The following is a 40847-nucleotide window of genomic DNA, read 5'->3' as shown; positions in this document are numbered from 1 at the left end:
CATGACCTTGGTCGACCGTCCGCTGATCCAGTATGCCATTGACGAGGCACGGGCTGCGGGCATCAAGGAATTCATCTTTGTAACTTCGCGCGGCAAGGGCGCGCTTGAGGACTATTTCGACCACTCTCCGGTTCTTGAGCAAGAGCTGCGCAAAAAGGGCAAAGGCAAGCTGCTTGAGGTGCTGAAAGGCACGAATATGGACAGCGGTGCCATCGCTTATATTCGCCAGCATAAGGCGCTTGGTCTCGGTCATGCGGTCTGGTGCGCACGTCGCCTTCTGGACCCGAAAGAACCTTTTGCGGTTATCCTGCCCGACGATGTGATCGCGGCGGAAAAACCCTGTCTGCAACAGATGGTTGAGGCCTACGAAGAACTCGGCGGCAGTGGCTCTATGGTTGCCGCGATGGAAGTTCCGGCGGACAAAGTGTCCTCCTATGGTGTTCTCGATGTGGACAAGGACATGGGCAACACCGTTTCGGCCAAAGGCATGGTTGAGAAACCTGCGCCGGGGACCGAGCCGTCCAACCTCGCTGTGATCGGTCGTTATATTCTCGATCCGTCTGTGATGAAGAACCTGCACACGATGAAAACCGGTGCCGGTGGAGAAATCCAGCTTACCGATGCGATTGCGGATGAAATCGGCACGGAGCGCGGCGTTTACGGATACCGGTTTAAAGGCCAGCGTTTCGACTGTGGTTCGAAAGCGGGCTTCCTTCAGGCGACCATTTCCTTTGGTCTGTCGCGGGATGACTTGCGCGACGAGCTTCAGACGTTCCTTGACGAGCTTTCGGCCGAGCGTGCGGCTGCCCAGTAAGGTGCGACAATGACAAAATGTGTAATTGTGACAGGTGGTGCGGGCTATATCGGCTCGCACGCCTGTAAGGCGTTGCGTGCGGCGGGTTATGAACCTGTGACTTTCGACAACCTGTCTACGGGTTGGGAAGATGCGGTGAAATTCGGGCCTTTCGAGAAGGGTGATCTTCTGGATCGTGCTCGTCTTGATGAGGTCTTCGCCAAGTATAACCCTGTCGCCGTGATGCATTTCGCGGCCTTCTCGCAGGTCGGCGAAAGCATGAAAGATCCTGCGAAATACTGGCGCAACAATGTCATCGGTTCGCTGACCTTGATCGAGGCCGCGGTTGCTGCGGGTTGTATGAACTTTGTCTTTTCCTCGACATGCGCGACTTATGGCGATCAGGACAACGTTGTTCTGGACGAAGAATCGGTGCAACTGCCGATCAATTCCTACGGCGCGTCGAAACGGGCGATTGAAGATATCCTGGAGAACTTCGAACAGGCATTCGGCCTCAATTCGGTGATCTTCCGCTATTTCAATGTCGCGGGGGGCGATCCCGAGGCAGAGGTCGGGGAATTCCACCAGCCGGAGACCCATCTCATCCCGCTCATGCTTGACGCTATTGCGGGCAAGCGCGATGCCTTGACCATTTTCGGCACGGATTACGTCACGCCGGACGGCACGTGTATCCGTGACTATGTGCATGTCTGCGATCTGGTCGATGCGCATGTTCTGGGGCTGAAATGGCTCGAAGATGGCAAGGGCAGCCGTGTGTTCAATCTTGGCACGGGTAAGGGCTTCTCCGTGCGTGAGGTGATTGATCATTCGCGGGCGGTGACCAACATGGAAGTGCCCTATGTCGAGGGCGACCGTCGTCCCGGTGATTGCACCAAGCTGGTGTCGGGGTCTGAGCGTGCGATCAAGGAACTTGGCTGGTCGCCGGATCGTTCCAACCTCACAGAGATGATCGGGGATGCCTGGAAATGGCATCAGACCGGACATTATGAGAAGTGAAATGTCATGTGCGAGAGGCCGTGTTTTCGGTTTGTCGCGCATGGCTCGCATCTGGCCCTGATACGGGGGACGGGCGGATTTGAGACGTATCTGGCAGAGCTATAAACTGTGGGTCCGGCGACGGTATCTTTTGTGGCGTGCCATTCGAGCGCGTCATAAATTGCGTGTGATACAGAACCGGACCTCCGACATTGATGAGACATCCATCCTCTGTGTGGGATGTCTGCGCAATGAGGCGCTGCGCCTTCCCTATTTTCTGGATTATCATCGCCGCCTTGGGGTGACCCATTTCCTGTTTGTGGATAACGACAGCGATGACGGAACTGTGGAGTTTCTCTCTGATCAGCCGGATGTGTCGCTCTGGTCTACAAGGGAAAGCTATAAACAGGCACGGTTCGGGCTGGACTGGACGACATGGCTTCAGTTGAAATATGCGCGGGGGAAGTGGTGCCTCACGCTTGATGCGGACGAGTTGCTTGTCTTTCCATTCCAAGAGACCCGAACCCTGCGGGATTTGACGCTTTTTCTTGATGAAACGGGGCAGAAGGCGTTCGGGGCTTTGATGCTGGATTTGTATCCTGAAGGGCCGATTGACGGGGCAGACTATCGCGTCGGACAAGACCCTCTGGAGGTTGTGCCGTTTTTTGATCCTGAACCTTACCGCGCGGTGCGTCAGGCGCCAAAGGACAATCTATGGGTTCAGGGTGGCGCGCGGGAGCGGGTGTTTTTTGCTGACGATCCACGGCGCGGGCCGACGCTGAACAAGCTGCCTCTTGTGAAATGGCATTGGCGGTATGTCTACCTCAATTCAACGCATTCAATGCTGCCCCGTGCTCTTAACCATGCCTATAACGGCCCCGGAGACACGCGGCTGTGCGGTGTGCTTTTGCATACGAAATTCCTGCCGATCGCGGTGGAGAAGTCTGTCGAGGAAAAGACCCGAAAGCAGCATTTTGCGCAGCCGGATGCTTTTGGTGCCTACTATGATGCTGTCATCAGTGGTCCAACGCTTTGGCATGAGGGGTCGGTGGCCTATGAGGGCTGGGAGCAACTGGAAGCTCTCGGGCTTATGAGTCGTGGCACGTGGGGGAAGAAATAGGGCGAAATCCCTCTGTTTTTTCGTAGTGGATTAAACAATTTTGCTATTTGATCTGAATTGTTTACGATTCATTTGAATATCCGTAGGTTACATAGCAAAGACTTTGGACAGGGTGGCGCGTTGCGGCATCATGATTACCGGGTTTCGGGGGCATAAGGCAGACTGGTGAGCAGGCTTTGGCAATATAAGATGCGGCTGCGGCGCAAACGCGCGCTCTGGCGGGCCTTTCAGGCACGTCGGGAGTTGAGCCTTGTGCAGGACAATACCCCGCGTATCCGGCCCGATGATATCCTGCTGGTCTGCACCCTGCGGAACGAGCGTATCCGCCTGCCGTATTTCCTGAAGTATTACAGGGATATGGGGGTGCGTCATTTTCTGTTCGTGGATAACGACAGCGATGACGGGTCTCGGGAATATCTTCTTGAACAAGAGGATGTTTCGATCTGGCACACCGCGGGGAGCTATCGAAAGTCGCTTTTTGGCGTGCACTGGATGAACTGGATCGCGCGTAAATATTGCCACGGGCATTGGACGCTGACCGTCGATGTGGACGAATTTTTCGTCTTCCCGTTTTGCGATACGCGCCCCATACAGGCACTGACCGACTGGCTCGACAATTCGGGTCTCAAAAGCTTTTCGGCCATGTTGATCGACATGTATCCGAAAGGGCCGATTGATGCGCAGTTTTACCGCGAGGGGCAGAACCCGTTCGAGATTGCCGAGTGGTTCGACAGCGGGAATTACATGATTTCCACCAATCCCGAATATTACAATCTCTGGATTCAGGGCGGGCCGCGTGCTCGGGTGTTCTTCAAGGATGATCCCTATAGCGCACCCTCTCTGAACAAGATTCCGCTCGTCAAATGGCACCGCAATTATGCCTATATGCATTCGACCCATATGCTGCTGCCGCGCGGGCTCAATCTGGTTTACGAGACCGAAGGCGGGGAAAAGGCCTCTGGTGCTCTGCTGCATGCAAAGTTCTTGAATACCTTTGTCGAGAAAACCCGCGAGGAGGTTGAGCGCAAACAGCACTATGCCGGATCGCGCGAATATCTCGCCTATCACAACCGGCTCGAAGATGACCCCGACCTGTGGTGCAACTGGTCGGAGAAATACATCAATTGGCGGCAACTCGAAATTCTCGGCCTGATGTCCAAGGGGAACTGGGCATGACGGTCGGGTTTGTCATGCTGGTTCATACCGCGCTGCATCGCGCCGAACAGGTTGCGCGGCACTGGGCATCTCACGGTTGCCCCGTCGTGATCCACGTGGATCAACGGGTGAAAAAAGAGCGCTATCAACCCTTCGTCAACAGCCTGTCCGATCTTGAAAATGTGGTGTTCTCGAAGCGCCGCGCCTGCGAGTGGGGGACATGGTCTCTGGTGGGGGCATCACAGGATGCATCAGAGCTGATGCTCTCGCGCTTTCCCGAGGTGCACCACGTCTATCTTTCGTCCGGCTCCTGTCTGCCGTTGCGCCCCGTCGAAGACCTCAAACAATACCTCGCGGAACGCCCTTTGACGAATTTCATCGAGAGCGTCACGACCGAGGATGTGCCTTGGACCGTCGGCGGGTTGGACCATGAACGCTTCACCCTGCGTTTCCCGTTTTCGTGGAAAAAACAGCGGCGTCTGTTTGACCGCTATGTGACGTGGCAACGCAAGGTCGGTTATAAACGCAAAATTCCGGACAAACTGGTGCCGCACCTCGGTTCGCAATGGTGGTGTCTGACGCGGCAAACCCTGTCGGCCATTCTCGAAGATCCGGACCGCAAAATCTATGATACCTATTTCAAAAAGGTCTGGATTCCGGATGAGAGTTATTACCAGACCCTCGTGCGGCTCTATTCGGATAATATCGAAAGCCGGTCTCTGACCCTGTCTAAATTCGACTATGAGGGAAAGCCGCATATTTTCTACGACGACCACCTCCAGCTTCTGCGGCGCTCCGACTGTTTCGTGGCGCGCAAAATCTGGCCGAAGGCGGAGCGGCTCTACGCGACGTTTCTTGATACCAAGATCAACCCGATGAAGGGGGCTGAGCCCAATCCGGGGAAAATTGACCGTATCTTTTCCAAGGCGGTTGAGCGTCGGGTCAACGGGCGTGAAGGTCTGTATATGCAAAGCCGGATGCCGGGGCATGGGAAGGAACACGGAAAAACCAGCGGGCCGTATTCCATTTTCGAGGGCTTCTCAGATCTGTTCGAGGATTTCGAGGGCTGGCTGTCGCGCTCTGTCGGGGCGCGGGTCCACGGGCACCTTTATGCGCCCGAAGGGGCCGAGTTCGCGGGCAAGCAAAAGGTCTTTTCCGGCGCTCTGTCGTCAGAGGCGAGGTTGCGGGACTACAACCCTTGCGGCTTTCTGACCTCCTTGGTCTGGAACACGCGAGGCGAACGCCAGTGCTTTATGTTCGGGCCGCGAGACAATCAGGAGATCAGCTGGCTCGTCGCCACGGACCCGAATGCGCAGGTCTCGGTAATCTCCGGCGCTTGGGCGGTGAGCCTGTTCCGTTCGAACATGAGCTTTTCCGAAATCCGGCGGGAAGCGGCGCGGCTGCAAAAAATCGAGGCGGAGCATCTCGACATTCTACGGTCGCGTGAGGTGAAGGCGCGGATCCGGATCTGGACTTTGGCGGATTTCATCGAAAGCCCGATGGAGCCCCTGCAAATGATTATTGACGAGATTGCGCCGCGCAATGTGCGCCGGTTGGCAGAAGCGCCGCGGATGCGGGATTTGACAGGGTTTGGACAATTCCTGCAAAACCTGAAAAACCAAGGCATGAAACCTCACCTCATGGGAGACTTTCCCATGGGCAACGAATCCGATACGCGCGCCCGTTCCCACAAGCGCCCTTACTTGGTAAAATAGATTATGGCCCAGTCTTTTGAATATTTTGTTATTTTTGCCGAGATGCGGACAGGGTCCAATTTTCTGGAAGAAAACGTCAATTCCTACCCTGGTCTGAAATGCTGGGGGGAGGTCTTCAACCCCGCCTTTATCGGCAAGTCTGGGCAAAAGGAGATGTTGGGCGTCTCAATGCAGGCCCGCGAGGCAAGGCCCACGGTTCTTCTGGACAAGATGCGTCAGGAGACCAAGGGTCTGTCCGGCTTCCGGTTCTTTCACGATCACGACCCGCGTATCCTGACCCATGTGCTCAACGACCCGAAATGCGCCAAGATCATCCTGACGCGCAACCCGTTGGAAAGCTATGTGTCCCGCAAGATTGCCAGCGTGACGGGCCAGTGGCGTCTGGGGGATCTCAAGGACGCCAAATCCGCGAAAGTCACGTTTAACAGGCGCGAGTTTCAGGAGATGCTCGACGAGCTCAAAGCGTTCCAGATTTTCCTGCAACGCCAGCTCCAGATGACCGGACAAACCGCGTTTTATATCAATTATGACGACATTCAGGATGTTGAGGTGCTCAACGGTCTGGCGCGGTTCCTCGGAGTGACGCAAGAGCGCAACAAGACCACGCAGAAGACCAAAGTGCAGAACCCGTCGCGGCTTGAGGACAAGGTGTTGAATTATGCCGAGATGGTGTCGGATCTGTCCAGCATCGACCATTTCAACCTGTCCGACACGCCGAATTTCGAGCCACGTCGCAAGCCCGCCGTGCCGACCTATGTGGCCTCTGTCAAAACGCCGATCCTTTACATGCCGGTGCGGGGCGGACCGGAGGCGAGCGTGGCCGAATGGATGTCTGCGCTTGATCGGGTTTCGCCTGACGCGCTGCTGCGGGAGTTCACGCAAAAGACGCTGCGCCAGTGGAAGCGCCAGAACAAAGGGCATCGCAGCTTTACGGTGATCTCGCATCCGGTCCAAAGGCTGCATCGGGTGTTCTGCGACTATATCCTGAACATCAGTGGCAGAACCTATGGGGAAATCCGTGAAACGCTGCGCAGCACCTATAAGTTGCCGCTGCCCGTTGCTGCGCCGGATGAGGCCTATACGCGGGAGCAGCACCGCGAGGCGTTTCTGAAATTTGCGAAATTCGTGCAGGGCAATCTGAACGGCCAGACCTCCGTGCGGGTGGACGGGACATGGGCCTCGCAATCCGAAGTGATTAAGGGATTCGCGGAGTTTTCCCTGCCGGATGTTGTGGTGCGCGAAGACCGTCTTGCCGATGATCTTGCGTATCTGGCCGATGCGCTGGGCGTGACTCCACCCGCCGTCGAGGCCGAGCCGGAAGATGTGCCCTTTGCCCTTGCCGATATCTATGACGGAGAGGTCGAAGAGGCGGTGAAAGCCGCGTATCAACGTGACTACATGACCTTTGGCTTCAAACCTTGGGGGTAATGGCGGGGCCTGTTTGCGCCGATTAACCGCGATACCCCAGTGCTTCAGAGGTCTCGCGTCCGACTTGGGTCAAAAGTGCGATATAGTTCTCGCGATGGTCCGCGTCATAGCGAAAGAGCGGGAAGGCGATGGAGACCGCCGCGACCGATTGGCCGGTCTGGTCCCGCACCGGCACCGCCATACAGCGCACACCGGCTTCTGATTCCTCGATTTCTTCCGCGAAACCTTGCGCTTTTGTCTGTGCAAGATCGTTCCGGAATGCAGAGGCGTCCGCGAGGGTTTGGGGTCCAACCGGCGCAAAGCTCATCTTTTGCAAACAGGCGTCCACCTCAGCTGCGTCGCGCCACGCCAGAAGCGCCTTGCCCAAAGCTGTGCAATAGAGCCGGTTACGCGATCCGACGGTGCATTTCAGCGAGAGCGCATAGCTGGACTCGATCTGCCGGATATAGACGACATCCTGCCCCGTCTCGTCAATCACACCCAGATTGATGGCCTCTCCGGTCTCCTGTGACAGCCGCGCCATGCCGCTCTCGGTGGCTTTGAGTAACCGATCCTGCCCCTCCAGCGCCTGCGCCGAGAGGGAAAACAGTTTGAGCGTGAGACGATACTCGTCGCTTTGGGCCTGCTGCTCGACATATCCCAGATCGCGCATGGTCTGCAAAAGACGGTGGGTCGTGGCTTTTGAAGTCATCGCCTTTTGCGCGATGCGGGCCAATGAGGCAGAGCCTTCTTCCGACAGGGTTTCGAGCACGGAAAACACCTTGAGAACCGAGGCGACGTTTTCGGGTTTCTTGTCCGGCTTTGTAGAGGAAGGCATCCGTGTCTCTCCAGTCATCAGCATCGCGCCCCAATAATTCGGGGCGTTATGCGGGGGCGTTGTGGAGAGACTTTAATCGCGCATTTGTAAAAATGAAACAGCATTTCATTTTTGTTGAAATATTGATCTAAATTTGTGCTAAGTAGTGCATGAGCCTGATCTGATCAGGATGATCTACCCTTCGACGCTGAGGACACACCATGCCGCACGACCTCTTTTCCCTCACTGGCCGCAAGGCGCTCGTCACCGGTGCGAATACGGGGATCGGACAGGCCATCGCCTGTGCTTTGGCTGCGCAAGGGGCGGAGGTGATCTGTGCCGGTCGTCGGCCCTGCACCGATACTGTGCAGAAGATCACCGCAGCCGGAGGGCAGGCGGAGGACATGAGGCTGGACTTCGCGGACCCGATGGCGGCCAGAGATGTGTTTTCCGGCGCGGGGTTTGATCTGTTGATCAACAACGCGGGGATCATCCGGCGCGAAGACAGTGTGAATTATAGCGAGGCGGACTGGGACGCGGTGATTGACGTGAACCAGAAGGCGCTGTTTTTCACCTGTCAGGCGTTTGGACGCGAGTTGATCGCGCGCGGGACGGGTGGGGCCATCGTCAACATCGCCTCGCTGCTGTCGTTTCAGGGTGGCATCCGCGTTCCGGCCTATACGGCCTCCAAACATGCGGTGGCGGGGATCACCAAGAGTCTCGCCAACGAGTGGGCCCCGCATGGCATCACCGTCAACGCCATCGCACCCGGCTATATCGTCACCAACAATACCGAAGCCCTCCGCAACGATCCCGCCCGCAATAACGCGATTCTGGCGCGTATTCCTGCGGGACGGTGGGGGGAGCCTTCGGACATTGGCGGCACGGCGGCCTATCTGTGCTCCAAAGCGGCCCGCTATGTCACGGGCGCTGTGATCAATGTCGATGGTGGATGGCTGGCCCGCTAAACCCGCAACGCAATACTCACGCAAAGGAAAACCCGCATGTCCCGTTTTGATATCATCTGCCTTGGGGAAGCCATGGGAGAGATCGCATTTGCGCCCGATGGCAGCACCCAAATCGGGGTGGGCGGCGATACGCTCAATTCCGCGGTCTATCTGGCGCGTTCGGGGATCAATGTGGCTTTTGCCTCTGCAATCGGGGATGACCCTTTCGGCACCCGTATCCGTGCGACGTTGCAGGAAAACGCGGTCTCCGATGTTCTCTTGCTCAATGATCCCGTCGATACAACCGGCCTTTATTCCATCACCAATGATGCGACTGGGGAACGGTTCTTTCACTACTGGCGCAACGCCGCCGCCGCGCGCAAACTCTTTGCCGAGCCTTCCGAAGACTGGCTTGAAGGGATGCTCGATACACGGATGATCTACCTTTCGGGGATCAGCCTCTATACGTTCAACGATCATCTGCCGCGCCTTTTCGAGCTTTTGGAACGGGCACGCGCAAAGGGAGTCGAGGTCGCTTTTGATGGCAATTACAGGCCGCGTCTTTGGGCGGGGAAGGAAGATCTGGCGCGCGAAGCCTTTGAGCGGGTGATGGCGCTTTCCTCGGTGGTTCTGCCCACGTTCGAGGATGAGGTCATGCTTTGGAATGACGTGACGCCGGAGGCGACGCTGGCGCGGATCGCGGAGTTGGGCGTGGAAACCATCGTGCTCAAACGCGGGCCGGAGGGCTGCACCATTCGCGGCACGGAAGCGGAGACGCTCGTGCCCATTCCGACCCCGATCAAGGTGGTGGATACCACTGCGGCCGGAGACAGTTTTAACGCGGGATTTCTGGCCGCGCGGCTTCGCGGGGAGGAGGATGTGGCAGCGGCCTTGGCAGGGCATCGTCTCGCCGGACGGGTCATCAGCCATCGCGGGGCACTGATCCCGAAAGAGGCCATGTTGCGCGACAGGGGTTAGTCGGCGGCGCTTTCGTCGTCGAAAAATGCGGCCCTTTGCACGCGGATACGCGCGATTGTATCATCCAGGCGGGACAGGTGGATCATGCCAGCCTCCTGCGCGGCTGTCTCATCACCCGCTTTGACCGCTTCGGCGATTTTTTCGTGATCCGAAACCAGTTCCGGCATGCGATCTTCTTTGGCGAGGCTCAACACGCAGAGCCGGTCCACCTTGGCCTTTTCCGCCTGAATGACCTCATAGGCGAATGGAGCTTTCGCAATGTCGCAGAGGGTTTTGTGGAAAGCATAATCCAGCTTTCCAAAGGCTTCCGTATCGCGGTCGGCGAGGGCTTTCTTTTGCAAAGAAAGGGCCGTGTCCAGCGCATTTCCGGCCTCATCATCACAATATTTGCAGGCGTCCCGCAGCACGGCCGCCTCGATCGCCGCGCGGATATAGCGTGATTTTGTGATAGCGGCGGTGGAGAATTTTTTGACCTCGGTGGCCTTTTTGGGCCGGATTCGGATCAAATCCATCGTCGCAAGCCGGTTGAACGCATCCCGCACGGGTTGACGTGACACGCCAAATTTCTGCGCGATCTCGGTTTCCGAAATACGTGCACCGGGCAGAAGCCGCAGCGATGTGATCTCTTTGTAGAGATGGTCCGTGATCTGATCGACGCTGCTTTTGGTCAGGGTGTCCGGCGTGGTTTGGTCCATAGTCGATCTTTCAATGCTGTCTGCTGACACAAGATGGTCCGTTCCCGACCCTAGCAAAGATGTAACGGCGATAAAAGCGCGGGAGATTTATCGAGATTACTTGTATAACATCTTGTATGCAAGGATTGACGGAACGGTGAATCCATGGTGATTATAGCAAAGCTGCCGCAGCGTTCTGATGCGGCAAAGGTTTCGGGGAGGGGCGGGAGTCAGGCGAGACACTGGCAAGGATCATCAAAATCAAGATGCCGTGCCGGTTGCGCCTCAACGCGCCCCGATGTTCCGCAGGGTGAATGAGATGTGCGGATTGCGCATCGAAAAAAGAAAACGAATGGAAGGACTGACCATGAAACTTCAAGGCAAGACAGCGATTGTGACCGGTGGCGGGCGCGATATCGGACGGGCTGCTGCGGTGGCGCTGGCGAAAGAGGGAGCCAATGTGGCCATCAACTATTTCGCATCGGCGCAAGGGGCCGAGGAGACCGTGGCCGAGATCGAAGCGCTTGGCGGCAAAGCCATCGCGGTTCAGGGGGATTTGTGCACGCAGGAGGGCGTGGATGCCTTGGTGAATGGAGCGGTCAATACCTTTGGCGGCGTGGATGTTCTGGTGAACAACGCCGGTGGTCTCGTGGGGCGTAAAACCATCGCAGAGATGCCGCTTGAGCATTGGAACACGGTGATGACGTTGAACCTCACCAGCATTTTCATGATGACCAAGGCGGTGCTCGCCCACATGAAATCCGGTGTGATTGTCAACCTTGCCAGTCAGGCCGGTCGTGACGGCGGCGGACCGGGTGCTGTGGCCTATGCCACGTCCAAAGGGGCCGTGATGACAATGACCCGTGGCCTTGCCAAGGAGCTGGGCCCCGACATCCGCGTGAACGCGCTTTGTCCGGGGATGATCGACACGGATTTCCACAATATCCACACGCCGGATGCCGGTCGTCGTGGTCTCGAAGCCGCCGCGCCGCTCAAGCGTCAGGGCACGCCCGAGGACACCGCGAACCTGATCTGTTTTCTGGCCACCGACGACTCCGCCTATATCACCGGCGCGAATATCGACATCAACGGCGGGATGCTCTTTAGCTAAGACGGAGGGGAATGATGGCAAATTTTCCAATCGTTTCGACCGGAGAGCATGTCACTCGGCAGGTGTTGTCGGACAGTCCCGAGCTTATGGTGGTTGCCTTCCGTTTTGATGCGGAGGGTGCCGAAGGGGCACTTCATCGCCACCCGCATGTGCAGTCGACCTATGTGGAAAGCGGGCGCTACCGATTTTTCCTCGGCGATGAGGTGCGTGAGGTCGGGCCGGGAGACAGCTTTGTGATCCCGTCGGGTGTGGAGCATGGCTGTCTGTGTCTTGAGCCGGGCAAACTTATCGACTGCTTCACCCCGCGCAGGGATGATTTTCTGTAGGGGGGCGAAGTTGATCGCCAAATATGCGAAAGCGTCGGGAGAGCCCGGCGCTTTTCATGTATGGGGCAGTATGAGGCTGGGAAAGCCCTGCGTTACTCTTCGGGATCAGGAAAGGGAAAGCGCTGTGTGTCGCCGCGGATGTAGAGCGGGTGCTGCGCTGATCCGTCCTTGTTCAGCTTGAGGCAGTTGAGGGGCTTGCCGGTCGCTCTAAGCGCCTCAATGGTCTGTTTGACGATGGGGGCATATCTCTTGTGCAACTTGCCATAGGCCAAGAGAATTTCCTCGGCCTCTTCTGCTTCGCGCAGGATGGCAGGTAGGTTCTCTGCACTTCGTGCAAGTGCAGGATCATGCGGAACATCCTTGGGATGGGTGGCGCGCCAGTCCAGCATGTTGGTTTTCACATAACGCGTGTAGCCCCAGAGGCGGGCGAATTTGAGTTCCTTGTCACAGGTCGGGTCCGACACATCGGCCCGTGCGACAGAGGGATTCTGGCCAAGGAACATAATGGTGCGCGGCGCTTCACCTTCCGGTGTCCAGTCGCGTGTCAGGGTTTGACGGTAGCGACCACAGGCCGAAAACCGCGCGCCACCGATGACGCCGTCGGGCAGGCGGATATGAACCTTCCCGCCCGGATCATGCAGCTTGTGGGCATCTTCGTTCGTGGCAATCTGCCTGCGTTCGCTCATGTGTCAAAACCTCTTGTCTCGGACTTCACTCAAGGAAAACCGATACGAGCGGAAAGGCAAGGTGCGTCTCTGCGCTCATCTGGCTTTCAGAGGTTGAACACACGGTTGGGATGCAGTTCACCGGCCTTGTATTGCCCGACAGCGACGGGTTTGCCCTCGAAAGAGGCCCAGACTTCATCGCCATATTCCACACCATCTGCTGGATAGACCATGCCGGGGTTGCCGTTTCTGAGCCGCGTCGCGCCTTCGGGTGTGCAGGTCACTTCGTCAAGGTCGGCAAGCCCCTCTTCGACGGGGCGCAAAAGCTGGTCAATCTCGTCTGTGCGGGCGAGCTTTTCAACCTCGTCCAGAGAGACACCTTCTTCAACATCCCAAGGGCCGGACCATTCCCGCCGCAGCCATTCCACATGGCCGAAGCAGCCAAGCACCTCGCCCAGATCACGGGCAATCGCGCGCACATATCCGCCTTTGCCGCAGACCATTTCGAAAATCGCGTGATCCGCATCGACACGTTCAACGAATTTCAACTCGTCCACATAGAGCGGACGGGCGGCAATCTCGAAATCCTCGTCGTCGCGGGCCAGTTTGTAGGCGCGTTCCCCGTCGATTTTCACGGCGGAGAATTTCGGCGGCACTTGCATGATGTCGCCTTCAAATTGCGGTAGGGCGGCGAGAATGTCCTCGTCGCTTGGACGTGTATCGCTTTGCGCGATCACTTGCCCTTCCGCGTCATCGGTATTCGTCGCTTGTCCGAAGCGTACGGAAAAGCGGTAGCATTTCAGCGCATCGGTGATGAAAGGCACGGTCTTCGTCGCTTCGCCCAGCGCAACGGCCAAGACGCCCGTCGCATCGGGGTCAAGCGTGCCCGCGTGACCGGCCTTTTGCGCGTTGAACGCCCAGCGCACTTTGTTGACAACAGATGTGGAGGTCATGCCGGCGGGCTTGTCCACGACCAACCAGCCGTGAACTGCGCGCCCCTTCTTGCGTCGGGCCATTACTCTTCCTCGTCGTCGCTTTTGTGCAGGTCGCGTTGAACGCGCTCGTCGGCAAACATGCGCCGTGTCGCGTCCATACGGTCAAAGGTGTCATCCAGCGCAAAGCGCATCTCGGGCGTGTGTTTGATCCCGAGCGCCTTGCCCATGTGGTGACGGATCTCGCCTTTGTTCCGGCGCAGCGCCAGAAGCGCCTCTTCGGCGTCTTTCCCGCCAAGCGGCAGGATGAAGGCGGTCGCCACACGCAGGTCCGGGCTGACACGGACCTCGCCCACCGTGATGGACATCGCGGTGAGATCGGGGTCGTGGATTTCGCCACGGGTGAGAATTTCGGACAGACGACGCCGAATGGCCTCGCCGACGCGAAGGGTGCGGTGCGACCGGCCAGGGCCGCTGGAATGAGATCGTTTTGCCATAGGTGCGCAGATAGTCCTGAACAGAGAGTCTTGCAAGCGGGCTTTGCCAAAAGCCTTTGCACAGGTTAAAGCACAGCCCAAGAGAATTCAGGAGATAAAACCATGAGCGAGCTTCCCGGCATTGTCATCACCGGTGCGTCCGGTCGCATGGGGCAGATGTTGATCAAAACCGTCGTGGCCTCGGAAAAGTGCAGGCTTGTGGGCGCGGTGGAACGTTCCGAGAGCGACTGGATCGGGCGCGATGTGGGCGAAGCCATGGGCGGCGCGGCTCTGGGCGTGCAGGTGACGGATGATGCGTTGGAGGCTTTTTCCAAGGCGCAGGCGGTGATCGACTTTACCGCGCCCGAAGCCACGGTGGAGTTTGCTGCGCTGGCCGCACAGGCGCGCTGTGTTCATGTGATCGGCACCACGGGCATGTGTCCAAGTGAGTTGCAAAAGATCGAACTGGCGGCCCATCACGCGACGATTATCCGCGCGGGCAATATGTCTTTGGGTGTCAACCTGTTGACGAAGCTCACGAAAATGGTCGCGGCGGCTCTGGATGCCGATTATGACATCGAAATCATCGAGGCGCACCACAACCGCAAGGTCGATGCACCTTCCGGTACGGCGCTGATGCTGGGCGAGGCTGCTGCTGAAGGGCGCGGTGTGAAGCTCAGTGACGTGCGCGATTCGGGGCGTGACGGCATCACAGGCGCGCGCACAAAGGGAGACATCGGCTTTTCCGCCATTCGTGGCGGCGACATTGTCGGTGAGCATGATGTGATGTTTGCGGGCGATGGCGAGCGCATCATCCTGCGTCACGTTGCCTCCGATCGCTCCCTCTTTGCCAAAGGCGCGCTGAAAGCCGCGCTTTGGGGGCAGGGCCAGAAACCTGGAGAGTATGATATGCTCGATGTGCTGGGGCTCTGAGTTTTCGGTTCAAGGTTGCAAAACAAAACCCGCGGAATGCCGCGGGTTTTTCTTTTAGAAATCTATGGCGAGGCCTTTTTTTTCCCAGTCGCCGTAACGCACCGGCTCCGGCCCGTCTCGTCCGCCCAGTTCGGTTGGCATCGCTTTCACTGCCTCTTCGCGGGCCTTGCGGCGCTCTTCGGCCTCTGCCAGCGCCCGCTGTGCGGCGGGGGGAATGGTGGTTTCTGGGTTTTCTGTCTTGTCGGTCATCGGGAAATCCTTCGGATGATCTTGTCCGGCTTGCCCTTGTGATATACGGGGTCAGACCATGAAAACAAGATCATCTGATGTCGCGGGGCTTGCAGCCCGCCGGGCCGCTCTGGCCCTTCTGGATGCCGTGCTCCTTGAGAAACGGCTTCTGTCCGAAGTGCTGTTGCAGCGGACCAAGGACTTGTCGCCGGAGGATCGTGCGCGATCCCAGCGGCTGGTGACCGAAGCTTTGCGGGTGCTGGATCGCTGCGACCGGATGCTTGGCCCGCATCTGAGCAAGCGCCCTGCGCCGCATGTCATGAATGCTCTGCGCATGGGCGTATTCGAGATTTGCGCCATGGGAGAGGCCGCGCATGGCGTGGTGAATGCTTATGTGACTCTGATGCAGGAGCGGCCAAAGTCCAGCCATTTCAAAGGGCTGGTCAATGCGGTGCTGCGCAAGGTCGATGGTGACAAGGCGAAATGGGATACGCTGCCCGCACCGATGCTGCCGAAATGGCTGCGCAAACCTCTGGTCGCGGATTATGGCAAGGCAACGGTGGCCGCGATGGAGGCCGTGCAGGCCAAGGGGGCGCCGCTTGATCTGACCGTGAAAGCTGATCCGGAAGGCTGGGCAAAGACCTTGGGTGGTGAGGTGCTGCCGAGCGGGTCCGTGCGTTTGAGCCGTGCGGTTCAGGTGACGAAACTTGACGGATTCGCGGCAGGCGAATGGTGGGTGCAGGACGCAGCCGCAAGCCTGCCTGCGCGAATCCTTTCGCCGGATAAAGACGATCATGTCCTCGATATGTGTGCCGCGCCGGGGGGGAAGACCCTGCAACTGGCCGCTATGGGGGCCAATGTCACGGCGCTCGACATTTCCGAATCACGGATGGGGCGTGTGCAGGAAAACCTGACGCGTTGTGCGCTCTCGGCGGAAATCGCCGTCGGGGATGCGCTGGAATATGAGGGTGGGCCGTTCGATGCGATTCTGCTGGATGCGCCCTGCACCGCGACGGGCACGATCCGGCGCCATCCTGATTTGCCCTATGTGAAGGACGGCTCGGATTTTCCGGGGCTTTTCGAGTTGCAGGAACATCTGATCGACCGCGCCTTGGGGATGCTCAAACCGGGCGGAAAACTGGTCTATTGCACCTGTTCCCTGCTGATTGACGAGGGCGAAGAGCAGGTGCGCGATGCGAAAACGCGCCACCCTGATCTGCGTGTCGATCTCGACGCGCTTTGCATCAGTGGTGTCGCGCCCGAGTGGATAGGGGAAGAGGGGTTGCGCACCCGTCCCGACTATTGGGCAGAGCGTGGCGGGATGGACGGTTTCTTCATCACGGTTTTGCGACGGGGATGACACGCGGGGATTTCCCGATGACATCTCGCGTGGCGCCCGCTATCTTCCGGGCAACGAAAACGAACCGACAGGCTGGGGCAGGCAATGTCGCAAAGCGAGGATTGGCGGGCGAAAAATGTACGCCGCATGAACAGGTATCATGCGTGGCGCGCAGCGCGTGCGAAACCGGCCTTGGGATTCGTCTCGCAGCCTGAACCCAAATCCATCGGGTCCTTTGCGCGTGGCCGCCAGTTGATCGGCGGCAATTTCCTGTTCGCGGGCTATCTGGTCGAAGCGCAAAACACGTCCATTTGGGATATTGATGCGCCGGCTCAAGGATTTGTCGAAGAAATTCATGGCTTTGCATGGCTTGATGATCTGGCGGCTGTGGGGGACTACAATGCACGCCATCGGGCGCAGGACTGGATCAAGGAATGGATGGAGCGCTATGCGGGCGGGAAGGGGCCGGGCTGGACGCCGGACCTGACCGGTCGACGGCTTATCCGCTGGATTCACCATGCTTTGTTCTTCCTGTCGGGTCAGGAGGCGGATGTCTCGAACGCGTTCTACAAGACCCTTGGACAGCAGACGATCTTCCTGTCGCGGCGGTGGCAAACGGCCAGTCCCGGTCTGCCCCGTTTCGAGGCGCTGACAGGGCTGATCTATGCGGGCCTGTCCCTCGTGGGCATGGAAGAGCATGTTGCGCCGGCGGTCAAAGCCTTGGCTCAGGAATGCGAATCAGAGATTGATGACGAGGGCGGCATCCCGACCCGCAATCCGGAAGAATTACTTGAGGTCTTCACTCTTTTGACATGGGCCGCAGCGGCGTTGTCGGAGGCCGGAAAGATTGCAGATGAAGCGCATCTGGCAGCGATTGAACGGATCGCGCCGACATTGCGCGCATTACGTCATTCGGACGGCGGGCTGGCCCGCTTTCATGGCGGCGGGCGTGGCATGGAGGGGCGGCTTGATCGCGCTTTGGCAAGTTCGGGCAACAAGACCCCGCCAGGGCAGGGGCTTCACATGGGGTTCTTGCGGCTTGCCGCCGGACGCACGTCAATCATTGTCGATGCGGCTCCGCCCCCGAAAGTGGAGGCCTCTTTCAATGCCCATGCGTCGACGATGGCGTTTGAACTGACCTCCGGGCGCAGGCCGTTGATCGTCAATTGCGGGGCTGGGAGCAGCTTCGGGCCGGAATGGCGCCGTGCCGGTCGGGCAACTCCGTCACATTCCACGCTGGGGATCGAGGGGTTTTCCTCCTCGCGGCTTGGTCCGAAACGGATGATCGGCGGACATTTGCGCGAATTGCTGGTCGATGTGCCAAGTGCGGTGCGTCTGGAATTGCGCACAAGCGAGGATGGCGGGGGCTTCGTTGCGGGGCATGACGGCTATGTGAAGACCCATGGGCTGACCCATATCCGGCAGATCGAATTGTCGAAAGACGGGCGCGGGATTGCGGGCGAGGATACGCTGGCGACGATCACGGGTGAGGACGAGCGGCAATTCGACCGGATGATGGACCGGCTCAAACTACAGGGTATTCCGTTTCAGGTGCGGTTCCACCTTCATCCGGATGTGGACGCCGAGCTTGATATGGGCGGCGCGGCAGTGTCTCTGGCGCTGAAATCCGGCGAGATTTGGGTGTTCCGCCATGACGGTCGCGCAAAATTGAGCCTCGAACGCTCGGTTTATCTAGAAAAAAACCGTTTAAAGCCGCGTGCGAGCAAACAAGTGGTTCTATCTGCGACGGCAATGGATTATGCGACCCGTGTCCGTTGGACTCTCGCGAAAGCGCAGGAGACGCCTACGACGCTCCGCGATCTTGAGATGGACGACGAGACGCTGAACTGATCTGTGAGCCGATTTGCCATCGAGCCATTCTGGGGACCTGCTATGACCGACCTTTATCCCGTGAAGCGCGCGCTTCTTTCCGTATCCGACAAAACTGGCCTCGCCCAATTGGGTAAGGCGCTGGCTACCAAGGGGGTCGAGCTTTTGTCCACCGGCGGGTCCGCCAAGGCGCTGCGCGATGCCGGCCTTGAGGTGAAAGACGTCTCGGAAGTGACCGGTTTCCCTGAAATGATGGACGGGCGTGTGAAGACGCTGCACCCGCGTGTGCATGGTGGCCTTCTGGCGCTGCGTGACAATGCCGAGCATGTGGCCGCAATGGATGAACACGGGATTGGCGGCATCGACCTTCTGGTTGTGAACCTCTACCCGTTCGAAGCCGCCTTGGCGCGTGGTGCCGATTATGACGAGATGATCGAGAATATCGACATTGGCGGTCCGGCGATGATCCGTGCGGCGGCGAAAAACCACGGATTCGTGACGACCGTGGTGGATGTCGAGGATTACGACGCGCTGATCGCCGAGCTTGATGCGAATGACGGTCAGACCTCCTATGCCTTCCGTCAGAAAATGGCGCAGATCGCCTATGCCCGCACGGGGGCCTATGACGCCGCCGTGTCGAACTGGATGGCGGGTGCGATTGGCGAAGAGGCTCCGCGCCGCCGTGTTGTGGCCGGTCAGATCAAACAGACCCTGCGTTACGGCGAAAACCCGCACCAGTCCGCGGCCTTCTATGTGGACGGCTCCGAGCGCCCCGGCGTGGCGACCGCGGTGCAGCATCAGGGCAAGGAACTGTCCTATAACAACATTAACGACACGGATGCCGCCTTTGAACTGGTGGCCGAGTTTGATCCCGCCGAGACGCCCGCCGTGGCGATCATCAAACACGCCAACCCTTGCGGTGTGGCCAAGGGTGAGACGCTTCTCGATGCTTACAAAGCTGCTTTCGATTGTGACCGCACCTCCGCTTTCGGTGGTATCGTTGCGTTGAACAAGGCACTGGACGCGCAAACGGCAGAAGCGATCACCGAGATTTTCACCGAAGTTGTCATCGCGCCGGGTGCATCGGATGAGGCGAAAGAGATTTTTGCCAAGAAGAAAAACCTGCGCCTTTTGACCACCGAAGCGCTGCCGGATGTGTTGGCCAAGCCTTCGACGATCCGTCAGGTTGCCGGCGGCTATCTGTTTCAAGACAAGGATGCCGGTTTTGTCGGCATGGATGATCTGAAGGTCGTGACGGAGAAAGCGCCGACGCCCGAGCAGATGAAAGACCTTCTGTTCGCGTGGAAAGTGGCAAAACACGTCAAGTCCAACGCGATTGTCTATGTGAAGGATCAGGCGACTGTCGGTGTCGGTGCGGGTCAGATGTCGCGTCTCGACTCCGCGTTGATCGCCGCCAAGAAAGCCGAGCGCATGGCCGAGGCGATGGGGCTTCCCGAGCCGCTGACCAAAGGGTCCGCTGTGGCGTCTGATGCGTTCTTCCCCTTTGCCGACGGTCTGCTGGAAGCGGCCGCTGCGGGCGCGTCCTGTGTCATCCAGCCGGGTGGCTCCATGCGCGACCAAGAGGTGATCGACGCGGCCAATGAAGCAGGGCTTGCGATGGTGCTGACCGGTATGCGCCATTTCCGTCACTGAGGTTTGAGAATGCGGATCACGGCTCTGACAGCGCTGATCACCTTTGTGATCGACCAGCTCTCCAAATGGGCCGTGGTCCAGTTTCTCGATCTTAAAACTGTGGGGCAGATTGATGTTCTGCCCCCTTATCTCGTGTTCCACATGGCATGGAACCAAGGCGCGAACTTCGGGCTTTTGTCCGGTCATGGCGATCTGTTGCGCTGGGGCTGGGTTGCTCTGGCGGTAGTCATTTCTGCGTGGGTGATGCGCTGGGTGCGACGCGAACAGTTTTCCATCTTGGGGCAGATCAGTGCCGGACTTCTGGTCGGCGGTGCGCTGGGCAATGCCATCGACCGCATTATCTATGGCGCGGTGGCGGATTTTCTCAACATGTCCTGTTGCGGGTTTCAGAACCCCTATTCCTTCAACGTGGCGGATATCACAATTTTTGCAGGGGCATTCGGTCTCATTCTTTTCACGGGTGAGACGAAAAACCGGACGTGACCTTGGGGTCAGACTGGTTTAAACATGCTCTGACGCGATTTGCGGAGGAAGGTTTCTATGGTCTCGAATGTGTCCCGAACGGCTCTGTGCCTCTTGGCTCTGACCGCGCTTGTTGCTTGCAGCCAGAAGGAACGTGTTCCGAATCGGGTAAAGACCGGTCCGGACGAGTTTTCGATCCTGACGACCAAGCCTTTGCAGGAACCGGACAATTACAATGATCTTCCGGCGCCCACGCTGGGCGGCACGAATCTGACAGATCAGACCCCCAATGCCGATGCTATCGTGGCGCTGGGCGGGCGTGTGCCGTCTGCGACGGGTGTTGATGGCGGGATTGTCTCCTATGCCTCACGCTACGGTGTGGATGATAATATCCGCGCGGAACTGCATGATGCCGATGAAGGCCGTCGCAAAGGCCGAGGTAGCTATGAACGGGCTTACAAGCGTTTTGCGCTTGATGCTTATGCCGAATGGGAGCGTTTGAGAGCGCTTGGTGTTTCGGTTCCGTCCGCCCCCGAACAGTAAGCGGATCGCGCTGCTTCACGTCCACGTCAACGCGGCGGTTCCGGGCTGCGCTTTTGCGCAAACTCGCTCTATAGTTCTGACCTGATCCCTGTTCGATCTGAAAGGTACATTCATGAAATATGGTTTGGCGGCGGCGCTTGTGGCGCTCATGTCCCCAGTCCTCGCGGCACCGGCCCTCGCGGCCGAGGTGAGCCACTACGAGTTGGACAACGGGATGGAAATTGTCGTGCTCGAAGATCACCGTGCGCCTGTGGTGGCGCATACGGTGTGGTATAAAATCGGCGCAGCCGACGAGCGTCTGGGCAAAAGCGGCATTGCGCATTTTCTTGAACATTTGATGTTCAAAGGCACGGATGATCTTGAGGCGGGCGAACTGTCGGAAACGGTGACGCGCAATGGCGGGTCGGACAATGCATTTACCTCTTGGGACTATACCGCCTACTATCAAAGGGTTGCCGCAGACCGCCTGCCCTTGATGATGGAAATGGAAGCGGACCGGATGCGTGATCTGGAAATGACCGAAGACGATGTGACGACAGAGCGTCAGGTCATTCTGGAAGAGCGCAACCAGCGTATCGACAATGATCCGGGGGCGCTTTTCCGTGAACAAATGCGTGCGGCGCAGTATCTGAACCATCCTTACGGTATTCCGATCATCGGTTGGCGGCAGGAGATGGAGCAGCTGTCCCGCGAGGATGCGTTCAACTTTTACCATGAGTATTACGCCCCGAATAATGCCATTCTCGTGGTGGCGGGCGATGTTGATCCTGATGAGGTGTATGAGCTGGCCAAAACCTATTACGGCCCTGTCGCGCCTTCGCCGGACCTTGAACCGCGTTTGCGCCCGCAGGAACCACCGCAACTGGCCGAGCGTCGCCTCAAGATGGGCGATCCGCGCGTGGCGCAACCCTATATCACGCGCAGTTACCTTGCTCCGGAACGCGATCCGGGCGCACAGGAAAAAGCCGCAGCCCTGACATTGCTTGCCGAGCTTTTGGGCGGGAATTCCACCACCTCCTATTTGGCGCGCAAATTGAACTTCGATGATCCGAAGGCGATCTATGTCGGGGCCTATTACGATGGCACGTCGATTGATGATGCGACATTTTCCCTGACGATGGTGCCAAGTCCGGATGTTCCGATGAAAGAGGCCGAGGCTGCACTGGACGACACTCTGGCGCAATTCATGAAGGACGGTGTTGATCCCGAAGAGCTTGAACGTCTGAAAACCCAGCTGCGGGCGGGCCTGATTTATGCCGAAGACAATATCGAAGGGCTGGCCCGACAATATGGTGCGGAGATGGCGGTTGGGCTGTCCCTGAAAGATATCGAAGACTGGCCGGAAATTTTGCAGGCCGTCACCGCCGAAGATGTCATGAATGCCGCCAAAGAGGTGTTTGACCGCCGTCATGCGGTTACGGGCTGGCTGATGCCCTCCAACATGGAAGGAGCCGAAGAATGAAACGTCTCTTGAGCACATTGGTTGCACTTGTCTGGCTCAGTCTGCCCGCGCATGCGGCTGTGGAAGTGCAGACCGTCGAAACGCCGGGCGGGATCAAGGCGTGGCTGGTCGAGGAACATTCCATTCCTTTCACGGCGCTCGAAATCCGCTTTCAGGGCGGGACTTCTCTGGACCGGCCGGGCAAACGGGGCGAAGTGGGCCTCATGATGGCCACTCTGGAAGAGGGCGCGGGCGATATGGATGCGCAGGCCTTTGCCAAGGCACGCGACAGTCTGGCCGCCAGTTTCCGGTTTAACGCCAGTATGGATTCGGTGTCGGTTTCCGCGCGTTTTTTGAGTGAGAATCGTGATGAAGCCATGACCCTGCTGCGCACGGCGCTTATGGATCCACGCTTTGATCAGGGGGCTGTGGATCGTGTGCGCTCTCAGGTTTTGTCGATTCTGCGCAATGCAGAGACCGATCCGGGGGAAATTGCATCGGACACGTTCTACAAACAGGCCTTTGGCGACCACCCCTATGGCAACAATGACAACGGGACGCCTGAAAGCGTTGCGGGGCTGACCCGTGACGATATGTTTCTGGCCAAAGATCGTGTGATGACGCGGGATCGTCTCTATGTGTCGGCTGTCGGGGATATCACGGCGGAAGAACTGTCCGCGCTATTGGATGATCTTCTGGGCGACTTGCCTGAAGCGGGCCCGCAACTGCCGGAGCGCGTGGAGCCGGCCTTTTCGGGTGGTATCACGGTTGTGCCTTTCGAGACGCCTCAATCGGTGGTGATGTTCGGGCAAAAGGGTATCAAGCGTGATGATCCCGACTTTATTCCCGCCTACATCGCCAACGAGGTTCTGGGCGGCCACGGTGAATCGCGCCTCATGGAAGAGGTGCGTGAAAAACGTGGTCTGACCTATGGTGTCGGCTCCTATCTCGTGCCTTTCGATCATTCCGAACTTGTCATGGGCCAGTTTTCTTCCGGCAACGAAGTTGTGGCCGAGGCGATTGATGTGGTCAAAGCCGAATGGAAGAAATTCGCTGAAAAGGGGCTCACGGCGGAAGAGTTGGAGAATGTGAAAACCTATCTGACGGGGGCCTATCCGCTCAGGTTCGATGGCAATGCGCCGATTGCGCGTATTCTTGTCGGGATGCAGATGGACGGTCTCTCGCCGGATTACATCGCCACGCGCAATGAATTGGTCAATGCGGTGACGCTGGACGAGATCAACGCGGTGATCAAGCGGCTCTATGATCCGGAAACCCTTTCCTTTGTGGTCGTCGGCAGTCCCAAAAACCTTGTGGCCGACTAATCTCTTTCGAGGTGTTTCGCCCGATTTGCCCTTGATTTCATCATGGTCGAATCGGGCGTTTCCATGCTAGGTCTTGTGGTATGAATTCTCCGACACGCAGCATAAGCCAAGACACGCCCCGCCCGGTTATTCGCCAACTGGATGAAGGCGCAATCAACCGTATTGCCGCTGGTGAAGTGGTCGAACGCCCCGCTTCGGCGGTCAAGGAACTGGCCGAAAACGCGATAGACGCGGGCGCGCGCAGGGTTGAGGTGGACTATGCCGACGGGGGCAAGACGCTGATCCGTGTGACCGATGACGGTTGCGGGATGACGGCGGATGATCTGCCCCTCGCGCTCTCGCGCCACGCAACGTCCAAGATTGACGGCTCCGATCTGCTCGACATCCATACCTTCGGGTTTCGCGGCGAGGCACTGCCCTCTCTTGGTGCTGTCGGGCGTTTGAAAATCACGTCGCGGGCGGAAGGCTCCGATGGTGTGACCCTGTCCGTGTCGGGTGGCAAGATGGAGCCGGTCAAACCTGCGGCGCTGACACGCGGGACAGTGGTTGAGTTACGCGATCTGTTCTACGCCACTCCCGCACGGCTGAAGTTTCTCCGCACGGATCGGGCTGAGGCACAGGCGATTACAGATGTGGTCAAGCGTCTGGCGATGGCCGAGCCCTATGTCAGGTTCACCCTGCGAGATGTGTCGGGAGGCGGCGAGGGGCGTGTGACCTTCCGTGCCGATCCGCAATCGGGTGATATGTTCGACGCGCTGCACGGACGTTTGGCGACGGTTCTGGGCAAGGAGTTTGCCGAGAACGCTCTGGCCATTGATGCGGAACGTGAGGGGCTGACGCTTACCGGATATGCAGCCTTGCCAACCTATTCGCGCGGCTCTGCCGTGGCGCAGTATCTTTTCGTCAACGGGCGGCCTGTGCGGGACAAGCTTTTGGTTGGTGCGCTGCGTGGGGCCTATTTCGATTTTCTGTCCCGTGACCGGCATCCGGCGGCATGTCTGTTCATCGACTGCGACCCGCATCTGGTGGATGTCAACGTCCATCCCGCGAAGTCCGAAGTGCGATTCCGTGAGCCGGGCCTCGCACGCGGTCTGATCGTATCTGCCCTGCGTCATGCCTTGGCCGAGGCGGGGCATCGTGCCTCGACCACCGTGGCCAATGCGACTTTGGGCGCCATGCGACCAGAGCAGACGGGTGAACCGCGCGTGTACCAGATGGACCGCCCTTCTATGGGGGGATACGCCGCCCCTTATCGCCCGCCTCAAGAGGTAATGGAGCAAAGCTATAACTGGCAGGCGCCAGAACGTCCCGAGCCTGTGGCGACACCGGGATTTGCCGAAATGTCCCAACCGTCCGCACGGATGGAGGATGTGCCCGCTCAGCCGGAGACCGAGGCTCTGCCTTTGGGCGCAGCCCGTGCGCAGGTGCATGAGAATTACATTATCGCCCAGACCGAGCGCGGCATCGTGATCGTCGATCAACATGCCGCACATGAGCGGTTGGTTTATGAAAAACTCAAGCACCAGATGGCCGAACATGGCGTCAAATCGCAGGCGCTTTTGATCCCCGAAGTGGTCGAGCTTTCCGCAAATGATGCGCAGCTGCTTTTGGATATGGCAGAGGATCTGGCGCGTCTCGGGCTTGTGATCGAACCTTTTGGCGGGGCGGCGATTGCTGTGCGCGAAACCCCCGCGATTTTGGGGCGGGTCGAAGCCAAAGCGATGATCGAGGACATTCTCGACGAGCTTTCCGACCTTGGTGACAGCTATACGGTTCAGGCGCGGATCGAGGCGGTGCTGTCTCGTGTGGCCTGTCATGGTTCGATCCGGTCGGGGCGAAGGATGCATGCAGAAGAGATGAATGCCCTGTTGCGCGAGATGGAAGCCACGCCCCATTCCGGTCAATGCAACCACGGTCGGCCCACCTATGTGGAGCTGAAACTTTCCGATATTGAACGCCTGTTTGGACGCACATGACACTTGATTTCGCTGACCCTTTGACGCTTGCTGCCGTGATCGGCGGAGCGGTCCTTTTGCTTTTCTTTTTCCTTCTTGTCGTAGTTCTGAAACGCTCTGGCGAGGCTGCCAAAATGGCCCTGCCGATTGCGCAACAGATGAACCAGCTTGGCCAGCGAGTGCAGATGCTCTCGGACGGGCAACAGCAGCTTGCAGGGGGATTGACTCATGTCTCAGAGGCACAGGTGGCGTCGCAATCCAAGATGTTGGAACTGATGGAAAAACGGCTCGCACTGGTGACGGAGACGATGAATGTGAACCTGCAAGGGTCCGCACAACGCACGGCCAAAAGCCTCGGCGCGTTGCATGAACGTCTGGAGACCATCGACAAGGCGCAAGCGAATATCGAGAAGCTTTCGGGAAATGTCCTGTCCTTGCAAGACATCCTTTCGAACAAGCAGACGCGCGGTGCCTTCGGGGAAATCCAGTTGAATGATATCGTCAGCAAAGCCCTTCCCAAGGACAGCTATACGCTACAGGCGACGCTCTCGAACGGGAAACGTGCGGATTGCCTGATCCATTTGCCCAACCCTCCGGGACCGATTGCGATCGACAGTAAATTCCCGCTGGAAGCCTATGAGGCGTTGCGGCGTGCCGATACGCAGTGGGAACTCAATGAAGCCGCGAAACTCATGCGACAGGCGGTGAAACGTCATATCTCGGACATTTCGGAGAAATATATCCTCGAAGGAGAAACGGCAGACGGGGCGTTGATGTTCCTGCCGTCCGAGGCGGTCTATGCCGAGCTTCATGCGAACTTCCCCGAGCTTGTCCGCGAGGGCTTTGACAAGCGTGTCTGGATCGTCTCTCCGACCACCTGCATGGCGACACTCAACACGATGCGGGCGATTCTCAAGGATGCGCGGATGCGTGAACAGGCGGGCGCAATTCGCAAGGAACTGTCCCTGCTTTATGCGGATGTCGAGCGCCTTGGGACTCGTGTTGGCAACCTCGATCGTCATTTCGGACAAGCCGCGAAAGATCTTGAAGACATCAAGATTTCGGCCGAAAAAGCGGGCAAGCGTGCGCACCGGCTCGACAATTTCGACTTTGAGGAACTGGCCGCTGACACACCGTCTGCGCCCCCTGCTGCGCTTGTGCAAAAAACGTAGAAAGCCCTTTGTGAAGGTGGAAAGTTTGACCTAGGTCATGTGCCTGTGGCACCCTTTGGGGCACAGTCCTTTCGCACAGAATTTGGAGGAATGCGCCATGGATATCAGCCCGAACAAAGTCGCCTTTGTCATTGTGCGCGCGCGTGAACTTGGCGCAAAAGTTGGTCGCTGGGATCGGCCCGGAGATGAAGCCGACGGGGATACGATCCTTGAAGCTCGCCCGTCAGACGGCACGGGGCGCGAGTTGCAGAGTTTCATTCGCGGCTTGAACGAGGATGAAAAAGCCGCTCTTGTCGCGATCACATGGATCGGGCGTGAAACCTTTGACGACTATGCCGAGGCTTTTGAAACCGCCAAACAAGAGGCCACTGGCCCGACCGAGAAATACCTTCTCGGGATTCCGCTTTTGGCTGATTATCTTGAGGACGGACTTGAGCGTCTCGGGGTGGATACGTCGGAATTGGAAGACGAACTGTATCGCAAAGCGTAAGGTTTCGGTTGGTGTATGAAGACAGGCGCTGCGTTCTTCGCGACGCCTGTTTGGCTTTGTTTTCGTCACGCGATTGTGTGCGAAAGCATACATTTCCTTTTACAAACTTGATCTTAATTAAAGAATAGCGGGTCGCATTGCGCGATGATTCCGCTGCCTCTCTGCTTTGGCGGAAGTTGCCATGCGCAGAGAGTATTTAAGTAGTAAAGGAGACCTCCCCTATGAAAGCTCTTAGATTTTACGCCGCGAAAGATCTTCGTATTGAAGACATGGAAGACATCCCCCAGCCAGGGCCAGGGCAGGTTGCAATCAAGAACAAATATGTCGGTATCTGTGGCACTGATCTGCACGAATATGTTGCCGGTCCGATTTTTGTGCCGGTAGAGCCGCATCCTTTCACAAAGGCACAGGCTCCGCAGGTTCTTGGGCATGAGTGCAGCGGCGAAGTGACTGCCGTGGGCGAAGGCGTCACCCATGTGAAACCCGGTGACCGCGTGTCGGTGCAGCCGCTGGTGATGCCGCGTTCGGGCGACTATTTTGCAGACCGTGGCCTGTTCCACCTGAGCGAGGATCTGGCGCTGGTTGGTCTGAGCTGGATGTCCGGCGGTATGGCCGAGGCCGCGATTGTGAACGATTACAACGCGGTGAAAATTCCCGACAGCATGAGCTGGGAAGAGGGTGCGCTGGTCGAGCCGACTGCGGTGGCGGTCTATGCCTGTGAGCGTGGTGAGGTGACGGCCGGAGATTCCGTTCTGGTGACCGGTGCGGGGCCGATTGGTATGCTCGCAATGCTGTCAGCAAAAGCTTTCGGTGCGACAAAAATCTTTTTGTCCGATGTGAATGAAACGCGGCTGAAACTGGCGAAAGAGATCATGCCGGAAGTGATCACCCTCAATCCGATGAAGGATGATGTGGTGGCCGTTGTTCGGGAGCAAACCGAAGGTGGCGTTGGCTGTGACAAGGTGCTTGAGGCATCGGGGAACGAAGCGGCGCTCAACACAGGTCTGCAAGCGGTGCGCAAGCAGGGCACGATTGTTCAGGTCGGCCTGCATACCAAAGACAGCAAACTGCATTGGCATGATGTGACCTTCAAGGATGTCGATGTGCGCGGGGCTTGGGCTTACCCGACCCACTACTGGCCGAAAGTGGTGGACCTGATCGCTTCGGGTGCAATTCCGGCAGCGAAAGTGGTGACCAAGAAAATCGTTCTCGACGATGCTGTGACCGAAGGGTTTGACGCGCTGCTCGATCCATCGGGTGAGCACGTCAAAATCCTGATCGACGTTTCGGCATAAGTCGGAAATGTCGGGCGCGCCCTTCGGGGCGCGCTTCATTCTTTTCCGGAAACCCTGCGACTCAGCGTGTTCGTGAAAAGGATGGGTTTGCAGGCCGATTGCCAGACATGAAAATCGCCAGCCACGAAAAAAGCCGCCCGAAAATCGGACGGCCTTTTTTTAGTGATCGCTGCTGAACTTAGCCCTGACGGGCTTTGAAGCGGCGCTGCGTCTTGTTGATCACGTACACGCGGCCTTTACGGCGCACGACGCGGCAGTCGCGGTGCCGGTTCTTCAGCGAGCGGAGCGAGTTGCGAACTTTCATGTCCAGTCTCCTTGTCGCGGCGCCTGCGTGCGCCTGTTTAAAACCAATCTGACCGGCCGGATGGTGGGCGTAACAAGGTTCGAACTTGTGACCCCTTCGATGTCAACGAAGTGCTCTACCACTGAGCTATACGCCCTTCCGTCCGTGGGAAACTGCGCCTTGCCCGAACCTCTACCACAGGGTGGTAAATTGGCGGAACGAACAAGACGCGGGGCATTTCCCGCGTCAGTCCGTGGGCGTATAAAAGGAGTCGGATGAATGTTCAAGAGCTTTTGACAGAGATTTTCGCCATTTACCGCGTTTCCCGGGATGACAGGTGGGATATGCCCAAGAAAATCAGGGCGACAGAAACACGAAATTAGCATTTTTCATGAGATGAAACCCTTCGGATTTTTGCAAAACCCATTATAGTCTTCGGGTGAAAGGATTTTCGATGAGTGTGGCCCCCTATATTTTGCAGCGACCTGCGCAGAGAACGTCCTGCGTGGTGTTTGCGTCGCCGCATAGCGGGCGGGCCTATCCGGAGGAGATGCTGGAGCACGGGCTTCTGGATCCGTTGCAGCTGCGATCTTCTGAAGATGCACATGTGGACCGGATTTTCGCGCGAGTTCCCGACTTTGGAGCTGTGCTTTTGTCGGCCACTTATCCACGGGCTTGGGTGGATCTGAACCGCCGCTCCGACGAGCTTGATCCCGCGCTGATTGAGGGGGTCGGGCGTGCAGGTTTGAACCCACGGATTGCCTCTGGCCTTGGTGTGATTCCACGCGTGGTGGCGGGTGGTCGCGCGATCTATCGTGGCAAAATCAGCCGCGTGGCAGCACAAGAGCGGATTGAACAGGTCTGGATGCCCTATCATCATCTTTTGAAATCCGTGCTCGACGAATCTCACGCGCAATTCGGGCGGGCGATTCTGATTGATTGCCACTCGATGCCGCGCGAGGCACTTTCAACCGTGCGTATGGGACACAGGATGCGACCGGAGATCGTGATCGGTGACCGTTATGGCGCGTCTGCGCGCTCTGAGGTTGTCAATGAAGTCGAGGCTGCGTTTGCCGCGCAGGGGTTTGAAGTCTCCCGCAATGTCCCCTTCGCAGGCGCCTATGTGGCGCAGCATTACGGGCGCCCGTCGAGGCAGTATCATGCCATTCAGGTCGAGATTGACCGCTCCCTGTATATGGACGAGGCGACGCTGGAGTTGCGGCCCGACTTTGCCGCGTTTCGCGACCGGATTACCGCGGCGGCGAAAACCATTGCGGAGATCGGGGCGGAGCGTCTGCCTTTGGCTGCGGAGTAAAGCCTTTGATCTGCGCGTTTGATGGGGGCATCAGCGCAGCGCCCGCCCTTTCACAATAGCATCCTTGCCGAAACGTTTCCTGATTTCGTCGCTGGCGCGTTCGGCTTGCGCGCGCTTGACGGCGTCCGGATCCAAAAGGTCCGGCGACAGGTCGGCTTCGGCGGCGGGGACCAGATCGGAGAGACCGATACCAATCAGGCGAAACGGGCCATGTTCCAAAGCCGGAACCAGGAGTTCCCGACCGGTGCGAAACATCCGGTCTGCGATATTGGTCGCTTCGTGTAACGTGACACGGCGGGTCAGGCTGGCGTGATTGGCGCGTTTGAGTTTGAGTGTGACAACACGGCCCGCGATGTCTTTGGCCTTGCAGCGGTCGGAGACCTTTTGCGCAAGACGCCACAAATGCCCTTCGAGCAGATCAAGAGCCGCGATGTCCTCGGAAAATGTGGTTTCGTTGGAGATGGATTTGACCGGACGATGCGCAGAGATGCGGCGCTTGTCCTCACCGCGTGCCAGATGCCACAGGCGGTCTCCCATCGCGCCGAACCTGCGATGCAGGTCGTCTTTTTCCCAGCGTCTGAGGTCGGTAAATGTCCGGATGCCGGCCTTTTCGAGCGCGGTTTTTGTGGCCTGCCCGACGCCCCAAATGAGGCTGACGGGTTGCTCGGCGAGAAAGTCCAGCGTTTCGGCCTGTCCGATCACTGAAAACCCGCGCGGCTTATCGAGGTCGGAGGCGATTTTGGCCAGAAACTTGTTGTGGGACAGGCCGATGGAGCCTGTGAGTTGCAACTCATCGCGCATCCGTTTCACCAGTCGCGCCAGCATGACCGCGGGCGGGTGGCCGTGGAGCTTCGTCGTGCCCCTCAAATCCATGAAGGCCTCGTCGAGGGACAGCGGCTCCACATCCGGCGTCAACTCGTTCATCATGTCCCGAATTTCGCGCGAGGCCGCCACATAGGCCTCCATCCTCGGTTTGACGATCACGGCCTCGGGGCACAGGGCCAGCGCCTTGAACATCGGCATAGCGGAGCGCACGCCTTTGATCCGTGCGATGTAACAGGCGGTGGTAACAACCCCGCGTTTGCCGCCGCCCACAATCACCGGTTTGTCACGCAACTCCGGATTGTCGCGCTTTTCGACAGAGGCATAAAAGGCGTCGCAATCCATATGCGCAATCGCAAGTGTGAGCAGTTCGGGATGCGACAGCACACGGGGCCGCCCGCAGGACGGGCAGCGCATGCCGTTCTCGAATGTGGTCAGGCAATCACGGCATAGGCTGGGCATAACGGGACAGGCATGTTTTGCTTTCTTGATGAGGATTCATCATATACCCATTCGAAGAAAGGGGCCATGGGCCCATGATATCAGTTGGGGAAAGTAGTCTCATGTATTCCATTGATCCGTTCCAGTTTCTGACCGGCGGCAATATCGTTACGCTGGCTTTGGCCGCATTTGTCATCCTTCTGGTGCTCAAAGGGGTTCGGATCGTTCCGCAATCCGAGAAATATGTGGTGGAGCGGTTTGGCCGGTTGCGCACGGTTCTGGGACCCGGGATCAACTTCATCGTGCCGCTGATCGATATTGTGGCGCATAAGATTTCTATTCTTGAGCGTCAGTTGCCGAATGCGATGCAGGATGCGATCACCTCGGACAACGTGTTGGTCAAGGTCGAAACCTCCGTTTTCTATCGCATCATCGAACCTGAAAAGACGGTTTACCGCATCCGCGATGTTGATGCGGCGATTGCGACCACGGTTGCGGGGATCGTGCGTGCGGAGATCGGCAAGATGGAACTTGATGAGGTCCAGTCGAACCGTGATCAACTGATTTCGACCATCAAGCTGGCCGTTGAAGACGCGGTGGACAATTGGGGGATCGAGGTGACGCGCGCCGAGGTGCTTGACGTCAATCTTGATGAAGCCACCCGTGCCGCGATGCTGCAGCAATTAAATGCCGAACGCGCTCGCCGTGCAGCAGTCACCGAAGCGGAAGGTGAGAAACGCTCTGTCGAACTAAACGCCGATGCCCAGCTTTACGCCGCTGAGCAATCCGCGAAAGCCCGCCGTGTTCTGGCCGAGGCCGAGGCCTATGCGACCGCCGTTGTGGCCGAGGCGATCACTGAACACGGCATCGAATCCGCGCAATATCAGGTAGCTCTGAAACAGGTCGAGGCACTGACCGCGCTGGGGGCCGGAGAAGGAAAACAGACGGTTGTCGTGCCAGCGGCGGCTCTTGAGGCCTTTGGCAATGCGTTCAAACTGTTCGGCGGAAAGTCCTGATGGAAGCTGCGGCCATGGAGAATATCTCGCTTTTGCAACAATGGTGGGTCTGGGCCGTGGCGGCCATCGCTCTGATGGGGCTTGAGGTCATGGCACCCGGCTTCATCTTTTTAGGCTTTGGCGTCGGGGCCGGTATTGTGGCGCTCTTGTTGGCACTAGGACTGTTCGGCAGCAATATCGCCGTGGTGCTTTTGGTCTTTGCTGTGCTGTCGATGCTGGCTTGGTTTGCGATGCGACAGCTGCTCGGCGTGCGTAAAGGACAGGTGAAGGTCTGGGACAAGGACATCAATGACGATGTCTGAAGGCTTCGCCCCTTTCGACGGGGCGAAGGTTGCGATCTTGCGGGTCGGGGATGTGTTAACGCTGTTGCGTGACGACCGCCCCGACATACCCTATCCCGCACAATGGGATTTTCCGGGAGGAGGGCGCGAGGGAGATGAGACGCCATTCGAGACGCTTTCGCGGGAAGTGTTTGAATAACTGTCCCTGATCCTCGATCCGGCCCAAGTTATCTATCATGCAGAAGAGCGCGGCCATGTCGATCCTGCGACTGTGGTACACTTTTTTGTTCTGCGTTGGGATGAGCTGTCAGATGCGCAGATCAAGCTGGGCGATGAGGGGCAGGGTTGGGCATGGATGGAGGCACGTGCGTTTACCATGCACGAGGATGCGGTGAGCCCTCTGCGCGGTCGGTTGACCCGAGCGCTTGATGCGCTCGGGCTTTGATATCAGGCTGAAGCAATTTCTTTTTGAATGGCAAGAGCCGCCGCGCGCGGGTCGTCGGCCTTCCAGATCGGACGCCCGACCACAATGTGATCGACACCGTCCTGAATGGCTTTCGCGGGTGTTGCGACACGTTTCTGATCGCCAATATCCGCACCGGCGGGGCGCACGCCGGGGGTGACGATCAGCTTGCCTTCCGCTTCGGGCAGCGCACGGATCAGGGCCGCTTCTTGCGGGGAGGCGATGACGCCATCGGCACCGGCGCGCAAGGCATTGCCGGCCCGTTCTTGCACCAGATCACGAATATCACCGTCTTTGATCAGGGCACCATCCAGATCGGCGCGGTCCAGAGAGGTGAGGATGGTGACCGCAAGGATTTTGGTTTGCGAGCCGGACGCCCCCTCTTTTGCGGCTTTGACCACATAGGGATCGCCGTGGACGGTCAGGAAATCCATGTCATATTGCGCCACACCGCGCACCGCATTTTCCACGGTCGCGCCGATGTCGAAGAATTTCATATCAAGGAAAATCTTTTTCCCTTGTTCCTGCTTGAGCTCGTTGGCCAGCGCAAAACCGCCGCCTGTGAGCATCCCCAGACCGATTTTATAGAAAGAAACGGCGTCTCCGATCTGATTGGCCAGTTCCAGCCCCTGCACCACATTGGGCACATCTAGGGCAACGATAAGGCGGTCATCACTTTGGGTCGTGGCGGTCATTGGGCATCCTTTCTCTGAGTTGCCACTGCATGCGCGTAAAGCATTGATTGGGTCAAGGGGGTGAGGTCGCAGGATCTTGTCTGTGTGCATTTGCCACGGAGAAAGTTTGTTCTAATTTTGCAACAGTTGCTCTTGCGGGCGCAGGGGGTAATCCCCATCTAGGGGGAGAGGCCCCATCCTAAGGGCGTGCCGCAAAGCGGGCGTCGAGTATCATTGGGGCGCTTGGAAAAAGGAGAGACGGTATGAACATGGAGAAGTTCACCGAACGGTCGCGCGGGTTCCTTCAAGCTGCGCAGACAATCGCGATGCGGGAGAGCCATCAGGCTCTGAAGCCCGAGCATCTGTTGAAGGCTTTGCTTGATGACGAAGAAGGCTTTGCAGCCAACCTGATTTCGAATGCAGGCGGGGACGCAAAAGTTGTCATGGCCACCAACGAGGCGGCTGTGAACAAGATCCCGAAAGTGTCGGGCGATAGTGGCCAGACCTATCTGGATCAGCAGACCGCCAAGGTTCTGGATGAGGCCGAAAAACTTGCCAAGAAGGCAGGTGACAGTTTCGTGCCCGTCGAGCGGGTTCTGACCGCGCTGGCGATCACCAAATCTGCCGCGAAAGACGCGTTGGATGCGGGTGGTGTGACGGCGCAGAAACTCAATGCTGCGATCAACGAGATTCGCAAAGGGCGCACGGCTGATAGTGCCTCCGCCGAGGACGGTTATGAGGCTTTGAAGAAATACGCGCGTGACCTCACCGAGGCCGCCGAAGAAGGCAAAATCGACCCGATCATCGGCCGCGACGAAGAAATCCGTCGCTCGATGCAGGTGTTGTCCCGCCGGACCAAGAACAACCCTGTTCTCATTGGGGAGCCGGGCGTGGGTAAAACCGCGATTGCCGAAGGGCTTGCCCTGCGGATCGTCAATGGCGACGTGCCTGAAAGCCTGCGCAACAAGAAATTGTTGGCGCTCGATATGGGCTCGCTGATTGCGGGTGCGAAATATCGTGGTGAATTCGAGGAACGTCTGAAATCCATCCTGAAAGAGATCGAGGCTGCCGCAGGCGAAATCATTCTCTTTATCGACGAAATGCACACGCTTGTGGGCGCAGGCAAAACGGACGGGGCTATGGATGCCGCGAACCTGATCAAACCGGCGCTGGCGCGTGGGGAGTTGCACTGTGTCGGTGCGACGACTTTGGACGAGTATCGCAAGTATGTCGAAAAAGACGCGGCTCTGGCCCGCCGGTTCCAACCGGTGATGGTTGAGGAGCCGACCGTCGAAGACACTGTGTCCATCCTGCGCGGGATCAAAGAGAAATACGAACTCCACCACGGGGTGCGGATTTCCGACTCGGCGCTGGTTGCGGCGGCGACTCTTTCGCATCGTTACATCACGGACCGGTTCTTGCCGGATAAAGCCATCGACCTTGTGGACGAGGCGGCAAGCCGTTTGCGCATGGAAGTGGACAGCAAGCCCGAAGAGCTTGACCAGCTTGACCGGCAGATCCTTCAGCTTCAGATCGAGGCCGAGGCTCTGAAGAAAGAGGATGACGACGCATCGAAGCGCCGGCTTGAAAAGCTCGAACAGGAACTGGCCGACCTTATGGATCAGTCCGCTTCGATGACCGCGAAATGGGAAGCCGAACGCCAGAAACTTGAAGGCGCACGCAATCTCAAGGAGCAGTTGGATCAGGCACGGGCGTCGCTCGAAATCGCCAAACGCGAAGGCAACTTGGCCAAGGCGGGGGAGTTGAGCTACGGCGTGATCCCGCAGCTTGAAAAGCAACTGGCAGAGGCCGAAGCCGCAGAGGCGGGTATGGACGGGGAATTGATGGTCGAAGAGGCTGTGCGTCCCGAACAGATCGCCGAGGTGGTGGAACGCTGGACCGGTATTCCGACGTCGAAAATGCTCGAAGGTGAGCGGGATAAACTCCTGCGGATGGAAGAAGGTCTGCACAAACGGGTCATCGGTCAGGAAACGGCTGTTCATGCGGTCGCCAACGCGGTGCGCCGTGCGCGTGCCGGTCTGAACGACGAAAGCCGTCCGCTCGGATCGTTCCTGTTCCTCGGGCCGACGGGTGTCGGGAAAACCGAGTTGACCAAGGCCGTGGCCGAATTCCTGTTCGACGATGACGATGCAATGGTTCGTATCGATATGTCGGAGTTCATGGAGAAACATGCGGTTGCCCGTCTGATCGGCGCGCCTCCGGGCTATGTCGGTTATGATGAAGGCGGTGTGTTGACCGAAGCTGTGCGGCGTCGTCCTTATCAGGTCGTGCTGTTCGACGAGGTCGAAAAAGCGCACCCCGATGTGTTCAACGTTCTGTTGCAGGTCTTGGACGATGGTGTGCTGACCGACGGTCAGGGGCGCACGGTGGACTTCAAGCAGACGCTGATCATTTTGACGTCGAACCTCGGTGCGCAGGCGTTGAGCCAGTTGCCCGAAGGCGCGGATGCCAGCGATGCGAAGCGCGATGTGATGGACGCGGTGCGGGCGCATTTCCGTCCCGAGTTCCTCAACCGTCTTGACGAGACGATCATCTTTGACCGGCTCGGACGCGAAGACATGGGCGGCATTGTCGAAATCCAGCTTGCGCGGCTCGAAAAACGTCTGGCGAAACGCAATATTGCGTTGTCGATCGACGAGGGGGCCAAGGAATGGCTGGCGAACGAAGGCTACGATCCGGTCTTCGGTGCGCGTCCTCTGAAACGTGTTATTCAACGCGCGTTGCAGGATCCTCTGGCCGAACTGCTTTTGGCCGGCGAGGTCGCCGATGGCGATACGATTCCTGTGTCTGCCGGAACGGACGGGCTGGTTCTGGGCGAACGTCTGGGCGCATCGAACCGGCCAAAGCCGGATGATGCGGTCGTTCACTAAGGCGGAAAACCCGCGATCAATCAAGACAGCAAGGCGGCCCTTCGGGGCCGCTTTTTGTATGCATATGAATACCGAAAATTAACGCTAACAGCCTAACCTTTACAGTTGTCTTCTGCCGCCTATCTGTCAGGTTCAGGCCAAAGTTACGTGTAAGGAAAGAAATAACCATGACCTTCTGGCATTGGGCAATGATGGCGCTACAGATGTTGGCGCTGATCTTCGTGGTGGTCATCGGCGTGATCGTTCTCGCCGCGATTGCGTTTTATGTGTTGGACAAACGTCAGACACGGGACGCGATTCTGCGCAACTATCCGGTGATCGGGCATTTCCGGCATTGGTTCTCGACGTTGGGCGAGTTCTTCCGCCAGTATTTCTTTGCGATGGACCGCGAAGAGATGCCGTTCAACCGTGCGCAACGGGACTGGATTTATCGGGCGTCTGACGGCAAGGGCAACACAGTCGCCTTCGGCTCGACGCGCTCCCTGACGATTCCGGGTACGCCGATTTTCATGAATGCGGCCTTCCCCCCGCTCGACGACCAGTTCGCGGTGACGGAGCCCATGACCATCGGGCCGCATTGTCGCGTGCCTTATAATGCACATTCGATTTTCAACATTTCCGGCATGTCTTTCGGGGCCATTTCCAAACCTGCGGTTCTGGCGCTGTCAAAAGGCGCGAAAGAGGCGGGGATCTGGCTCAACACCGGTGAAGGTGGCTTGTCGCCCTTCCACCTCGAAGGGGGCGCTGATCTGGTGTATCAGATCGGGACGGCGAAATACGGTATCCGTGACGATGCGGGCAATCTGGATGATGACAAGCTGCGCGCGATGGCGGCCCATGAGCAGGTCAAAATGTTCGAGATCAAGCTGTCTCAAGGCGCGAAGCCCGGCAAAGGGGGGATCCTGCCCGCCGCCAAGATCACACCGGAGATCGCGCAGATCCGTGGATTGAAGCCCGGCGAAGACGGGATTTCACCCAACCGCCACCGCGAAGTGGATGATTTCGGCGACCTTCTCGACTTCATCAACCACATTCGCGATGTGACCGGCAAACCGGTAGGCTTCAAATTCGTGGTCGGGTCCTCGCGGCCTTGGGAAGAATTCTTTGCCCTGATCAAGGAGCGTGGCGAGAAATCTGCGCCGGACTTTATCACGATTGATGGTGGCGAAGGCGGCACTGGTGCAGCTCCCATGCCGCTGATCGATCTGGTTGGGATGCCGATCAAGGAAGCTCTCATTCGCATTGTCGATCTACGCGATAAATACGGGCTGCATGATCGTATCCGCATTGTGGCTGCGGGCAAGCTGGTGAACCCTGCTGATGTTGCTTGGGCAATCTGTGCAGGGGCGGATTTTGTCTGTTCCGCGCGTGGCTTCATGTTCTCGCTTGGCTGCATTCAGGCGCTCAAATGTAACAAGAACACCTGTCCGACAGGCATCACCACCCATGACCCCCATTTGCAGGGCGGACTTGTGGTGGAGGACAAATACAAAAAGGTGGCCGCCTATGCGAAAGCGACGATCAAGGAGCTTGAGATGATCGCGCATTCGGTCGGCGTGCTTGAGCCACGCCAGATGCGCAGGCGACATGTGCGGATCGTGCAGGCGGACGGAACATCGGTGCCGCTGGATCGGATCGTGCCAAGCCATCATCACGAAAGTTACAATACCCCAACGCAGTTGTGAGATGAGTTTGGTTTGAGAAGAGGGCGGGCTGGGATACGGTTTGTGAAACGCATCAGGAGTGATCCATGACCCAGAAATACAGCCTGCCCTATTCTCACGTCACGCCGGAACCGGCCTATCTCAACCGTCGTGCTGTGATGGCGGGTATTGCGGGGGCTGGATTGGTTGCGGCCTCCGGTGCCCGCGCTCAGGAGGTGCCGGTGTTCGAGATACAGGGCTTTGACACGACAGAGACCCCGAACAGCTTTGAAGAGATCACGAGCTACAACAATTTCTACGAGTTCGGCACTGGCAAGGATGACCCAGCCCGTCACGCCCATGCTCTGACAACCGATCCGTGGTCCGTCGAGATCGACGGTTTGGTCGAGCGTCCGGGTTCATATGGGTTGGGCGACATTCTGGCGAAGGTCGATATTGACGAGCGCATCTACCGCTTCCGCTGTGTTGAGGCGTGGTCGATGGTCATTCCGTGGAACGGGTTTGAGCTGAACCAGTTGTTGAACATGGCCGGCATCCAGCCATCGGCAAAATATGTGCGCTTTGAAACGCTCTATCGTCCGGAAGAAATGTCGGGGCAAAACCGTCCTATTCTGGACTGGCCTTATGTCGAGGGGCTGCGGCTCGACGAGGCGATGCATCCGCTCACCCTCATGGCGACGGGGCTTTATGGCAAAGAGCTTCCCAATCAGAATGGCGCTCCCCTGCGTCTGGTTGTGCCGTGGAAATACGGGTTCAAGTCGATCAAGTCGATTGTGAAGATCACCCTGCAGGAAGAGCAGCCCGTAAACACATGGAAGGCGATCAACCATCGTGAGTATGGCTTCTATTCCAATGTGAATCCGGACGTCAGCCACCCGCGTTGGTCACAGGCTACAGAACGGCGGATCGGCGGCGGGGTTTTTGCATCCCGTGTCGCGACGCTGAAATTCAACGGCTACGAGGAGCAGGTTGCCGATCTCTACCGCGGCATGGATCTGTCGAAAAACTACTGATGATAGATCGCATCAACCGTTTCATGCGTCAGGTTCCGACCTGGCCTCTCTATGTCGCTGCCGTGATTCCGCCGGTGTGGTATTTCTATGCCGGCGTGACGGGCCAACTCGGGGTCGATCCGGTCAAGTCCATGGAGCACAAGATCGGCCTGCTTGGTCTTCAGGTCCTGATCGCGTCCCTTTGCGTGACGCCCTTGCGGCGCTATGCGGGGCTGAATCTGTTAAAGTTCCGGCGTGCGCTCGGCCTGATCGGCTTCTTCTATATCTTTTTGCATCTGCTGGTCTGGGTTGTTCTGGATGTGCAGATTTTCTCCCAGATCATCTCTGACATATATAAGCGCCCATATATCACCATTGGCATGGGGGCCTTTGTCCTCATGATTCCGCTGGCGGCCACATCCTATAATGCTGCAATCCGCAAACTCGGACGCAACTGGCGCAAGCTTCACAAACTTGTCTATCCTGCGGTGCTGTTGGGCGGTGTTCATTTCGTCATGCTGCGGAAGGGATGGCAGATCGAGCCTCTTCTATATCTTGCAGCCGTTGTTGCCCTTCTCCTACTTCGTGTGCCGGTCCGCCAAAAGATAACGCGCTGGATGTCTCGCGAATCTGCCTGAGACAAAAATTGGGGCGAGTCGTCACTGAGATGGAGGTGATTCAGGGGTGATTCAGACAAAAGCAAGAACCGGTTTTGCAAATGTTGCGTGAAGGCCTGTGGGTAAGTCCCGACAATTACTCGCAGGCAATATGGAGCGTGGGTGTTTAAGGTGTTGTTGTTCTGCTCTGCATAAAAATATGACAAAATATATCATTTAAAAACATGATGTTATGGCATATTTTAGGGGGTGCTGCACAAAACTTTCAAAAACCGCTTGCGGGTTTTGATTGTTCGCCTTAGAACCCCCTTCACCGGCGGCGCAGACAGCGCGGACGGGACGCCAGATGGCACAGACGGAACAGGGTGACTGAGGTTACTGAGGGAAGTTTGGGTGATCTGACGGAGAAAATTTTGAGGTAGATCTGGGCGGGCGCGCCGTAAGTTAGGGCGCACTGGTCTGGTTTTTGTCTCGTGCTCTTTGAAATTGATAGATGAACGAAGAGATATGTGGGCGGTTTGGTCTTAACGACAAGAACGTCTGTATATCGCGCTCTTAGGGATTTCGGTCCTGATTATAGAGTGTCAGCTTCACTGTTTGTCGGCTTTCG

Annotated in this window: 40 protein-coding genes and 1 tRNA gene; 31 read left to right on the top strand and 10 right to left on the bottom strand. The window is 57.8% G+C overall.

Annotation, left to right across the window (positions count from 1 at the left end; translation table 11 throughout):
• From BM152_RS16105 to BM152_RS16080, 6 genes are all read left to right on the top strand, one after another.
• Positions 1 to 814: UTP--glucose-1-phosphate uridylyltransferase (locus tag BM152_RS16105; protein WP_074914465.1), on the top strand; the 814-nt coding region annotated here is incomplete at its 5' end.
• Positions 815 to 823: 9 nt separating this feature from the next.
• On the top strand, positions 824 to 1810 hold the full coding sequence (gene galE, locus BM152_RS16100; RefSeq protein WP_066608443.1) for a UDP-glucose 4-epimerase GalE: 987 nt from the start codon (positions 824 to 826) through the stop codon (positions 1808 to 1810).
• Positions 1811 to 1889: 79 nt separating this feature from the next.
• Complete coding sequence (locus BM152_RS16095) at positions 1890 to 2909, top strand: glycosyltransferase family 2 protein (RefSeq protein WP_066608437.1); 1020 nt, start codon at positions 1890 to 1892, stop codon at positions 2907 to 2909.
• A gap of 189 nt (positions 2910 to 3098) precedes the next feature.
• On the top strand, positions 3099 to 4085 hold the full coding sequence (locus tag BM152_RS16090; protein WP_066608434.1) for a glycosyltransferase family 2 protein: 987 nt from the start codon (positions 3099 to 3101) through the stop codon (positions 4083 to 4085).
• A complete protein-coding gene (locus BM152_RS16085; RefSeq protein ID WP_066608431.1) occupies positions 4082 to 5779 on the top strand; it encodes a DUF5927 domain-containing protein in 1698 nt (565 codons plus the stop codon). Before BM152_RS16090 ends, BM152_RS16085 begins: the two co-directional genes overlap by 4 nt.
• 3 nt (positions 5780 to 5782) lie before the next feature.
• A complete protein-coding gene (locus BM152_RS16080; protein ID WP_066608428.1) occupies positions 5783 to 7207 on the top strand; it encodes a nodulation protein NodH in 1425 nt (474 codons plus the stop codon).
• A gap of 22 nt (positions 7208 to 7229) precedes the next feature.
• Here BM152_RS16080 and BM152_RS16075 read toward each other — a convergent pair whose 3' ends face one another.
• A complete protein-coding gene (locus tag BM152_RS16075; protein ID WP_066608425.1) occupies positions 7230 to 8024 on the bottom strand; it encodes an IclR family transcriptional regulator domain-containing protein in 795 nt (264 codons plus the stop codon).
• Positions 8025 to 8224: 200 nt separating this feature from the next.
• Here BM152_RS16075 and kduD point away from each other — a divergent pair, with 200 nt between their 5' ends.
• Both kduD and BM152_RS16065 read left to right on the top strand, forming a co-directional pair.
• Complete coding sequence (kduD, locus tag BM152_RS16070) at positions 8225 to 8971, top strand: 2-dehydro-3-deoxy-D-gluconate 5-dehydrogenase KduD (RefSeq protein WP_066608422.1); 747 nt, start codon at positions 8225 to 8227, stop codon at positions 8969 to 8971.
• A gap of 36 nt (positions 8972 to 9007) precedes the next feature.
• Complete coding sequence (locus BM152_RS16065; RefSeq protein WP_066608420.1) at positions 9008 to 9928, top strand: sugar kinase; 921 nt, start codon at positions 9008 to 9010, stop codon at positions 9926 to 9928.
• Here the strand turns inward: BM152_RS16065 and BM152_RS16060 are convergent.
• Positions 9925 to 10623 carry a GntR family transcriptional regulator gene (locus tag BM152_RS16060; protein WP_066608418.1) on the bottom strand — a complete coding sequence of 233 codons (699 nt, stop codon included), beginning with the start codon at positions 10621 to 10623 and terminating at the stop codon, positions 9925 to 9927. The two genes, BM152_RS16065 and BM152_RS16060, sit on opposite strands and share 4 nt — an antisense overlap.
• A 346-nt stretch (positions 10624 to 10969) precedes the next feature.
• Here BM152_RS16060 and BM152_RS16055 point away from each other — a divergent pair, with 346 nt between their 5' ends.
• Together BM152_RS16055 and BM152_RS16050 are read left to right on the top strand one after the other, a co-directional pair.
• The gene (locus BM152_RS16055; RefSeq protein ID WP_066608532.1) at positions 10970 to 11713 is read left to right on the top strand and encodes an SDR family NAD(P)-dependent oxidoreductase; all 744 of its coding nucleotides are present in this window, start codon (positions 10970 to 10972) and stop codon (positions 11711 to 11713) included.
• Between the two features lie 14 nt (positions 11714 to 11727).
• Positions 11728 to 12039: a cupin domain-containing protein gene (locus BM152_RS16050; RefSeq protein WP_066608415.1), complete on the top strand. Its 312-nt coding sequence runs from the start codon at positions 11728 to 11730 to the stop codon at positions 12037 to 12039.
• 92 nt (positions 12040 to 12131) lie between these two features.
• On the opposite strand, the gene BM152_RS16045 is transcribed toward BM152_RS16050, so the two are convergent.
• From BM152_RS16045 to rbfA, 3 genes are all read right to left on the bottom strand, one after another.
• Positions 12132 to 12725: a DUF1643 domain-containing protein gene (locus BM152_RS16045; RefSeq protein WP_066608412.1), complete on the bottom strand. Its 594-nt coding sequence runs from the start codon at positions 12723 to 12725 to the stop codon at positions 12132 to 12134.
• Positions 12726 to 12811: 86 nt separating this feature from the next.
• Entirely contained in the window at positions 12812 to 13720 is a 909-nt protein-coding gene (truB, locus tag BM152_RS16040) for a tRNA pseudouridine(55) synthase TruB (protein WP_066608410.1), read from the bottom strand.
• Positions 13720 to 14133, bottom strand: coding sequence for a 30S ribosome-binding factor RbfA (gene rbfA, locus BM152_RS16035; protein WP_066608408.1), 414 nt, complete (start codon positions 14131 to 14133; stop codon positions 13720 to 13722). Before rbfA ends, truB begins: the two co-directional genes overlap by 1 nt.
• A gap of 102 nt (positions 14134 to 14235) precedes the next feature.
• Here rbfA and dapB point away from each other — a divergent pair, with 102 nt between their 5' ends.
• On the top strand, positions 14236 to 15045 hold the full coding sequence (dapB, locus tag BM152_RS16030) for a 4-hydroxy-tetrahydrodipicolinate reductase (RefSeq protein ID WP_066608405.1): 810 nt from the start codon (positions 14236 to 14238) through the stop codon (positions 15043 to 15045).
• A 54-nt stretch (positions 15046 to 15099) separates the two neighbouring features.
• Here the strand turns inward: dapB and BM152_RS16025 are convergent, their stop codons facing one another.
• On the bottom strand, positions 15100 to 15294 hold the full coding sequence (locus tag BM152_RS16025) for a DUF1674 domain-containing protein (RefSeq protein WP_066608402.1): 195 nt from the start codon (positions 15292 to 15294) through the stop codon (positions 15100 to 15102).
• A 58-nt stretch (positions 15295 to 15352) separates the two neighbouring features.
• On the opposite strand from BM152_RS16025, the gene BM152_RS16020 reads away from it, so the two are divergent.
• The 11 genes from BM152_RS16020 to BM152_RS15970 all read left to right on the top strand — a co-directional run bounded on the left by BM152_RS16020 (position 15353) and on the right by BM152_RS15970 (position 28778).
• Entirely contained in the window at positions 15353 to 16633 is a 1281-nt protein-coding gene (locus tag BM152_RS16020) for an RsmB/NOP family class I SAM-dependent RNA methyltransferase (protein ID WP_066608400.1), read from the top strand.
• A gap of 126 nt (positions 16634 to 16759) precedes the next feature.
• Positions 16760 to 18463, top strand: a complete 1704-nt coding sequence (locus BM152_RS16015) for a heparinase II/III family protein (protein WP_231730588.1) — start codon at positions 16760 to 16762, stop codon at positions 18461 to 18463.
• 42 nt (positions 18464 to 18505) lie between these two features.
• Positions 18506 to 20095, top strand: coding sequence for a bifunctional phosphoribosylaminoimidazolecarboxamide formyltransferase/IMP cyclohydrolase (gene purH, locus BM152_RS16010; RefSeq protein WP_066608396.1), 1590 nt, complete (start codon positions 18506 to 18508; stop codon positions 20093 to 20095).
• A gap of 9 nt (positions 20096 to 20104) precedes the next feature.
• On the top strand, positions 20105 to 20578 hold the full coding sequence (gene lspA / locus BM152_RS16005) for a signal peptidase II (protein WP_066608394.1): 474 nt from the start codon (positions 20105 to 20107) through the stop codon (positions 20576 to 20578).
• 57 nt (positions 20579 to 20635) lie between these two features.
• The gene (locus BM152_RS16000) at positions 20636 to 21100 is read left to right on the top strand and encodes a DUF3035 domain-containing protein (protein WP_066608386.1); all 465 of its coding nucleotides are present in this window, start codon (positions 20636 to 20638) and stop codon (positions 21098 to 21100) included.
• Between the two features lie 112 nt (positions 21101 to 21212).
• Complete coding sequence (locus BM152_RS15995) at positions 21213 to 22562, top strand: M16 family metallopeptidase (protein ID WP_066608383.1); 1350 nt, start codon at positions 21213 to 21215, stop codon at positions 22560 to 22562.
• Complete coding sequence (locus BM152_RS15990) at positions 22559 to 23866, top strand: M16 family metallopeptidase (protein WP_066608380.1); 1308 nt, start codon at positions 22559 to 22561, stop codon at positions 23864 to 23866. The genes BM152_RS15995 and BM152_RS15990 overlap by 4 nt, the downstream gene beginning before the upstream one ends.
• An 80-nt stretch (positions 23867 to 23946) precedes the next feature.
• Entirely contained in the window at positions 23947 to 25842 is a 1896-nt protein-coding gene (gene mutL / locus BM152_RS15985) for a DNA mismatch repair endonuclease MutL (protein ID WP_066608376.1), read from the top strand.
• Positions 25839 to 26993 carry a DNA recombination protein RmuC gene (locus BM152_RS15980; protein ID WP_066608373.1) on the top strand — a complete coding sequence of 385 codons (1155 nt, stop codon included), beginning with the start codon at positions 25839 to 25841 and terminating at the stop codon, positions 26991 to 26993. Before mutL ends, BM152_RS15980 begins: the two co-directional genes overlap by 4 nt.
• Positions 26994 to 27090: 97 nt before the next feature.
• Positions 27091 to 27483, top strand: coding sequence for a DUF3775 domain-containing protein (locus BM152_RS15975; protein ID WP_066608365.1), 393 nt, complete (start codon positions 27091 to 27093; stop codon positions 27481 to 27483).
• Between the two features lie 221 nt (positions 27484 to 27704).
• Positions 27705 to 28778, top strand: a complete 1074-nt coding sequence (locus tag BM152_RS15970; protein ID WP_066608363.1) for a 2,3-butanediol dehydrogenase — start codon at positions 27705 to 27707, stop codon at positions 28776 to 28778.
• Between the two features lie 178 nt (positions 28779 to 28956).
• On the opposite strand, the gene ykgO is transcribed toward BM152_RS15970, so the two are convergent.
• Together ykgO and BM152_RS15960 are read right to left on the bottom strand one after the other, a co-directional pair.
• Entirely contained in the window at positions 28957 to 29082 is a 126-nt protein-coding gene (ykgO, locus tag BM152_RS15965) for a type B 50S ribosomal protein L36 (protein WP_005850168.1), read from the bottom strand.
• Positions 29083 to 29143: 61 nt separating this feature from the next.
• Positions 29144 to 29218, bottom strand: a tRNA-Val gene (locus BM152_RS15960).
• Between the two features lie 297 nt (positions 29219 to 29515).
• On the opposite strand from BM152_RS15960, the gene BM152_RS15955 reads away from it, so the two are divergent.
• Positions 29516 to 30376, top strand: a complete 861-nt coding sequence (locus tag BM152_RS15955) for an N-formylglutamate amidohydrolase (protein WP_066608361.1) — start codon at positions 29516 to 29518, stop codon at positions 30374 to 30376.
• A 30-nt stretch (positions 30377 to 30406) separates the two neighbouring features.
• Here the strand turns inward: BM152_RS15955 and BM152_RS15950 are convergent, their stop codons facing one another.
• Positions 30407 to 31660, bottom strand: coding sequence for a DNA polymerase IV (locus tag BM152_RS15950; RefSeq protein WP_066608359.1), 1254 nt, complete (start codon positions 31658 to 31660; stop codon positions 30407 to 30409).
• Positions 31661 to 31770: 110 nt separating this feature from the next.
• Between BM152_RS15950 and BM152_RS15945 the strand changes: the two genes are divergently transcribed.
• The 4 genes from BM152_RS15945 (at position 31771) to BM152_RS19320 (ending at position 33381) form a co-directional block, all read left to right on the top strand.
• Entirely contained in the window at positions 31771 to 32655 is an 885-nt protein-coding gene (locus BM152_RS15945; RefSeq protein ID WP_066608529.1) for an SPFH domain-containing protein, read from the top strand.
• On the top strand, positions 32655 to 32957 hold the full coding sequence (locus BM152_RS15940) for an NfeD family protein (protein WP_231730587.1): 303 nt from the start codon (positions 32655 to 32657) through the stop codon (positions 32955 to 32957). Before BM152_RS15945 ends, BM152_RS15940 begins: the two co-directional genes overlap by 1 nt.
• A complete protein-coding gene (locus BM152_RS18840) occupies positions 32944 to 33135 on the top strand; it encodes an NUDIX domain-containing protein (RefSeq protein ID WP_066608356.1) in 192 nt (63 codons plus the stop codon). Before BM152_RS15940 ends, BM152_RS18840 begins: the two co-directional genes overlap by 14 nt.
• 72 nt (positions 33136 to 33207) lie before the next feature.
• Positions 33208 to 33381, top strand: a complete 174-nt coding sequence (locus BM152_RS19320) for an NUDIX hydrolase (protein ID WP_156444384.1) — start codon at positions 33208 to 33210, stop codon at positions 33379 to 33381.
• A gap of 2 nt (positions 33382 to 33383) precedes the next feature.
• Here the strand turns inward: BM152_RS19320 and pyrF are convergent, their stop codons facing one another.
• Positions 33384 to 34094 carry an orotidine-5'-phosphate decarboxylase gene (gene pyrF, locus BM152_RS15930; protein WP_066608353.1) on the bottom strand — a complete coding sequence of 237 codons (711 nt, stop codon included), beginning with the start codon at positions 34092 to 34094 and terminating at the stop codon, positions 33384 to 33386.
• 242 nt (positions 34095 to 34336) lie between these two features.
• On the opposite strand from pyrF, the gene clpB reads away from it, so the two are divergent.
• The 4 genes from clpB (at position 34337) to msrQ (ending at position 40258) form a co-directional block, all read left to right on the top strand.
• On the top strand, positions 34337 to 36964 hold the full coding sequence (gene clpB, locus BM152_RS15925) for an ATP-dependent chaperone ClpB (protein WP_066608350.1): 2628 nt from the start codon (positions 34337 to 34339) through the stop codon (positions 36962 to 36964).
• A gap of 167 nt (positions 36965 to 37131) precedes the next feature.
• A complete protein-coding gene (locus tag BM152_RS15920) occupies positions 37132 to 38649 on the top strand; it encodes an FMN-binding glutamate synthase family protein (RefSeq protein WP_066608347.1) in 1518 nt (505 codons plus the stop codon).
• A 65-nt stretch (positions 38650 to 38714) separates the two neighbouring features.
• The gene (msrP, locus tag BM152_RS15915; RefSeq protein WP_066608344.1) at positions 38715 to 39641 is read left to right on the top strand and encodes a protein-methionine-sulfoxide reductase catalytic subunit MsrP; all 927 of its coding nucleotides are present in this window, start codon (positions 38715 to 38717) and stop codon (positions 39639 to 39641) included.
• Positions 39641 to 40258: a protein-methionine-sulfoxide reductase heme-binding subunit MsrQ gene (msrQ, locus tag BM152_RS15910; RefSeq protein ID WP_066608341.1), complete on the top strand. Its 618-nt coding sequence runs from the start codon at positions 39641 to 39643 to the stop codon at positions 40256 to 40258. The genes msrP and msrQ overlap by 1 nt, the downstream gene beginning before the upstream one ends.
• The last annotated feature ends 589 nt before the right edge of the window (positions 40259 to 40847 follow it).

The organism is Celeribacter halophilus (genome assembly GCF_900114135.1).
GTDB classification, from domain to species: domain Bacteria; phylum Pseudomonadota; class Alphaproteobacteria; order Rhodobacterales; family Rhodobacteraceae; genus Celeribacter; species Celeribacter halophilus.
This window is presented reverse-complemented; position numbering and strand designations above follow the sequence as displayed.

Bases quoted from the DNA above. Each gene is read 5' to 3' on its own strand.
- galE (WP_066608443.1), top strand. From the start codon at position 824: ATGACAAAATGTGTAATTGTGACAGGTGGTGCGGGCTATATCGGCTCG.
- BM152_RS16090 (WP_066608434.1), top strand. From the start codon at position 3,099: ATGCGGCTGCGGCGCAAACGCGCGCTCTGGCGGGCCTTTCAGGCACGT.
- BM152_RS16085 (WP_066608431.1), top strand. From the start codon at position 4,082: ATGACGGTCGGGTTTGTCATGCTGGTTCATACCGCGCTGCATCGCGCC.
- BM152_RS16080 (WP_066608428.1), top strand. From the start codon at position 5,783: ATGGCCCAGTCTTTTGAATATTTTGTTATTTTTGCCGAGATGCGGACA.
- BM152_RS16075 (WP_066608425.1), bottom strand. From the start codon at position 8,024: ATGCCTTCCTCTACAAAGCCGGACAAGAAACCCGAAAACGTCGCCTCG.
- kduD (WP_066608422.1), top strand. From the start codon at position 8,225: ATGCCGCACGACCTCTTTTCCCTCACTGGCCGCAAGGCGCTCGTCACC.
- BM152_RS16065 (WP_066608420.1), top strand. From the start codon at position 9,008: ATGTCCCGTTTTGATATCATCTGCCTTGGGGAAGCCATGGGAGAGATC.
- BM152_RS16060 (WP_066608418.1), bottom strand. From the start codon at position 10,623: ATGGACCAAACCACGCCGGACACCCTGACCAAAAGCAGCGTCGATCAG.
- BM152_RS16055 (WP_066608532.1), top strand. From the start codon at position 10,970: ATGAAACTTCAAGGCAAGACAGCGATTGTGACCGGTGGCGGGCGCGAT.
- BM152_RS16050 (WP_066608415.1), top strand. From the start codon at position 11,728: ATGGCAAATTTTCCAATCGTTTCGACCGGAGAGCATGTCACTCGGCAG.
- BM152_RS16045 (WP_066608412.1), bottom strand. From the start codon at position 12,725: ATGAGCGAACGCAGGCAGATTGCCACGAACGAAGATGCCCACAAGCTG.
- truB (WP_066608410.1), bottom strand. From the start codon at position 13,720: ATGGCCCGACGCAAGAAGGGGCGCGCAGTTCACGGCTGGTTGGTCGTG.
- rbfA (WP_066608408.1), bottom strand. From the start codon at position 14,133: ATGGCAAAACGATCTCATTCCAGCGGCCCTGGCCGGTCGCACCGCACC.
- dapB (WP_066608405.1), top strand. From the start codon at position 14,236: ATGAGCGAGCTTCCCGGCATTGTCATCACCGGTGCGTCCGGTCGCATG.
- BM152_RS16025 (WP_066608402.1), bottom strand. From the start codon at position 15,294: ATGACCGACAAGACAGAAAACCCAGAAACCACCATTCCCCCCGCCGCA.
- BM152_RS16020 (WP_066608400.1), top strand. From the start codon at position 15,353: ATGAAAACAAGATCATCTGATGTCGCGGGGCTTGCAGCCCGCCGGGCC.
- BM152_RS16015 (WP_231730588.1), top strand. From the start codon at position 16,760: ATGAACAGGTATCATGCGTGGCGCGCAGCGCGTGCGAAACCGGCCTTG.
- purH (WP_066608396.1), top strand. From the start codon at position 18,506: ATGACCGACCTTTATCCCGTGAAGCGCGCGCTTCTTTCCGTATCCGAC.
- lspA (WP_066608394.1), top strand. From the start codon at position 20,105: ATGCGGATCACGGCTCTGACAGCGCTGATCACCTTTGTGATCGACCAG.
- BM152_RS16000 (WP_066608386.1), top strand. From the start codon at position 20,636: ATGGTCTCGAATGTGTCCCGAACGGCTCTGTGCCTCTTGGCTCTGACC.
- BM152_RS15995 (WP_066608383.1), top strand. From the start codon at position 21,213: ATGAAATATGGTTTGGCGGCGGCGCTTGTGGCGCTCATGTCCCCAGTC.
- BM152_RS15990 (WP_066608380.1), top strand. From the start codon at position 22,559: ATGAAACGTCTCTTGAGCACATTGGTTGCACTTGTCTGGCTCAGTCTG.
- mutL (WP_066608376.1), top strand. From the start codon at position 23,947: ATGAATTCTCCGACACGCAGCATAAGCCAAGACACGCCCCGCCCGGTT.
- BM152_RS15980 (WP_066608373.1), top strand. From the start codon at position 25,839: ATGACACTTGATTTCGCTGACCCTTTGACGCTTGCTGCCGTGATCGGC.
- BM152_RS15975 (WP_066608365.1), top strand. From the start codon at position 27,091: ATGGATATCAGCCCGAACAAAGTCGCCTTTGTCATTGTGCGCGCGCGT.
- BM152_RS15970 (WP_066608363.1), top strand. From the start codon at position 27,705: ATGAAAGCTCTTAGATTTTACGCCGCGAAAGATCTTCGTATTGAAGAC.
- ykgO (WP_005850168.1), bottom strand. From the start codon at position 29,082: ATGAAAGTTCGCAACTCGCTCCGCTCGCTGAAGAACCGGCACCGCGAC.
- BM152_RS15955 (WP_066608361.1), top strand. From the start codon at position 29,516: ATGAGTGTGGCCCCCTATATTTTGCAGCGACCTGCGCAGAGAACGTCC.
- BM152_RS15950 (WP_066608359.1), bottom strand. From the start codon at position 31,660: ATGCCCAGCCTATGCCGTGATTGCCTGACCACATTCGAGAACGGCATG.
- BM152_RS15940 (WP_231730587.1), top strand. From the start codon at position 32,655: ATGGAAGCTGCGGCCATGGAGAATATCTCGCTTTTGCAACAATGGTGG.
- BM152_RS18840 (WP_066608356.1), top strand. From the start codon at position 32,944: ATGACGATGTCTGAAGGCTTCGCCCCTTTCGACGGGGCGAAGGTTGCG.
- pyrF (WP_066608353.1), bottom strand. From the start codon at position 34,094: ATGACCGCCACGACCCAAAGTGATGACCGCCTTATCGTTGCCCTAGAT.
- clpB (WP_066608350.1), top strand. From the start codon at position 34,337: ATGAACATGGAGAAGTTCACCGAACGGTCGCGCGGGTTCCTTCAAGCT.
- BM152_RS15920 (WP_066608347.1), top strand. From the start codon at position 37,132: ATGACCTTCTGGCATTGGGCAATGATGGCGCTACAGATGTTGGCGCTG.
- msrP (WP_066608344.1), top strand. From the start codon at position 38,715: ATGACCCAGAAATACAGCCTGCCCTATTCTCACGTCACGCCGGAACCG.
- msrQ (WP_066608341.1), top strand. From the start codon at position 39,641: ATGATAGATCGCATCAACCGTTTCATGCGTCAGGTTCCGACCTGGCCT.